Raw genomic sequence first — 54,299 nt, 5'->3', positions numbered from 1 at the left:
AGCTGCTGGCGGCCTTCGCCGATATCCTGCCGGTGACGATGATCGCCCGCATGATCGGCATTCCGGACGAGATGGGGCCACAACTCCTGAAATGGTCGCATGCCTACGTGCGCATGTACATGTTCGGCCGCACGCAGGACGACGAGATCGCGGCCGACAGGGCGGCGAAGGAATTCGCCGACTATGTGCGCGGCGTTATCGCCCAGCGCCGGGCGGAACCGCGCGACGACCTGCTCTCGCACATGGTGCACACGGAGCATCGCGGCCAGCTGCTTACCGAAGACGAGCTGATTTCGACGACCATCGTGCTGCTCAATGCGGGACACGAGGCGACGGTGCACCAGATCGGCAATGCCGTGCGCAGCATCCTCGAAAACGGCGCCGACCCGTCCGTGATCTTCGCGGACGAGACGGCGACGGAGCGCACCGTTGAGGAATGCCTGCGCATTTCCGCGCCGGTGCATATTTTCGATCGTTTCGCGCTGGAGGATGTCGAGCTCGACGGCATCCAGTTCCGCCGCGGCGACAAGGTGGCGATGATCCTCGCCGCCGCCAATCTCGACCCGAAGAAGTTTTCCGATCCACTCGCCTTCAGGCCGGATCGCAACGAGGGCGCGAATCTCTCCTTCGGCGCCGGCATCCATTTCTGCATCGGCGCGCCGCTGGCGAGGCTGGAGCTTAATATCGCCCTGCCGATCCTGTTCCAGCGCCTGCCGGGGCTGAAGATCGCCCAAAAGCCCGTGGTCAAGGATGTCTACCATTTCCACGGGCTGGAGGCGCTGGACCTGACCTGGTGAGGCTCAGGACCGATCGACATTCAGTTCAGGCCGTGCCGAAAATGGTGAATTTCCGTGATCCGGAGCGCAGCGTACTTTCGGTACGTGAGCACCGGAAGCGCGGAAAATCGCCATTTGCAGGCCGGCATGGGCTGAGTGCCGATCGGTCCTAGGCGGCCGCGTAGCGCGTGGCCGGCTTGTTGTGCGAGATGTTCGGGCCGAGCGCCTGGCGCGTGGCTTCGTGCTTGTCCCAGTCCGCCTTTTCCGGCAGCGAGGGGATGGTGACGAGTTCGCCCTGGTCGAGGCCGGCGAGCGCCGCATCGACGAGATCGGCGACATCCATGACGCGGCTCTGGTCGAGCGTCTCGACGGAGCCGCCGGCCCGGTCGAAGATTTCCGTCCGCGTCAGGCCCGGCAGCACGGCCTGGAGGCGCACGCCGGTGCCGTCCAGCTCGCGGGCGAGCGACTGGGTGAAGGCGAGCACGAAGGACTTGGTGCCGCTATAGGTGCCGTTGAACAGTTCCGGGATGATGGCGACGGCGGAGGCGATGTTGACGATCGTGCCCTTCTTGCGCGCGACGAAGGCCTGTGCTGCGGCCACGGCCAGGCGGTTGGCGGCGGTCACGTTCAGCGCGATCATCGTGTCGAGATAGTCGATATCGTCGGCGAGAAGCGCGCCCTTCGGGCCGATGCCGGCATTGTTGACGAGGAGCGTGATCGCCGCGTCGTCGCGGATGCGGCGTTCGACGGTGCGGACATCCGCAGAGGCCGAAAGATCGGCGCGCAGCACGTCGACGGCAACGCCATGGTCCGCCTTCAGCTTTTCGGCGAGCGCCGCAAGCCGCGCTTCATCACGGGCGACGAGCACGAGGTCGTAGCCGCGGCGGGCGAGACGGTCGGCATAGGTGGCGCCGATACCGGCCGATGCGCCGGTCACGAGGGCGGTTCCAAGGTTCGTTGTGCGGGTCATGTCAGGTCTCCGGTTTGAATTTAGTGGTATATGCCACTATATTGGGAGCACTATCCGGGCTTGCAATAGGCCCGCGCGATTTTTATCGAGAGAGTAGCGAGGTGAGAGATGAGCGAAACCGACGGCGTCTGGCAGCACTGCACGAACAGCGCGATCCGCCGTGCCGCGCGGCAGCTCGGCCAGCTCTATGACGACCTGATCGAACCGAGCGGGCTGAAGGGCACGCAGTTTTCGCTGATGTCGCAGATCGCGCTAGCCGGCAAGGACGGCACGCCCCTGAAACCGCTTGCGGAGGGGCTGGTGATGGACCTTTCGGCCCTCGGCCACACGCTGAAGCCGCTGACGCGCGACGGGCTGGTCGAACTCATCCCCGACGAGCGCGACGGGCGCGTGAAGCGCGCGCGGCTGACGCCGCTGGGTGCGCAAAAGCAGGAAGAGGCGTTGGCGCTCTGGCATAACGCGCAGGGGCGCTTCGACGCCGTGTTCGGCGCCGAGCGTTCGGCCGAGATGCGCAGCCTGCTCGGGCTTATCTCGACGCCCGACTTTGCAAAGGCCTTCCGGGCGGCCAAGCAGAAATCCGACGATTAGAGTCGGATGACGTAGTCCTTGCGAGTCGTTTCAACGACTTCCCAGCTTCCCTTGAAGCCGGGCCTGAGGATCAGCCGGTCGCCGGCCTTGAGGTGAAAGGTCTCGCCGTCGTCGGAGGTGACGATCGAACGGCCTTCGAGGATGTGGAAATATTCCCACTCGTCATATTGGATGCGCCATTTTCCCGGCGTCGATTGCCAGATGCCGGAATAGATGCCGCCCTCGGCCTCCTCGATGTTCCAGCTCGTGAAGACCGGATCGCCGGAAATCAGCCGGTCCGCGGCCGGCCGGCCCTCTTCCGGCACGATGCCGGAAATGTCGAAGGGTTGCGCTTTGCTCATGCTTGCTCCTTGGGAAGGATGCGGGCGGCCTGAAAGACCGCCCGGAAGGTATCAGGCCTTGGCCAGCGCCTGTTCGATATCCGCGATGATGTCGGCGACGTCCTCGATGCCGATCGACAGGCGAACGACATCCGGCCCGGCGCCGGCCGCGACCTGCTGCTCTTCCGAGAGCTGGCGGTGCGTCGTGGAGGACGGGTGGATGACAAGCGAACGCGTGTCGCCGATATTGGCGAGGTGCGAAAGCATTTCGAGGCCCTCGACGAAGCGCTTTCCGGACTCGTAGCCGCCCTTCAGGCCGAAGGTGAAGACGGCGCCCGCGCCCTTCGGCGAATAGCGCTGCTGCACGCCGTGGTTCGGGTCGTCGTCCAGACCGGCATAGGTGACCCAGGAGATTTTGTCGTGACCCTTCAGCCATTTGGCGACGGCGAGCGCATTGTCGCAATGGCGCTGCATGCGCAGCGGCAGGGTCTCGATGCCGGTCAGGATCTGGAAGGCATTGAACGGCGAGATGGCGGGGCCGAAGTCACGCAGGCCCAGCACGCGGCAGGCGATAGCGAAGGCGAAATTGCCGAAGGTCGCGTGCAGCACCATGCCGGCATATTCCGGGCGCGGCTCAGAAAGGGCCGGATATTTGCCCGAGGCCGTCCAGTCGAAGGTGCCGCCATCGACGATGACGCCGCCCATGGAATTGCCGTGGCCGCCCATGAACTTGGTCAGCGAATGCACGACGATATCGGCGCCGTGTTCCAGCGGGCGCACGAGATAGGGCGTCGCCATGGTGTTGTCGACGATGAGCGGCAGGCCGTGGCGGTGTGCCACTTCGGCGATGCCGGCGATGTCGACGAAGGTGCCGCCCGGGTTCGCCAGGCTCTCGATGAAGATCGCCTTGGTCTTGTCGTCGATCTGGCTTTCGAAGGAGGAAAGATCGCTCGTATCGGCCCAGCGCACATGCCAGTCAAAGCTCTTGAAGGCATTGCCGAACTGGTTGACCGAGCCGCCATAGAGCTGGCGGGCCGAGATGAAATTGTCGCCTGGACGCATGATCGTGTGGAAGACGAGGAGCTGTGCCGCGTGGCCCGAGGCGACAGCGAGCGCCGCCGTGCCGCCTTCGAGCGCTGCCACGCGCTCTTCGAGCACGGCCTGCGTCGGGTTCATGATGCGGGTGTAGATATTGCCGAAAGCCTGCAGGCCGAAGAGCGAGGCGGCGTGGTCCGTATCGTTGAAGACGAAGCTGGTGGTCTGGTAGATCGGCGTCGCGCGGGCACCCGTCGTCGGGTCCGGCTGGGCGCCGGCATGGATGGCGAGCGTGGAAAATCCGGGCTTGTTCTTCGTCATGAAATGGCCTCCCTGGCTGAAGTCGGGCGCACTATTTCAGAGGGATAGGGGCCGGTCAAAGGAAGTTTTCTGGCGCGACAATACGCGTCGCGCGCGCAAAATTCAGGCGACTAGGCGCGGATATTCGATCGCCGGGCAGCGATCCATCACCACCTTGATGCCCGAAGCTTCCGCCGTTGCGGCCGCCTCGTCGTGCCGCACGGAAAGCTGACCCCAGATGACCTTCGGCAGAGGAGAGAGCGCCAGCGCTTCCTCGACGACCGACGGCAGCGCATCGGCCGCGCGAAAAACGTCGATCATGTCGATCGGCTCGACGATGTCGGCAAGGCGGGCGACGACGGGCTGGCCGAGGATTTCCTTGCCGGCCTGGCCGGGATTGACCGGGATGACGCGATAGCCCTTGCGCAGCAGGAAAGCCATCACCCGATGGCTCGGCCGCTCCGGGTTCGGCGAGGCGCCGACGAGCGCGATCAGCTTTGTCGAGCGCAGGATGTCGGCGATGTAATAGTCCGGATAGGAATCATGGTTCATAGCGTTATCCCGTCTTCTCCGGGGAGAATTGGGGTAACGCTGCGTGAAGTCAATATTATTGACAACCGTCAGGATGCCTTGAGCATCAGCACCGGATATTCCGTTACCGGGCAGCGATCCATGACGACCTGGATGCCGGCGGCTTCGGCACGCGCCGCCGCCGCATCGTCGCGCACGGTGAACTGGCCCCAGATGACCGCGGGCAGCGGGCTGAGCGCCAGCACCTCGTCGACCACCGCCCCGAACTGGCTGGCCGCGCGAAAAACATCGACCATGTCGATCGGCTCGGGGATATCGGCGAGATGGGCGTAGACGGTCTGGCCGAGGATGGTTTTGCCGGCATGGCCGGGGTTCACCGGAAAGACGCGATAGCCCTTGCCGAGCAGGAAACCCATCACCCCATGGCTCGGCCGCCCGTCGTTCGGCGAGGCGCCCAGCACGGCGATGGTGTGCACGGATTTGAGGATATGGCGGATATAGCTGTCGGCATAGTGATCGTGGTTCATCGCTGCCTCCTCCGGCGTTGGCGACCGTCTCTCACACGTCTTCCAATTACAGATATTAGCGCAGAACCTTAAAGAAGACGACCGGCCGGGTGCCCGCAAAAGCCTTCGAATTGTGCCAATCCGGATCACATTTCGGGGTTTCACCGTTCCCACTGGTCGAAATCGCTGAAAATGCCGATTGCAAATCGCCGGCTTTGCGCAGATGAAGGGGCCAACTCCCCATCTGCCTGCCCGCCCCCCGAGGTTCCAGATTGCCGCTAGACGTCCTTTTTCTCGTGCTGTTCGGCGCGGCTCTGCATGCGGTCTGGAATGCGCTGGTCAAATCCGGCACGGACAAGTCGCTCGATGCCGCCATGGTCTCGCTCGGCGGCGGCATGGTCGGGCTTGCCTGCCTGTGGCTGGTGCCGCTTCCCCATCCCGAGGCCTGGCCGTTCATTTTGACCTCGGCCGTCCTGCAATTCGCCTATTTCCAGCTCGTCGCGGCGGCCTACCGGGCGGGCGACATCGGCCTCGTCTATCCGCTGATGCGCGGCGCCGCCCCCCTTCTCGTCGCCACCACCAGCGGCCTCGTGCTCGGCGAGCACCTGACGCCCACGGCCATGGCCGGCGTGCTGGTCATCTCCGCCGGCGTGCTGACGCTCGCCTTCGAATCGCGCCACGGCAGCCGGCGCGCCATCGTCTTCGCGCTGGCAAACGCCGTCGTCATCGCGAGCTACACCTTCGTGGATGCCGCCGGTGCACGCGCCTCGGGCAATGCCATCTCCTATACGCTCTGGATGTCGCTGCTGCCGCCGGTCCTGCTGTTCGGCTGGGCCGTCTCGCAGCGCGGCGCCACCCCCGTCTGGAACCACGTGCGCCGCAACTGGATCCGCGGCCTCCTCGGCGGCGGCGGCTCCATCGCCTCCTACGGCCTCGCCCTCTGGGCCATGACAAAAGCCCCCGTCGCGACCGTCGCAGCCCTACGCGAAACCGCCATCCTCTTCGCCCTCCTCATCTCCGTCTTCATCCTCAAGGAGAAAGCCAGCATCTGGCGCTACATCGCCGGCGCGGTGATTGCCGGTGGGGTGCTGGTGCTGAAGCTGGCTTGAGCGTCACGCCGCCGTCTGCGCCGGCAGGACCTCTCGCAGGATCTTTTCGCCACCCGTACGCTGTGCGACCGCAAGATCGTAAGCGGCCTGCAAGCCGAGCCAGAACTGTGGATCGTTTCCGAAATAACGCCCCAGGCGCAGTGCTGTATCGGCGGAAACGCCTCGTTTTCCGTTCAGTATCTCCGACACCCGCCCGGAATTGATCCGCAGCGCAAGCGCAAGCGCATTGCCGCTCATTTGGCGCGCTTCCAGTTCCTCCTTCAGGATCGAACCGGGATGGACCTCGAACATTGGCTTTCTCCAATCAATGATAGTCAACGATCTCGACATCGTAGGCGTCTCCGTTCTCGAAGCGGAAACAGAGGCGCCACGGTCCGTTGATCGTCATGGCCCATTGGCCCTTGCGGTCACCGCTCAGCTTGTGAAGCCCGATCGATTTCAGTGGTGAAATGTCATCGAGACTTCGCGCCGTGTTCAGAACGTTCAGGCGTGCCATCGCCCTTGCGGCGTCGAGCCCGGAAAATCGGGACTTTCGAGCCTCGATGAACTGCCTTGTCGCCGTGTCCGCAATGGACTTGATCATCCGGTCAGCATACTACGCTTTCCGATGCACATCCAGCGGAAAGCCTCAGCGCTTTCCCCACTCCGGCATGCGTTTGTCGAGAAAGGCGCCGATTCCCTCTTTCGCGTCGTCCGCGAACATGTTGTCGACCATCGTCGCCACGGCCACGTAATAGGCATCCGACAGCGGCAGGCCGGCCTGGGCGCGCATGGCGGCTTTGCCGATGCGGAGCGCCTGGGGCGACTTGGAGGCGATGACGGCGGCGTATTTGTCGACGACCTGGCGGAGGTATTGCTGGGGCACGATGCGGTTGACGAGGCCGAAATCCTTGGCGGTCGAGGCGTCGATCGTTTCGCCGGTCAGCAGCATTTCCATCGCTTGCTTGGGATGCGCGGCGCGGGTGACGGCGACCATGGGCGTCGAGCAGAACAGGCCGATATTGACGCCGGGCGTGCAGAAGGTGGAGGTGTCGGTGCAGATGGCGAGGTCGCAGCTTGCGACGAGCTGGCAGCCGGCGGCCGTCGCGAGGCCGTCGATCTCGGCCACCACGGGCTGCGGCAGCGCGGCGATCTTCAGCATGAGATCGGCGGCCATGCGCATGGTCTTTTCGAAGAAGGCGCGGCCGCCGTCCGGATCGCTGCGGCGCGCCGTCATTTCCTTGAGATCGTGGCCGGCCGAAAAGACTTTTCCGGTCGAGGCGAGAATGACGATGCGGATCGCCTCGTCGGCGGCAGCGGCATCGAGCGCCGCACTGAGCGCTTCCATGACGGTAATGGAGAGCGCGTTGGCCGGCGGATTGTTCAGCGTGATCCGGAGGATGGGCTCGAAGCGCTCGACCTTTACCGGATTGGCCGGCTCCTCTTTCCTGAACGACACCACATCCGCCATGACCGGCCTCCTTCGCTGTTCGATTTTGCGGTCCTACGCCTCGCGGCAGACAGTTTCAAGCGTTGCGCCATAGACTTTGAGGGGGCTTGCCGCGGCCGGCAAATCGGTCTGTAAACGCAGGCGACAGGAGACGTGCCGATGAAACTGACGCCGATCATGGACCCGGAAGCGCTGAACCGCTTCCTCGAAGCCGATTTTCCGCAGCTTCATACGGACGGCAAGGTTTTCGAGGTGATGGAGGTGCATCCCGGCGGAATCGTCATGCGCCTCATGCCCAATGAACGACACCTGCGCCCCGGCGGCACGATCTCCGGCCCCACGCTCTTTGCGCTTGCCGATGTTGGCGCCTGGTGCGCGGTGCTGGCGCATATCGGGCCGGTGGCGCTCGCCGTCACCACCAATCTCAACATCAATTTCCTGCGCAAGCCGGCGCCCGGCCCCCTCTCCTGCACTTGCCGGATCCTGAAGCTCGGCAAGCGGCTCGCGATCGTCGAAGCGTCGATTTTCGACGAGGATGCCGAGGATCTGGTGGCGCATGCCACCGCGACCTACTCGATTCCGCCACGATAATTTGTGGTATCAAAATACCGTATAAGCAAGCCATTGTTTTTGCTATACTATCTTTGACGCCGCTCGGATCGCGTCTCTTGACGCCCAAGCAGCACTCGCTTATAAGCCGCCCAGATCGCGGTCCTTTGGGGCCGCTTTCGATTTTTGGCGTCCGCAAGGGGCCAAACCAAGCAACAAAAAGCGCCCAAAGCCGCAAGGTTTCGGGACCCCTAAAGAAAGAGCTACTCCCATGGGAACCTTCGTACAGAAGCCCGCCGAGGTAGAGAAGAAGTGGATCCTCATCGACGCCGAAGGCCTCGTTGTCGGTCGCCTCGCTACCCTGATTGCAAACCGCCTGCGCGGCAAGCATAAGGCAACCTTCACCCCCCACGTCGACGACGGTGACAACATCATCGTTATCAACGCCGAGAAGGTCGTCTTCACCGGCAAGAAGTATTCCGACAAGACGTATTACTGGCACACCGGTTATCCGGGTGGCATCAAGGAGCGTACGGCTCGCCAGATCATCGAAGGCCGCTTCCCGGAGCGCGTTCTCGAGAAGGCTGTCGAACGCATGGTTCCGCGCGGTCCGCTCGGCCGTCGCCAGATGAAGAACCTGCGCGTCTATGCCGGCTCCAACCATCCGCATGAAGCCCAGCAGCCCGTCACCCTCGACGTCGCCAAGCTGAACAGCAAGAACACAAGGAGCGCCTGATCATGGCCGACCTCTCCTCGCTCAAGGACCTCGGCGTCGCTGCCGCAGCTCCCGCTGCCTCCGCCCCGGTTCACGTCAAGAAGGTTGACGCCCAGGGCCGCTCCTACGCCACCGGCAAGCGCAAGAACGCTGTCGCCCGCGTATGGGTCAAGCCGGGCTCCGGCAAGATCACCGTCAACGGCAAGTCTTTCGAGACCTACTTCGCCCGTCCGGTTCTGCAGATGATCCTGCAGCAGCCGATCATCGCGGCTGCCCGTGACGGCCAGTTCGACATCGTTGCCACCGTCGCTGGCGGCGGTCTGTCCGGCCAGGCCGGTGCCGTTCGTCACGGCGTCTCCAAGGCACTGACCTACTTCGAACCGGGCCTGCGCGCGGTTCTGAAGAAGGGCGGCTTCCTGACCCGCGATTCGCGCGTCGTCGAACGCAAGAAGTACGGCAAGGCCAAGGCCCGCCGTTCGTTCCAGTTCTCCAAGCGTTAATCGCTCGGACGATTTTGGGTTCAGGAAAGGCCGGGGTTCGCCCCGGCCTTTTTCGTTTTCGGCGCGTAGAATCCCTCTTGCCTTAAAGCCCGCGATTGGCGAACGTCCGGCCAGATTTCGGAGGGAATTTCATGGCCAACAAGACGATCGACCACGCCATCACGGCAAAATCGCTGAAGAGCGCTGCCTCGGACCCGACCCATGCCGGCATCCTCTCCTTCATGCGCCGGCGCTATTCGAAGGTGCTGAAGGATGTCGACGCGGTCGTCTGGGGCATTCCCTTCGATGCCGCGACCTCCAACCGCCCCGGCACGCGCTTCGGGCCGCAGGCGATCCGCCGCGCTTCGGCGATCATGGACAACGATCCGCAATATCCCTTCGAGCGCGACCTCTTCGAGGACATGGCCGTCATCGACTATGGTGATTGCCTGCTCGACTACGGCAACCACCAGAAGACGCCGGGGACGATCGAGCGCGAGGCGAAGAAGATCCTAAAATCCGGCGCCTATATGCTGACGCTCGGCGGCGATCATTTCATCACGCTGCCGATCCTGCGCGCGCATGCCGAAAAATATGGCCCGCTGTCGCTCGTCCAGTTCGATGCGCACCAGGATACCTGGGCGGACGAAAAGGGCCGCATCGACCATGGCTCCTTCGTCGGCACCGCCGTGCGCGAAGGGCTGATCGATGCGGAGACGTCGATCCAGATCGGCATCCGCACCCATGCGCCCGAGGATTGCGGCATCCGCATCCTTTACGGCTACGAAGTGGAGGAGATGACGGCCGGCGAACTCGCCGATACGATCGTCCACCACGTCGCCGACCGCGCGACCTACCTTACCTTCGACATCGACTGCCTCGACCCGGCCTATGCGCCCGGCACCGGCACGCCGGTCTCCGGCGGCCCGTCGAGCGCGAAAATCCTGTCGGTGCTGCGCAAGCTCGGCGCGCTGAATGTCGTCGGCTCGGATGTCGTCGAGGTTTCGCCGGCCTATGACCATGCCGACATTACCGCCATCGCGGGCTCGACCATCGCCATGTACATGCTGGGGCTGCATGCCGCGCAGCTGGCGGAACGACGCTGAACCGTCGGCATTGAATGCGACAAAACAAGCCGCTATATCGGGCCGACCCTCGCGGGCGGTCCGCGGCGCATGCATTGACAGGATGGGATTCCAGATGAAACCGAAGATCTTCATCGATGGCGAACACGGCACGACGGGCCTGCAGATCCGCACGCGCATGGCCGGCCGCAGCGATGTCGAGCTTCTGTCGATTCCGGAAGCCGAGCGGCGCAATGCGAAGCTGCGCGAAGACATGCTGAACGATGCCGACGTCGCCATCCTCTGCCTGCCGGACGATGCGGCGAAAGAAGCCGTGGCCATGGTCGCCGGCAACAATTCCGTGCGCATCATCGACACTTCGACCGCGCACCGCGTGCACCCCGACTGGGCCTACGGCTTCGCCGAGATGGACCGTGCGCAGCCGAAGAAGATCGCAGACGCCCGCTACGTCGCCAATCCCGGCTGCTACCCGACGGGCGCCATCGGCCTTATCCGCCCGCTGCGCCTCGCCGGCATCCTACCCGAGGACTATCCGGTTACCGTCAATGCGGTTTCCGGCTATACCGGCGGCGGCAAGCAGATGATCGCGCAGATGGAAGATGCCGCACATCCCGAGCACATCTCGTCGCCCCACTTCCTCTATGGCCTGCCGCTGAAGCACAAGCATGTGCCGGAGATGCAGGTGCACGGCATGCTGTCGCGCGCACCCCTCTTCTCGCCGTCGGTCGGAAAATTCGCGCAGGGCATGATCGTCCAGGTGCCGCTCTATCTCGCGGACCTCAACGATCACGCCTCGCTCGGCTCCATCCATGAGGCCCTCGCCGCCCACTATACCGGCCAGGACATCGTCGAGGTTGTCGACCTCAAGGAAAGCGCCGCGCTCCCCCGCGTCAACGCCGTGGAACTCGCCGATACCGACCGCATGAAGCTCTACGTCTTCGGCACCGCCGGCGCCCCCCACGTCAACCTCGTCGCCCTGCTCGACAATCTCGGCAAGGGCGCCTCGGGGGCTGCGGTGCAGAACATGGATCTGATGCTGCGGGGCTGATCACCCCTTATCCGCCTGCCGGCACCTTCTCCCCGCAAGCGGGGCGAAGGGATGCGCGGCGATGTTTTCCTGAATCTTTAACGTGCGATTTTGCAGGAAGGCCGAGCGGCATGCCCCTTCTCCCCGCTTGCGGGGAGAAGGTCGCGGCAGCGGGATGAGGGGCTGGCCTTTCCTACCGCTCATACTCCCCGACAAACCCGCGCCAGTGCGCGACCGCGAACCCCAGCACGATCAGCGCGCCGCCCTGATGCGCCAGCGCCCAGCCGAGCGGCACCTGCCAGACCAGCGTCAGGATGCCGATCGTTGCCTGGAGACAGATGAGGGCGAAGAGGACGAGGGCGCGGCGGGCGTGGGTGGTTTGGGGGGAGGCGCGGAGCGACGAGAGCATGTGGATGAAGACGAGCGCGAAGAGCACGTAGGCGCCGATGCGGTGGACGAACTGCACGGTCTTCGGATTTTCGAAGAGGTTGATCCACCAGGGCTGCTGGAGGAAGAGGCCGCCGGGCACGACGGCGCCGTCCATCAGCGGCCAGGTGTTGTAGGAAAGGCCGGCGTCGAGGCCGGCGACGAGCGCGCCGAGATAGATCTGGAAGATCGCCATGCAGGCGATGATGCCGGCCATGCGCTGCGAGGTCGCTGTCGGGGCCGGATCGTCGCTGTGCGGCGAGAGCGCGCGCATCAGCCATGTGGTCCAGGCGAAGATCAGACAGGCGATGGTGAGGTGGGTGGCGAGCCGGTACTGGCTGACGGAGACGCGGTCGGCGAGGCCTGAGGAGACCATCCACCAGCCGATGAAGCCCTGGAAACCGCCGAGCGCCAGAAGGCCGACGAGCGGCCAGCGCAGTTTCTTCTCGATGCGGCCGGTCAGCCAGAAGAAGGCGAGCGGCACGGCGAAGACGAAGCCGATGGAGCGCGCGATCAGCCGATGCGCCCATTCCCACCAGAAGATCGTCTTGAACTCGTCGACGGTCATGCCCTTGTTGATCTGCTCATATTGCGGAATGCGCTTGTAGAGGTCGAATTCCTCCTGCCATTCGGCTGCGGTGATCGGCGGGATGACGCCGTGGATCGGCTTCCATTCGGTGATGGAAAGCCCGGATTCGGTGAGCCGCGTCGCGCCGCCGACGAGCACCAGCACGAACAGCGTGAACAGCACGAAGCCCAGCCACCGGCGCACCTGGCGGCGGTTGCGATCGGTCCTGTCCATGTCGTAGTCACTGCGGTATGCGGTCGCGGTGGTGGCGGTCATCATAACTGCTCCTTGTCTTGGCGTTGATTTGCCCGACCGGGCCGTGCAAAACAAGGCCCGAACCTTTGCGGCATGCCGTCGCGCCCTTGCCGCTTATGAATTGAAAGACCGCCAATGCCCCCTCGCCTGCGCAAACTGATCGGCACCGTGCTGATCATCATCCTCGTTCTCGTCTATGCGCTGATCGCGACCACCGTCGCCGTCGCGACACTGGGGGAATCGCCGTGGTGGACCCACCTCATCTATTTCACGGTGACCGGCCTGCTCTGGATCCTGCCGGCCATGCTGATCATCAAATGGATGGAAAAGCCCGGCAAGCCGCGCGACGAATAAGCTTCTATCGCGCCCTGATATGGGCGGCGAGGCCGGTCGGGTAGAGCTCCCAGCCGTTCGGCAAGGCATCCGGTATGAACCATCGCGCCGTCCAGACCGAGCGGTCGTGCTCGACCAGCGTGATTTCCGGGCGGCGGTAGAGGCTTTCGTCGAGCAGGCGGATGGGCGCGGCGAAGATGAACTCGTGGCCGCGCGCACCCTCGTGCCAGAAGAGATTCTCGAAAACGGCCCAGGGGCCGTTGATGGCGATGCCGCAGTTGAGCTCCTCGCGGAATTCGCGCGCCAGCGCCTCCTCCCGCGTCTCGCCGAATTCGACGGTGCCGCCGGGCGGGCGAACGCCCTTCACGCTGCCGTCGTCCCGCGTCACTTCCGCGGCGAGCAGCCGGCTGCCCTGCCAGGCGAGGCCCAGCACCTTCACATGGATTTTCTGCGGCGGGCGCCATGTCGGCATGTCTTCCTCCTGCCCTTTGCTTTTGCCGGATTTCGTTATGAACTTGCTAACCGCGCTTGCCAATTTCCCCGGGTAAGCGAGGCGATGCCACTGGATTTAAACCATTTCCGCAAGTCTGGTGCCTATGGTGTTTGTGCGGCGATCCGGCCGCATCGGGTGCATAAGGGCGACGCCATGGGAGCGATGCAACTCAATTTCCAGATCATGCCGTCCGAGCGCGAGCTCGCGAGCCGCTATTTGGGCCTTGTCGCCGGCGGCGAGCGCACGCCCTCGACGGTGCCGCTGTCGATCCGCCTGCACGACCGCATGGAATCGCTGGAAACCCGCTGGCGGGCGCTCGAAGCGGAAAACAAGCTTTCGCTCCACCAGAGCTATGACTGGTGCCGCGCCTGGGCGGAGACCCATGCCTGCAAGCTCCTGATCGTCGAAGGTTTTTCCGGCGGACGCACCCACCTCATCCTGCCGCTCGAAATCGTGCGCCACGGGCCGGTGCGCACTGCCCGCTTTCTCGCGACCTCCTTCAGCAACATCAATACCGGGCTCTATACGGAAGAATTCCACTTCCTCGCCGCACCGCCGCGCCTGCGCCAGGCGTTCGAGCAGGCGCGCAGCCAGTTCGCCCGCTATTTCGACCTTTTCATGCTGGAAAAAGTGCCGCTCAACTGGCGCGGGGAAACGAATTCCTTTGCCGACCTGCCCTCGGTTCTGAACCAGAACGCCGCCTTCCAGCTCGAGCTTTTCGACGATTTCGACCGCACGCTGGCGCAGGTCAACGCAAAACGCCGCCGCAAGAAATTCCGCCTCTCCGAGCGCCGGCTGGCGACACTCGGCGGCTATGAACATGTGGTTGCCTCCACGAATGAGGAAAGCCGCCACCTGCTCGAAACCTTCTTCCGCCAGAAGGCCGCGCGTTTCGACACGATGGGCCTGCCGGACGTCTTTCGCGACGAGGAAACGCGCAATTTCTTCCGCCGCGCGATCGCGGTGCCGGCGAAGGACGGCAACTATCCGCTCCAAATCCATGCCGTGCGCCTGAAGGGCGAAAACGACGGGCGCATCGTCGCCATTGCCGGGCTCTCGCGCAAGGGCGACCATGTGATCTGCCAGTTCGGCTCGATCGACGACACGATCGCGGCCGATGCCAGCCCCGGCGAATTCCTGTTCTACCTGGCGATCCGCAAACTGTGCGGCGAAGGCGTGCGCCTCTTCGATTTCGGCATCGGCGACCAGCCCTACAAGCGCTCCTGGTGCACGATCGAAACGCCGCAGCATGACCTGCTGTGGCCGACGACGGTGGCCGGCAGCATGGTCGCGGCCGTGCACCGGGCGAAGGCCGGCGCCAAGCGGCTCATCAAGCAGAACCCGCAGGTCTATTCCTTCCTGCAGCGCATGCGCTCGGGCAAGACGGAGTTCGTCCGCGCCGGCGACGACGCGGAATAGAGCTTTTTAGGCCGCGCGGCGCCCCGGATAATGCGGCGGCTCCGCGCCCTCGCCCGTCATCAGCACGATCTCGCTGTAGCCGGCTTCGCCGAAGGCGCCGATCAGTTCGACGATCTCGTCCTCCTCGGCACCCGGAATGGAGAGGATGATATCCGTCTCCTGCCCGCGCGTGAGACGACGCACACCCTCCACTTCGGCCGGGCCGCATTCCACGATCACCGTGTCATAGGCGTCGGCGAGCGAATCGATCACCATCGCCAGTCGGTCGATGCCCCGCATGGCCCGCTTGATGTTGGCGTTGCCGCGCGGAATGATATGCGCGCTGGACAGCCGGTCGCCATGGATGATGTCGCCGAAGGCCGCGTCGCCGACGAGAAGGTCGGTGATGCCGGGCACATGGGTCGACTGCGCCATCAGGCGCGTCGGGCAGGCCGAGCCGGTCAGGTCGATCAGCAGCGTCTTGCGGTGCTCTTCCGCGATGCGGCGGGCGAGCATGACGGTGGCGGTCGAGCCACGATCGCCGGAGGGCGAGACGGAAATCGCGACGGAAACGTTGTTCTCGATCATGTGCCAGGCGACGGAGGCAACGGAGAAGTCGCCGTCATCGGCAAGGCCGGGCGTATCGAGCAGCGAGGCCTGAACAACCTCCGGCTCGACCTCGTCCTCGTCGGGCGCAATGCTCGACAGCAAAGACTTTGCCGGCGCGCGCACGTCCTTGATGGGGCCGTAGTCCGGCCGGGCCACCGGCTCGGCGTGAACCACCTGCTCTTTGCGCACCACCGGCTCGGCATGCGCCACCGGTTCCGGCTTGACGACCGGCTCTTCCACCACGATTTCGGGCTCGATCTCGTCGATCTCCTCCTCGCGGCGATAGGCGACGACGCCGACCGGCTTCAGGGCGCGGCCGCTGAACAGTTCGGCAAGCAGGATGACGATGGCGCTCAGCGCAAAGCCCGCGGCAGCGCCGACGATGGTGATCGGCAGGACTTTCGGGAAGGAGACTTCGGTCGGCTCGACGGCCGCCGAGATGATGCGAGCGTCGGCCGGCGTCGAGCCGCTGCCGGTGCGCGACGTCGCCTCGCGGTAGCGGGCGAGATAGGTTTCGAGCAGCTGGCGCTGCGCCGTCGCCTCGCGCTCCAGCGCCTTGAGGCCGACTTCGTCCTCGCCGGCGCGCGCCGTGTCCGCCTTCACCGTGTTGAGCTGCTGCACGAGCTGCGTTTCGCGCAGCCGCGCGGTCTTTGCCTCGTTTTCGAGGCTCGACAGGATTTTCTGCGTCTCCGCCTTGATCTGCCCGCGGATGCCGACGAGCTGCGAGCGCAGGCCCTTCAGCCGCGGATGGCCTTCCAGCAGCGAGGTGGAGAGATCGGAGATCTGCCCCTGGATCTGCGCCTCGCTTTCCTTCAGCCGCTGGATCATCTGCGAGCCGACGACGTCGGTCAGGGTATCGGGCGCTCCGCCGGCCGTCAGCACGTTGCGCACGCTTTCGGCGCGCGCTTCCGCATTGGCGCGTTCGCCGCGCACGCGGGCAAGTTCCGTCGAGATGTCGTTTAACTGGCGCACGGCGAAGGTGGAGTTTTCGCCCGTCGGCAGGAGGTCGGAGTTCGAGCGGTATTCGGCGACCTTCTGCTCGGCCTCGCGTACCTTTTCGCGCAGGTTGGCGATTTCCGGCTCCAGCCAGCGCGTCGCCTCGGAATTGGTGTCGAGCTTGGCGCCGCTTTGCAGCGAGAGATAGACCTTGGCCATCTCGTTGGGGATCCGCGCGGCAAGGCCCGGGTCCTTCGAGCTGAACTCGATGGCGATGACGCGCGACTTCTCGACCTGGTAAACGACGAGCTTTTCGGCAAACTCCTTCAGCACGCGGTCTTCGGGAGCAAGATCGAGGGGATTTTTCTTGAGCCCGAAAAGAACCAGCAGGTCGGAAATGGCGGAGGGCTGCGCCGTCGGATCGAATTCCTCCAGTTCCTGCAGCTTCATGTTGCGCGTGACCTGCTTGATGAGGTCGGCGGATTTCAGGAGCTGCACCTGGCTGGCGATGCCGAGCTCGTCGAAGGCCGGCTGTTCGCGGCCCTGCGAACGGTCCGTGCCCGTCGTGAAGGCCGGCTCGCGCGTTTCGATGAGGAGGCGTGCCTCGCTCTTGTATTTGGGCGTGATGAGGTTTGCGCCGGCAAAGGCGATGCCTGCGCAGGCGACGGTTGCCAGAAGCACCCGCATGCGGTTGCGCCAGATCGCGCCGAAAAGACCGCCAAGGTCGATATCGACATCCTGCTGGCTTCCGTGAACGCCCGACATATCCCTACTCCACCACACGACGATGACACGACGATTTCCGGGCACGGTAAACAAACATGGTAACGCAAGGGTTAATTACCGGCGGTTGTCCCCTCACCGTCGCGCGCTTCTTTCACGAAAAAATCGGACCCGGCCGGCCGGCGCCTTTACCAGCCATTAACCCTAACGGATCGATAACGGGGATCAGATTTCTGATTTGCGGGATTGGGTTCAAGCGAATGACATTCGCCACCATCAACAAGGGCATGCTGCTCGCGCTGGCACTCATCGTGCCGGCCGTCGCGGGCTGCAGCAGTTACCGCCCCGCCCCCAAGGCGTTCCACGAGGCGACCATCCAGCCCTACCGGCTCGACAGCGGCGACCGCCTGCGCGTCACCGTCTTCGAGCAGACCGGCCTTACCAACACCTATTCGATCGACCAGGCGGGCTACGTTGCCTTCCCGCTCATTGGTGCGGTGCCCGCGCGCGGCAAGACGATCCAGGAACTCGAAGGCGCCATCGCGGCAAAACTCCGCCAGGGCTATCTGCGCGATCCCGACGTCTCCATCGAGGTCGACCGCTACCGCTCGATCTACATCATGGGCGAAGTGGGCCAGGCCGGGCAGTACAGCTATGTCGCCGGCATGACGATCCAGAACGCCATCGCGGTCGCCGGCGGCTTCTCGCCGCGCGCCAACCAGGGCAATGTCGACGTCACACGCAAGATCAACGGCAAGATTCTCACGGGCCGCGTCTCCATCTCCGATCCGGTCCTGGCCGGTGATACGATCTATGTCCGTGAACGGCTGTTCTGATCGTCATGGCGGACGATGGGCCCCTGCGAATCATACATTGTTTCCGCTCTCCCATCGGCGGCATCTTCCGGCATGTGCGCGATCTCGCGGAATTCCACACGAAAGCAGGCCATGAAGTCGGGATCGTCTGCGACAGCCTTACGGGAAGCACCTTCGAGGACGGGCTTTTCGACGAGATCCGGCCTTACTTGGCACTCGGCCTCGTTCGCCTGCCGATCAGCCGGTCGGTCAGCCCGGGCGACATCCGCGCGTTCTGGAACAGCTATCATGAAATAAAAAGTTTGCAGCCGGATGTCCTGCACGGGCACGGCGCCAAGGGTGGCGCCATTGCCCGTCTCATCGGCTCAGCCCTGCGGGTCAACAGGTATCGCGTAGCCCGCCTCTACTCGCCGCATGGCGGCAGCCTGCACTACGACCGCCGCACCGCGACAGGCTTCGCGGTGCTGGCGGCCGAGCGGCTGCTCGAACCGCTCGGCGACGCGCTCGTCTTCGTCTGTGATTACGAGCGGGACGCCTATGCCGCGCGCGTTGGAAAACCACGCGTGCGCACGGAGCGCATCTACAACGGCATTCACGATCGCGACTTCGAGCCCGTCTATTCGCGCGAGGACGCCGTCGACTTCCTCTATATCGGCATGCTGCGCGACCTGAAGGGGCCGGACCTCTTCGTCGACGCCTTCGCCCGCACCGAACGCCGCGTCGGCCGGCCGCTGTCAGCGCTGATGATCGGCGACGGGCCGGACAAGGCGAAATACGAGGACATGATGCTGCGCGCGGGCCTCGGCCGGCGCATCGGCATGCTGCCCGCCATGAAGGCGCACGACGCCTTCGCGCTTACCCGCAACGTCGTCGTGCCGTCGCGCGCCGAGGCCATGCCCTATATCGTGCTGGAGGCGCTTGCCGCGCGCAAACCTGTCATCGCCAGCCGCGTCGGCGGCATTCCGGAAGTGCTCGGCCCCGACAGCATCGCGCTTGTCGAGCCCGGCAATCCCGATGCGCTGGCGGCCGTGATGGCCGAAGCGGTGGGCGATCCGGACTGGCGGCGCAAGGTGATGCCGGAGCCAAAGGCTTTCAAGGAAACCTTTTCCGCCTCTGTCATGTCCTCTTCGCTGCTCAGCCTCTACCGCGAGATCCTGGCCCGGCAGAATGGCGGAAATCGGCACGCTTCCTGAGGCCGCCGCCTCACGCCACGTAAACGTTTCTTAGGGGCTTCGTGCTATTTCCGGTACAAAGCCTCCACAGGTGCGTGCCATGAACCATGTCGACAAGCCCGTTTCCTTCGATGCGGAAGCCCTGAGGCGGAAAGCCTCCGAGATCAGGACCATCACGCCGGGAACGCCGGCGGAAGAGTATGACGGCGGCAAGACCGTCGAGCTCAATCCGCTCGCCCAGAAGATCGCGCTCCAGTTCCGCGCCGACACCTATTCGCCCAGCATGATCATCGGCCTGCTGCGCCTCGTCGAATTCCTGGCGCTGCTGACGCTCGGCTACGGCATCCATGTTCTCTATGTCAGCATGGGCATGACGGTGTTCTACCTGTCGGTGCTTGTCGGCGGCGCAGCGATCGGCGTGCTGCTGCTCCAGCTCGCGGATGCCTACCAGGTGCCGGCGCTGCGCTCGCCCTGGCGCATGACGCCGCGCATCCTCGCCGCCTGGGCCATCGCCTTCGCCACGATGGCGCTCATCGTCTTCTTCTTCAAATCCGGCGATCACTATTCCCGCGTCTGGTTCGCCTCGTGGTTTGCCGCCGGCGGCGTCTACCTCGTGCTTGAGCGGCAGATCATCGCCTATTCGATCCGCCGCTGGGCTCGCAACGGCACCATGGAGCGCCGCGCCGTCATCGTCGGCGGCGGGGAACCGGCCAAAGAGCTTATCCGCACGCTGGAACACCAGCCGGAAAACGACATCCGCATCTGCGGCATCTTCGACGACCGCGACGAGCGCCGCTCGCCCTCGATCATCGCCGGCTACCCGAAACTCGGCAATGTCGCGGAACTGGTGGAATTCGCGCGGCTGGCACGCATCGACATGCTCATCATCTCGCTGCCGCTGTCGGCCGAGGCGCGCATCCTGGCGCTGCTCAAGAAGCTCTGGGTGCTTCCCGTCGATATCCGCCTTGCGGCGCATTCCAAGGGCCTGCGCTTCCGTCCGCGCAGCTATTCACAGGTCGGCAGCCTGCCGATGCTCGACATTTTCGACAAGCCGATCGCCGACTGGGACAATGTCGCCAAGCGCATCTTCGACATCTTCTTCAGCCTGCTCGCGCTTGCCCTCCTCTGGCCGGTGATGCTCGGCGCGGCCATCGCCGTGAAACTCACCTCGAAAGGCCCGATCATCTTCAAGCAGAAGCGCCACGGCTTCAACAACGAGATCATCGAGGTCTACAAGTTCCGCTCGATGTACACGCACCTTGCCGACCCCTCGGCCAAGGCCGCCGTGACGAAGGGCGATCCGCGCGTCACCCCCGTCGGCCGGTTCCTGCGCAAGTCCTCGATCGACGAATTGCCGCAGTTCTTCAATGCCCTGAGGGGCGATCTCTCGCTCGTCGGACCCCGCCCGCACGCGATCCAGGCCCAGTCGCACGACCGCAAATATGTCGATGTCGTCGAGGGCTACTTTGCCCGCCACCGGGTGAAGCCCGGCGTCACCGGCTGGGCGCAGATCAACGGCTGGCGCGGCGAGATCGACCATGACGACAAGATCCGCTTCCGCACCGAGTTCGACCTCTATTACATCGAGAACTGGTCGCTCTGGCTCGACCTCAAGATCCTGTTCCTGACGCCCTTCCGCCTGCTCAATACGGAAAACGCGTATTGAGCGACGCGGCCTTACCCTACGCCCAGCCCTTCCGGCCGCATCTCGCGGCCGTTGGCATCATCGGCTCCATGCTGGTGACGGTCGGCGTGTTCCTGTCGGGTTTCGTCATCAGCGAGCCGGCGCCCTACGAGGTCTTCATGGCCGGCCTCATCGGCCTGTGGGCGATCGTCGGCCTGCGCATCTCGCGCAACATCGCGCCACTGTTGATCCTCCTCGTGCTCTTCAATGTCGGCGGCATGCTGTCGCTGACCGTGATGGACGACCTTGCCGGCGGGCCGATGTATATCGCCGTCTCGCTGTTCCTGGCGCTTTCCAGCGTCTTCTTCGCCGCCATCATCGAGGCGGGGCCCGCGCGGCTCGACCTCATCTTTCGTGCCTGGGTGGCCGGCGCCCTCATCACGTCTCTCCTCGGCATCCTCGGCTATTTCCATGCCTTTCCTGGCTCCGAGGCCTTCACGCTCTACGACCGCGCCAAGGGCGCCTTCCAGGACCCGAACGTCTTCGGCCCCTTCCTCGTCGCGCCCTCGCTCTACCTGATGCACGGGCTGCTCACCGGCCGCATCCTCGCCGCCCCCCTGAAGGTCGCCGGCGTGCTGATCCTCGCACTCGGCCTGTTCCTGTCCTTCTCGCGTGCGGCATGGGCGCTCTATCTCTTCTCTGTCGTGGCGCTCGTCTTCGTCATGCTTTTGAAGGAGCGCACCGGCGCCTTCCGGCTGAAGATCCTCATCCTCAGCATCTCCGCCGCCGGCCTGATGATCCTCGCGCTGGTCGTCGCCCTGCAGTTTGACAAGGTCGCCGACCTCTTCTCCAGCCGCACCCAGCTCGTGCAGGAATATGACGGCGGCCATCTCGGCCGTTTCGACCGCCATCGCATCGGCTTCCTGATGGCAATGGAAAAGCCGCTCGGCATCGGCCCCATGGTGTTCAGCACGATGTTTCCGGAAGACGAGCACAATATCTGGCTGAAATCGCTCACCACCTATGGCTGGCTCGGCTTCGTCTGCTACCTCGCCCTGATCGTCTGGACGCTATGGGCCGGCTTCAAGGCGCTGCTGCGCAACCGACCATGGCAGCCCTACCTGATGATCGCCTACATCACCATCGGCGGCCATACCGCGATCGGCTTCGTCATCGACACGGACCACTGGCGCCATTTCTACCTGCTGCTGGGCATCGTATGGGGCTGCCTCGCGCTTGAAGCACGCCACACAAGCAAGATCGCATCGGACCGGCCATGAGCACCAAACAGGACAGGAACCCGCGGCAGATGCGCCTGCTCCAGGTGCTGGAGCCGAGCGGCGGCGGCTCCGGCCGGCATTTCATCGATCTCTGCCGGGGCATGCAGGCGCGCGGCCATATCGTGCACGCGATCTATTCGCCGCTGAGAGCCGAAGAGCGCTTCGTCGAGGAATTGCAGTCGCTTGCCCTTGCCGGCACGCATATCGTCGCGATGACCCGCTCGCCCGGCCCCTCGGACCTCAATGCCTGGCGGGCGATCCGCGCCGTCATGCGCCGCGCCGGCCCGTTCGATATCGTGCACGGCCACAGTTCCAAGGCCGGCGCGCTCTCGCGCCTGCGCCTGCCCGGCCGCCACGTCCCGCGGGTCTACACGCCGCATGCCTTCCGCACCATGGATCCCGGCCTCGGCAATCTTGGCCGCAAGGTCTACGGCTCGATCGAAAAGCTGCTCGCGCGCGGCTTTACCGACAAGCTGATCTGCGTTTCGGCCGATGAATATGCCCATGCTCGCGCGCTCGGCATGCCGCGGGAGAAACTGTCGATCGTCGTCAACGGCGTGGAGACCCCGCCCGACCACGCCCGCGGCTCGGTGCGCCAGGCGCTCGGCATCCCCGATGACGCCCTGCTCTTCGGCTTCGTCGGCCGGCTCTGTCGCCAGAAGGCGCCGGAGCGCCTGGTCGCCGCCTTCCAACTTCTCGCCGGCCGCGTGCCGAATGCCCATCTGGTGATGATCGGTTCCGGCGAAGCGGAGCGCGCGGTCGCAAAGCAGGTCAAGGCCTCCGACCATGCCCCGCGCATCCGCCTCACCACCGGCTTTACAGGGCCGCAAGCGATGGCGGCCATCGACGTGCTCGTCATGCCGAGCCGCTACGAGGCGATGTCCTATGTCATGCTGGAGGCCGCCGCTGCCGGCAAGCCGCTGATCCTCACCGATGTCGGCGGCGCTTCCATGGTGCTGAAAGACGGCGAGAACGGCGTGCTGGTCGAAAACGACGACGATCCCAAACGGCTCGCCGGCGCCATGCTGCGCCTCAGCGATCCCGACCGCCTCGCCCGCCACAGCGCCGCCGCCCGCGCCCGCAGCGGCGACTACAGCCTGGCCCGCATGATCAGCGAGACGGAAGCCGTCTACCGCGGCCTCATCGCCTGAAACGAAAAGGCCGCCTCTCCTCGCGGAGAGACGGCCCTTTAAAAACCTTGCCGCTACCCTACCGCCGGATCGCCCTTGCGATCGCGATGAGGACGCAGGCGCCGATGAAGCCGGCGATCAGATAACCGATCCAGCCGCCGAGCGAGACGCCGATCAGCCCGAGCAGCAGATTGGCCACAGCCGCGCCGACGATGCCGAGCACGATGTTCATCAGCACGCCCATGTTGCTCTTCATGAACATTTCCGCGAGCCAGCCCGCGATGCCGCCGATGATGATGGCCGCGATCCAGCCGATACCTGCATCTTCCATTCCCGTCTCCTCAAGCTCCGGATAGCACCGGCGAAGGAGCCGGCGGCGGAGGAACGCGGACGGGGGCGCAAAGTTCCGCGCGCGGAACCTGCAAACTCAGGAAATCAGGGAGAAGAAAATGGTCGGAATGGCGGGATTCGAACCCACGACCCCTTGACCCCCAGTCAAGTGCGCTACCGGGCTGCGCTACATTCCGGACCGCCGAAACCCCTATAGTCTCGGGCATTTGGATGCAAGCCCAAAAATAAATCGTCAGAACAAAAGTGGAGAATTGCCGCCCGGTGGGAGTTTTGCGTGCAGAAATTCACATGGAAACGCCACGGCTTTTCCTTCGTGTCTCCGGCGCTATCCTGGCATTCCAGAGGTGACGGCTATGTCGGCGCCCTTGCAACCGGGAAACGGTCCCTGGCTTTCATAGTTATCGGCGGTTTTGCAGCAGCGTCGGTTGGGGTCGAAAAAGTGCAATTTTTTTCACAACCGTACCGAATCGGCTGAATCAGGCCTTTCCCGGAATTAGACCAAAGTCGTAGAGTGTCATCGCTCGCTTGTCATTTGCGAGCACTCCCCCGCGTCACAGAAAGCCAAGCGTGACGCTTGTTTTGCCCCGCCATCGTGCGGGGCTTTTTCTCCCCGCCGAATCCTGTCTGCGCGCTTGACTCAAAAGCGAATGAGAACATAATGGGAACAAAGGTGAGAAACCTTTCCCCAATCGTCAAACCAGCCTGCTTGCTGTGCCATCACAGGAGAATACCGACGTGCGACCGCTTCCCGAGTACGAAGCAAAGACGAACGATGGCAAGGACGATGCCGTAAGCGCCGCCCTTGCCTGGCATGATGGAGATGCAAAGGCGACGATCGCGACGCTGCTTGCCGATTGCGCCCATCTGCGACACCAGCTTGAAATGAGCCGTTCAGCGATGAGCCGGGGCTTCGTGCGCGGATGGGACCCGACGCAGCAGCGCGACTGAGGGAGGGCAGCGCGCGGCGACATGCGATGCTTGCACCCTCTCCCGCCCGCAGACGCTAAAACGTCCCGCCGCCTGCTATGGGGCTAACGAGCGGCAGCGGCGGATCGTTCGGGTTCTTCTGGTCGCCGGGCTTGATGATCGGCGGGACAACGCCGTCTTCCTGCTTGCGATCGGGAATTCCGCCGGTGCCCTGCGGGCCGCGTGGCGTTTCGATTTCGTTGTCCGTGGGTGTGGTCTTTTCGATGGACATATTGGTCTCCTTTCGTCGAAGGGAGAACCAGTCCACAGCAGCAATGTTCCAATCGCTGCCGCTCGGCTACTCCGTCAAGATGCAGCCCGAGTACCCTTCTGGCGCGCTCAGCGGACCTGGTCGAGCAGGCGCTTGCATTCCAGCAGGTCGTAGAGCGCTTCCTGCAGGAGCGCGCGGTCTTCCTTGCCGACGCTGGTCTTGCCCAGCGAGATTTCCGGCGGGTCGTCGGTGCCGCCGACGAAGGAGAAGAAGCGGCGGCTGGCGGGGGCCTTGGCGCGGCCGACGATCTGGTCCTCGTCGCTGGCGGCCTTCGGCGGCGGCGGTTCTTCGTGGCTGGCGGCGGCGAGCGCCTCGACGGTCGCAAGGTCCCCGCTGGCGATGGCCGCGACGAAGCGGTTGCCGTTGACCTTGAGCAGCTTCTGCACGCCCTTGATCGTGTAGCCGTGGTCGTAGAGGAGATGGCGGATGCCCTTCAGCAGGTCCACGTCTTCCGGGCGGTAATAGCGTCGCCCGCCGCCGCGCTTCATCGGCTTGATCTGTGTGAACCGCGTCTCCCAGAAGCGCAGAACGTGCTGCGGCAGATCGAGATCGTCGGCCACTTCGCTGATGGTGCGGAACGCGTCCGGACTCTTGTCCATTCTACCCTCGATGAAAGCTTACGGCGCCGCCAATCCTGGACGCTGCCGAATCGTATTCATTTCAGCGGGTTGCCAGGCGATATTCAAGTTTCAAATTGCCGAACGGCCGGCAATCGGCAGAAAAATCGCCTGAAGCGCGTCGCGATCTTCCAGATCGCGCCTTACAAGGCCGGCTTCAGGAGGCTGGCGACGCCGGTTTCTGCTTGGCCTTGCGCGAAAGATGCGACTTCAGCACCCGCTGCTTGAGCACGTTGGACGCCTTGAAGGTCATCACCCGGCGCGGAGAAATCGGAACTTCCTCGCCGGTCTTCGGGTTGCGGCCGATGCGCTCGTTCTTGTCACGCACCTGGAAGGTCGCGAAGGAGGAGAGTTTCACGCTCTCGCCCCGCACGATGGCGTTGCAGATCTCGTCGATCACGGTTTCGACAAGCTCTGCGGATTCGGTCCTTGAAAGGCCGACCTTCCGGAAAACCGATTCGGCCAAATCTGCACGTGTCACCGTCTTGCCGCTCATCGTTCCTCACCGATTTCCTATTGAAAGCGTATGGTTAAGTGGCGGAAGAGTATTGTCCTTGCCCCCTCGGGTCAAGCGGTCCGGAGGGCCGGCGTTCAGCTACCAGCGTAGCAGCACCGCGCCCCAGGTGAAGCCGCCACCCATCGCCTCCAGAAGCACAAGGTCGCCCTCCTTGATTCGCCCGTCGCTCGCAGCAGCCGCCAGCGCCAGCGGGATCGAGGCGGCGGACGTGTTGCCGTGCAGGTCGACGGTGACGACGACCTTTTCCAGCGGAATGCCGAGCTTCTTCGCCGAGCCGTCGATGATGCGCTTATTGGCCTGGTGCGGCACCAGCCAGTCGATATCGTCGGCCGAAAAGCCGGTCGCATCGAAGGACGAGACGACCACGTCGGTGATCATGCCGACCGCATGCTTGAAGACCTCGCGGCCCTCCATGCGCAGATGGCCGACCGTGCCTGTCGTGGACGGGCCGCCATCGACATAGAGCTTTTCGCGATGCGCACCGTCGGAGCGAAGCTGCGTCGTCAACACGCCGCGGTCCTGGTTGGTGCCCGCCCCCTCCTGCGCTTCCAGCACGATGGCGCCGGCGCCGTCGCCGAAGAGCACGCAGGTCGTGCGGTCGGTCCAGTCGAGGATGCGCGAGAAGGTTTCCGCGCCGATGACGAGTACGCGTTTGGCCAGACCGCCGCGGATATAGGCGTCGGCGGTCGTCACCGCATAGACGAAACCGGAACAGACGGCCTGCACGTCGAAGGCGAAGCCGTGATGCATGCCGAGGCGGTTCTGGATGTTGACGGCGGTCGCCGGGAAGGTGTTGTCCGGCGTCGAGGTCGCGACGATGATGACGTCGATGTCGGCGGCCGTCAGGCCCGCCTTGTCGAGGGCCGCGCGCGCGGCGCCTTCGCCAAGCGAGGCGGTCGTCTCGCCCTCGCCCGCGATGTAGCGCTGGCGAATGCCGGTGCGCTGCACGATCCAGTCATCGGACGTGTCGACCATGCTTTCAAGTTCGGCATTGGTGAGTACCCGCTTCGGAAGCGCTGTTCCGAAGCCGCGGACCACTGAACGGATCATTCTATACCTCGTCGATCATGCCCTGGGCGGCGCCTTCAACGGGGCGGCCCGCATGATACTTCTGCAAATCTTTTTCGATCTTGTCCTTGAGGCCGTTGCGGGCCATGTCGTAGCCGACATCGACCGCGGCCGCGAACCCTTCGGCATCCGTGCCGCCATGGCTCTTGATGACGATGCCGTTCAGGCCCAGGAACACGCCGCCATTGACCTTGCGCGGGTCCATCTTCTCGCGCACCCGGTCGAAGGCGCTCTTGGCGAGAATATAGCCGAGCTTGGCAAGCCAGGTGCGCGACATGGCCGCGCGCAGGTACTCGGCCATCTGCCGCGCCGTGCCTTCCGCCGCCTTCAGCGCAATGTTGCCCGCAAAGCCTTCCGTCACCACCACATCCACCGTGCCGCGACCGATATCGTCGCCTTCCACGAATCCGTAATAGTCGATCGTGTCGAAATTGGCCTCGCGGATCAGCTGGCCGGCGGCTTTCACCTCTTCCTGGCCCTTGATCTCCTCGACGCCGACATTGAGCAGGCCGAGCGTCGGCCGGTCGATCTCGAAAAGCGCGCGCGCCATGGCGCCGCCCATCAGCGCGAAATCGAAGAGCTGGCCCGCATCCGCGCCGATCGTCGCGCCGATATCGAGCACGATGCTCTCGCCCTTCAGCGTCGGCCAGATGCCGGCGATCGCCGGGCGCTCGATATTGGCCATCATGCGCAGGCAGAATTTCGACATGGCCATGAGCGCGCCGGTATTCCCGGCGGAGACGGCGACGTCGGCCTCGTTCTTGGCGACCGCATCGATCGCCCGCCACATGGAGGACTTGCCGCGGCCGCGGCGCAGCGCCTGGCTCGGCTTCTCGTCCATGGCGACGGCGACGTCGCAATGATGGAAGACGCTTGCGGCCTTCAGCTTCGGATATTGCGCCAGGATCGGCTCGCATTCGGCAGAAATGCCGAAAAGCACGAAGCGGATGTCGGGATGGCGCTCGAGAGCCTTGGCTGCGCCTGGGATAGCGACCTTGGGGCCGAAATCGCCACCCATGACGTCGACGGAAATTCTGACCACGCGTGTCTTGCCTTAGTTCTTGTTTTCCAGGGGCAGAGGCCTGCCGCGGCGGAATTCGGTCAAAATACCGCTTTTCGCCGGGGGCACAACTGAATTATCGGGCGCTTATGGAGCCGTTCAGTCTTTTTTCCAGTCCTTGAGAACGGCGAAGGGCGAAGGCTTCCGATCGTCCTTGTCGGTGCTTTCGATATGGCCGGAAAAGGCGACGTCGGCCCGGCGCGGATAGGGATCGATCGCCAGGGCGACATGTTCGGCGGCGGTCACGCCGGCGTCGATCGTGTCGCCGGAGAAGATTTCCGGCGCGTCCGGGCCATCGGGATCGAGCAGCATCTCGCCGCTCTCCGTCGCCAGCGGAAGCCGCGCGAGCTTGGAGCCCTCCGGCACGAAGATGACATCGACCGACTCGTCGATATGCGCCTCGACCGGATCGAGCGTCACGACGCAGGCCTGCACGATATCCGCCTCGACGCGCCCCTTGAGGCGCACGCCGTCGCGCTTCCAGCGCTGCACCTGGAGGGTGGCGGAGAGCGCCTTCACCTCCAGCACGGACCAGAGCCTTGCCAGCCCCGCGCGCTCCTCGGCGTCGGCCTCGATCGTCACCGAGACCGGGTTGGCGGAAATGTGTCCCACCTTGACCGGGTAGGAAAACGGCGTGTCGTCTGTGTTCATTCTCTCGTCCTTGCGCCTCCTTCAGGCGGTCTGTCCTTGTTCGCCGGGTTCCGCCACGCCGAGCGCACCGATCTCGATCTCGTCCTCGCCGACGGCCGTCATCGTCTTTTCGGCCGAAAAGAGATAGTCGGCAAGCCCCGCCATCGACGGCGCGCCCTCGCCCGCCTGCGGATGGATGTTGCGGCGGAGTGCTGCCGCAAGCGCCTCGCGGTCGCCGGAATCGAGCGCCGCGGCATAGGATTCCAGCCGGCCGTAGAACATGCCGGCGAACTTCTTCATGCGCTTCGGCACGCCGACATCGCCGACGCCGAGCTCGCGAATCGAGTGATCGACGTCCTCGAAGAAGGCGTCGACGATCTCCTGGGCGATCTCCTGGCCCGACGTGGCGCTTTTGCGCGTGCGCCGGAAGTAGAGGATCAGCATGGCCGACAGCATCTCGAAACGGCCCATCACCGTGTCCGGAACATCAAGCACTTCATAGAGATAGGGGTGACGCGCCGCCTTTGTCAGCGTCGCGTACTGTTTTTCGACGATGCGCCGGTTGCCGTTTTTTTTGCCGAACAGGCCGAAAATCATCATAAAGCCTAGTTTTGCCCGATTCAAACAATGGAGCCGTCGCAAGTCATGTTGCATGACGGTCGAAGCTGGTTTACCGAAGCAGGCATGAATTGCAATGGCTGCGCGGCCATCACAGTCCCGGGGATGTTGTTGAAGAGAGATGCTCTGAACATGAAGCTGTTGCGTAACGCCGCCATTGCCGTCACCCTCTCCGCATCCGTTCTTGCAGGCTGCCAGGGTCCGGGCGAAGTGCTGCATCAAGGGTATGTCGTCGACCAGGAAACCCTGGCGCTGGCACCGGTCGGCTCGTCGCGCGAACAGGTCCTGCTCTCGCTCGGCTCGCCATCGGCGACCGCGACCTTCGACAACGAAGTCTTCTACTACATTTCCCAGAAGCGCACGCGCCCCGTCGCCTTCATGAAGCCGAAGGTCGTCGAGCAGAGCATTCTCGCCGTCTATTTCGACAAGGAAGGCGTCGTCGACCGCCTCGCCCATTACACGCTGAAGGACGGCCGTGTCTTCGACATGATCTCCCGCGTCACGCCGACCGGCGGCGTCGAGCTCACCTTCCTCGGCCAGCTGCTGCGTGGTGGCGGCGGCAATGCGCCGGGTGCGGCGATCCAGAATTTCTTCAACACCGGCGGCCCGAAGTAAGCGCTGCCAGTATCGCAGAATCAAAAAACCCCGGGGATCTCTCCCCGGGGTTTTCTTTTGTGCGTCTTGCCGATCAGGCCAGGACGGCGAGCAGCAGGAGCGCCACGATGTTGGTGATCTTGATCGCCGGGTTGACGGCCGGGCCTGCGGTATCCTTGTAGGGATCGCCGACGGTGTCGCCAGTGACGGAAGCCTTGTGAGCCTCCGAACCCTTCATGTGGCGCTGGCCGTCCTTGTCGACGAAGCCGTCTTCGAAGCTCTTCTTGGCATTGTCCCATGCGCCGCCACCGGAGGTCATGGAGATGGCCACGAAGAGGCCGTTGACGATGACGCCGAGCAACGACGCGCCAAGTGCCGCGAAGGCCGAGGCCTTGGAGCCGGAGATCAGCAGCACGCCGAAATAGACGACGAGCGGCGCCAGCACCGGCAGCAGCGAGGGCACGATCATCTCGCGGATCGCAGCCTTGGTGAGAAGATCCACCGCGCGGCCATAGTCCGGCCGTTCGGTGCCGGCCATGATGCCGGGCTTCTCGCGGAACTGCCTGCGCACTTCCTCGACGATGGCGCCAGCCGCACGGCCGACGGCGGTCATCGCGATGCCGCCGAAGAGGTACGGGATGAGGCCGCCGAAGATCAGGCCGGCAACGACATAGGGGTTGGAGAGGTCGAAGGAGACCGGCCCCATATCCGCGAAATACGGATACTTGTCGCCGTTTGCCGCGAAATAGGCGAGGTCGTTCGAATAGGCGGCGAAGAGCACGAGCGCGCCGAGGCCCGCCGAACCGATCGCATAGCCCTTGGTGACGGCCTTCGTCGTGTTGCCGACGGCGTCGAGCGCGTCGGTCGACTTGCGCACTTCCGGCGGCAGGTGGGACATTTCGGCGATGCCGCCGGCATTGTCGGTGACCGGGCCGAAGGCGTCGAGCGCCACGATCATGCCGGCAATGCCGAGCATGCCGGTGACGGCGATGCCGGTGCCGAACAGGCCGGCGAGCTGGTAGGTGGAAATGATGCCACCGACGATGACGATGGCCGGCAGTGCCGTCGATTCCAGCGAGACCGCAAGGCCCTGGATGACGTTCGTGCCGTGGCCGGTGACCGATGCCTGGGCGATCGAATTCACCGGGCGCTTGTTGGTGCCGGTGTAATATTCGGTGATCACCACGATGAGCGCCGTCACCACGAGGCCGAGCAGGCCGCAGATGAAGAGGTTCGTGCCGGTGATCTCCTTGCCGGCGACGGTGCCGACCACACCCCAGCCGACGGTGACCGACGTCGCGGCCGCAAGGCCGAGGATCGACAGCGCGCCCGTGACGATGAGGCCCCGGTAGAGGGCGCCCATGATCGAGCCGTTCGAGCCGAGCTTGACGAAGAAGGTGCCGATGATCGACGTTATGATGCAGGCGCCGCAGATGGCCAGCGGGTAGATCATGGCGGTGGCGAGAACCGGGGCGCCGGCGAAGAAGATCGCCGCGAGAACCATGGTGGCGACGACGGTCACCGCATAGGTCTCGAACAGGTCGGCAGCCATGCCGGCGCAGTCGCCGACATTGTCGCCCACATTGTCGGCGATGGTCGCCGGGTTGCGCGGGTCGTCTTCCGGAATGCCGGCTTCCACCTTGCCGACGAGGTCGCCGCCGACGTCCGCGCCCTTGGTGAAGATGCCGCCGCCGAGACGGGCGAAGATAGAGATCAGCGAGGCGCCGAAGCCAAGCGCCACCAGCGCATCGATGACCTCACGCGAGGCCGGGTCCTGGCCGAGGATGGCGGTGAGATAGCCGTAGTAGATCGAGACGCCGAGAAGGGCGAGGCCCGCCACCAGCATGCCGGTGATCGCGCCCGACTTGAAGGCAATATCGAGGCCGGAGGACAGGCTGACGGACGCGGCCTGAGCCGTGCGCACATTGGCCCGCACGGAAACGTGCATGCCGATGAACCCGGCGACACCCGACAGCACGGCGCCGATCAGGAAACCGATCGCAGCCGTTGCGGAAAGCAGTAGCCAGGTGCCGACGAAAACGACGACCCCGACGATGGCAATGGTCTTGTATTGCCGGGTGAGGTAGGCCTGCGCCCCTTCCCGGATATAACCTGCAATTTCCTGCATGCGGGCATTCCCCTGATCGGCGGCAAGCACCGACCGCGTCGCCCAGATGGCATAAACCACCGAAAGCAACCCGCATGCGATCACGCCCAACAATATGGTCATTTTCGCTCTGTCCTCCTTGGAGACCGCCGGGTCCTCTCCCTGCGGCCGGTTCGCGCCCGTCCCCGTTTTGCCTCCTCACAAGGCGGGGGCCGACGCGCGGCCAGAGTGCGTTTGCGAATCGGCTGCGTCAAGCCGCCGCACTGCGGCAAGCCGTGCTGTGCGCTGGATTTTTCGGCGCCGATCGGATGCGAAACGATTAGACGGCGGCGCGGCGGGTGCGCAGCAGCAGGAGAAGCACGAGGACCAGGCTGACGCCGGTGATCGGCCAGAACATCAGGTTGATCGTCTGCCAGCCATAGGCGTTGAAGACCTTCCCGGAGGAGAAGGAGGCGAGCGCCACCGTGCCGAACAGGATGATATCGTGAAAACCCTGCACCTTGTCGGCCTCGTGCGGCTGGTAGCTGGAGGCGACGATGGCGGTGGCGCCGATGAAGCCGAAATTCCATCCGATGCCGAGCAGGATCAGCGCGCCCCAGAAATTCCACAGCTCGATGCCCGCATGCGCCACCAGCGCGCAGGCCATGAGGATGATCAGGCCGGCCGCCACGACCTTCTCCGTGCCGAAACGCTGGATCAGCATGCCGGTGAAGAAGCTCGGCGCGAACATGGCGAGCACATGCCACTGGATGCCGAGCGTCGCAAGCTCCGGCGAGAAGCCGCAGCCGATGACCATGGCGAGCGGCGCGCCGGTCATCATGAAGGTCATCAGCGCATAGGAGGAGATGCCGCAGATCATGCCGGTCATGAAGCGCTGGGTCAGCACGATTTCGCGGAGCGGCCGGACGGGCAAGCCGCTCGCAACGGCCTGCGCCTTGTGATCCGGCAGGCGCAGGAACAGGAAGAGCACGATGGCGGCAAGGCAGAGCGGCGCCAGCGCCACGAAGGCGCCGGCAAACAGCACCGGCTCGAACATGTCCTTGGTGAGAATGACAACCTGGGGGCCGAGCACGGCGGAGATGACGCCGCCTGCGAGAATCCAGGAAATGGCACGCGGCTTGTAGAAGGACGGCGAGGCATCGGCGGCCGCGAAGCGGATTTTCTGCGCAAAACCGCCGGAAATGCCGATGAAGACGAAGCCGAAGGCAAAGAGCCAGAAATCGCCGCGGAAGAGCGCGATGGCCGCGATCAGGCCGCCGGCTGCGCCGAGCAGAGCACCGACGATGAAACCGTAGGTGCGGCCGAGCAGACGCGCGGCGATGGCGACGAGCACCGCACCGAGCGCCACGCCGACATTGAAGGCGGTGAGCGGGGCGGTCGCGAGCGACTTGTCGGCGCCGAGCAGGTTGTAGCCGGCGAGCCCGCCGATGGAAAAGGCTATCGGCCCGGCAGACGCCAGCAGCGCCTGTGCGAACATCAGGAGGAAGACATTGCGGCGCGCGGCCGAAAGTTCCCGTTCAAGACCTTCGACCGTACCCGTGCTCATGCCACTCTACCAACCTATTTGCGCGTATCCGGACGCAGCTGCTTGGCGATCCGGTCGAGCACCGCATTCACCAGCTTCGGCTCCTCGTCGTCGAAGAAGGCCTTGGCGATCTCGACATATTCCGTAACGATCACGGCGATCGGAACGTCTTTGCGTTCCTTCAGCTCGAAGGTGCCGGCGCGCAGGATGGCGCGCACGGTGGAATCGAGCCGCGAGAGTGCCCAGTCGTCCTGCAGCGCGGCACCGATCATCGGGTCGAGCAGGCGCTGGTCGCGCACGACGCCCGCGACGATCGACCGGAACCAGGAGGCGTCCGCCTTCAGATAGGTGTCGCCGTCGATTTCCTGGCCGAGGCGATGGGTTTCGTATTCGGCGACGATCTCGAGCACGCCGCTGCCGCCGATATCCATCTGGTAGAGCGCCTGCACGGCGGCAAGCCGCGCAGCACCACGCTGGTTGGCCGGCTTTACCGGCTGCTGGTCCTTGTCCGTCGTCACTGTTCGCCGCCCAGTTTCTTCTTCAATTCGATCATCGTGAGTGCCGCACGCGCCGCAAAGCCGCCCTTGTCGCCTTCCGACCGGCGCGCCCGCGCCCACCCCTGCTCGTCGTTCTCGACGGTCAGGATGCCGTTGCCGATCGGCAGGCTTTCGCTGACGGCGAGGTCCATCAGGGCACGGCTGGATTCGTTGGCGACGATGTCGAAATGGTAGGTCTCGCCACGGATGACCATGCCGAGTGCCACAAAACCATCATACCACGTGCCGCCGTTTTCCATGCCGTCAAGCGCCATGGCGATCGCGGCCGGGATTTCGAGCGCGCCCATGACGGTCACGACATCGTAGCTGGCGCCGGCGGTGGTCAAGGCGTTCTTGGCGCCGTCGAGCATCGCATCGGCCATGTCATCGTAGAAGCGGGCTTCGACGATGAGGAGATGGGGATTATCGCTGTTGGCCATGGATCACCTGAAAATTGGAGGCAGGCCGCGCAAATGCGGGCAGAGGCGGCGGTCAAACCACGACGGGCGATGCTTGGCAAGAGTTTTCCGCCCCGCCCAGCGATTTCGGCTCCCGGCATGGGCCTTGTCGCTTGGAACGGGGTTGACAGACATGAACAAAAAGTGAACGATATGTCAAGGCCGGCAGAGGAGAAAACAATGGATGACCGCAAACCGCCGATCGTCAACCTTGCAAAGCTGGAACTGGAGCACTGGACGCAGGGCTCGCTCTACGAGTCCCGCGATGCATCCTTCGGCGCGGTTCTCGGCCTGAAAGACCTCGGTATCGGCTATGGCGAGGTGCCACCCGGCAAGTCCGGCTGTCCCTTTCACAGCCACCATGTCGAGGACGAGCTTTTCGTCATCCTCGAAGGCCACGGCACCTATCGTTACGGCGACGAGCGGCATCTCGTCGGCCCTGGCGACGTGCTCGGCGCACCGGCCGGCGGGGCGGAAACGGCGCACCAGATCATCAATACCGGCACGGTGCCGCTGAAATACCTGTCGATCTCGTCCATGGCGGCGACCGAGATCTGCGAATATCCGGATTCCGGGAAATTCCTGGCCAAGACGCGTCTTGCCACCGGCGGCAGGACGGAGTTCCGCACCATGGCGCGCGCGGGCGAAACCATCGATTACTGGGAGGGCGAGCCCGGCGCGTAAGGCGGTTCAGGCGGCGAGCGAGACGCGGTTGCGGCCGTTGCGCTTCGACATGTAGAGCGCCTTGTCGGCATTGCTGAGCAAGGAATCGAAGCTGACGCCCTCCTCGCTGCCGAAGGCGATGCCCGCGCTGACGGTGCAGGTGATGGAGCGCCCGCCGATGGGGATGAGTTTTGAGGCGAAATCCTCGCGAATGCGCTCTGCGATGCGTTGCGCCCGGTCCGGCAGGGTGCGGTTGAGCACGACGATGAATTCTTCGCCGCCGAGGCGGGCGATGCAGGCTGAGGCGCCGCAGGCGTCGCGCAGGATATCGGCGAAAGCGGTCAGCACGGCATCGCCGGCCGCATGGCCATGGCGGTCGTTGACCGACTTGAAATTGTCGAGGTCGAAAGCGATCGCGGCGCCGTTTTCCCGCACCGGCATGTCGCCGTAGCGGTCGAAGAGGGCGCGGCGGTTGAGCAGACCGGTCAGCGGGTCGGTCATGGCGGCGCGCTGGTGGCTGCCGGCGACGCGCCACTGGTTGAGCGCCAGCGACATGGCGCCGATGCCGGTGATGCCCATGATCGCGGCGATGAGGTTGAGGTTTTCCGCCCAGTTTTCCGGCGCATGGCCCATTACCCATTTGCCGTCGTGGATGAGCACGCCGGCGCAAAGCAGGAAGGAGAGTGCCGTCAGCAGGTAGAGGATGACGATGCCGGTGAGCGGCAGCGGCGCTTCCTGCCGCGCGCGCCAATATTCCCACGCCGTCGCGGTAAGGCATCCGACCAGCAACAGGTTGAGCGCGATGAAGCCGAGACCGTCATAACCGGCGATCAGCAGCGGCAGGGCTATCGCCGAGCAGGTGAGGAACAAGGCCACGATGCGCCGGCGCGCCCTGTTGCCGGAGCGGAACCGGTAGGCGGCGCCATAGATGAAGGAGAAGCCCAGGAACTGCAGCAGGAAGGCGAGGCATCCGACGGCGACGTTCACGCCGTCGATATAGACGCTGTAAACCCCCACGGCCGGCACGATGCAGCCGATGCCGATCGCCCAGGACAGGAGGAACCGCTCGACACGCGCCGACATCCACGAGGCAAACAGCGTCGCCGACAGGCAGAAGCCCGCAAGCCCGATCGCCAGCAGGAGGGTGTGGTAGTCAGGCGCCATGCGGCAACGGTCTCCAAAAGTCCGATGCCCGCACACTAGGGAGCGAGAGGTATCGATATCGTTACCTCGGACGGCAGATTTTTAACTCCTGCTGTCCCGATGCGTAACGGCATCGAAAATGTCACGCCACCGTCACGCCTTCGGGGCGGGAAACTCCGCAAGTCGCGCCGCGTACCGCGCCATGGTATCGACTTCGAAATTGACGAAATCGCCGGCCTTGCGCTCGCCCCAGGTGGTGACTTCCAGCGTGTGGCGGATGAGGAGCACGTCGAAGACGGCGCCATCAACGGCGTTCACGGTGAGCGAGGTGCCGTCGAGCGCGACGGAGCCCTTGGGGGCGACGAAGCGTTCCAGGCCTTCCGGCGCGCGGATGCGGAAGCGCGTGGCGTCGCCCTCGGCCTCGACCGACAGGATTTCCGCCTTGCCATCGACATGGCCGGAGACGATGTGGCCGCCGAGCTCGTCGCCGATCTTGAGGGAGCGTTCGAGATTGATCTTCGTCCCAGCCTTCCAGCCGGCGATGGTCGTCAGCCGCAGCGCCTCTTCCCAGGCCTCGACCTCGAACCAACGGGCATTGGAGCCCTCCTCCGGCAGCGCCGTGACGGTGAGGCAGGTGCCGGAATGGGCAATCGAGGCACCCATGGGGATGGTGGCGGGGTCGTAGGCGGTGCGCACGCGCAGGCGAACGCCCTCGTTCATGGGCTCGACCGTCTCGACCGTTCCGATATCCGTGACAATGCCGGTAAACATCAATCGTCTCTTTCGTATTCTTGCAAACTATCCGCGCCGTAATGCGCCGTGCGGCGGAGCGAAAACCCGTCCGGCATCCGCCCGGAGACAAATGGGGATGCGACCCCGTCTTTGCCAATGGTGCCCGTGCCGTTGAACAGCAAGATGCGGTCGACGAGGCCTGCATCGAGGAACGACCGCGCCGCCCGCGCGCCGCCTTCGACCAACAGCGAGGAAATGCCGCGCGTGGCAAGCGCCGCCAGCAATGCGTCGAGCCGGCGTGGATCGCAGGTCAGCACCTCGACGCCCTCGGCTTCCAGCGTCTCGTGCCGGGCGGCAAGGGCGGGATCATGCGCGCTTTCCTTCGTCGTGACCGCGATGACCGGAACCTCGCGCGCCGTGCGCGCAAGCTTCGAGGCCACCGGCAGTTCCAGCCGCGGGTCGAGCACGATGCGCACCGGCGAGCGGGCTTCGAGCCCCGGCAGGCGGCAGGTCAGTTCCGGGTCGTCGGCGAGCGCCGTGCCGATGCCGACGAGGATCGCGTCCGTTTCGGCGCGCAGAACATGCACCTGCCCGCGCGACACCGGCCCGGTGATGGCCACCTGCCCTGTGCCGAGCCGGCCAAGCATGCCATCGGCGGAAACGGCAAGTTTCAGAGTCACATAAGGCCGCTTCTTCGTCTGCCGCTTCAGATAGGCGGCGAGCGCTTCCCGGCCTTCCGCCTCCAGAACGCCCGTCTCGACCGCAATGCCGGCATCGCGCAGCATCGAAAGCCCCCTGCCCGCCACCCGCTCGTCCGGGTCGGTCACCGAGACGACGACGCGGGCGACGCCGGCGGCGATCAGCGCATCGGCGCAGGGCGGCGTCTTGCCATGGTGCGAACAGGGTTCGAGCGTGACATAGGCGGTCGCGCCGCGTGCCGCCTCGCCGGCCTCGGCGAGCGCCTGCGTTTCGGCATGCGGCCGGCCGCCCGGTGCTGTAACGGCGGAACCGAGGATGACACCGTCCTTGACGATGAGGCAGGCGACGGAGGGATTGGTAGCGGTCAGGCCGAGATTGCGGCGGCAGAGGCGGAGCGCCGCTGCCATGAACCGCTTATCGTCGGCAACGCCGGACATCTAACCGTCGACGCCCGGGTCGCGGGCGATCTTGGCGGAGACCTCGGCGAGGATCTTCTCGAAATCGTCGACATGGGAGAAGTCGCGATAGACCGAGGCGTAGCGCACGAAGGCCACGTCATCGAGCGCCTTCAGCGCTTCAAGCACCTGAAGGCCGATCTCTTCGGACGAAATTTCCGTCTCGCCCGAGCTTTCGAGCCGGCGGACGATGCCCGAGACCGCGCGTTCGATGCGATCTCGGTCGACGGGCCGCTTGCGAAGCGCGATCTCGAAGGATCGAAGCAGCTTGTCGCGGTCGAAGGGGGCCTTGCGGCCCGTCTTCTTGGCGACCATGAGCTCGCGCAACTGCACCCTCTCGAAGGTCGTGAACCGACCGCCGCAATCCGGGCAGATGCGCCGACGGCGAATGGCGGCCCCGTCCTCTGCCGGACGGGAATCCTTCACCTGCGTATCTTCCGAACCGCAATAGGGGCAGCGCATGAAGTCTCCTTGTTTTGCGCAGTTCCGGACGGAAAACCGCGCGACACTTTTCCTGGAACTGCTGCCTTACATATAGGTGTACATCGGGAAGCGGTCCGTCAGCTTGACCACCTTTTCCCGAACGGCCGCTTCGACTGCCGCATTGCCCTCGTCAGAATTGGCAACCTTCAGGCCGTCGAGAACCTCGACGATCAGGTTGCCGATTTCCTGGAACTCGGCTTCCTTGAAGCCGCGGGTCGTACCCGCCGGGGTGCCGAGACGCACGCCCGAGGTGACGAAGGGCTTCTCCGGATCGAAGGGGATACCGTTCTTGTTGCAGGTGACGTAGGCGCGGCCGAGAGCGGCTTCCGCGCGCTTGCCGGTCGCGTTCTTCTTGCGCAGATCGACCAGCATCAGGTGGTTGTCGGTGCCGCCGGACACGATGTCGAGGCCGCCAGCCTTCAGCGTCTCGGCAAGCGCCTTGGCGTTCTTGACGACCTGGGCCGCGTAGTCCTGGAACTCCGGCTGCAGTGCCTCGCCGAAGGCAACGGCCTTGGCGGCGATGATGTGCATCAGCGGGCCACCCTGGAGGCCCGGGAAGACGGCCGAGTTGATCTTCTTGGCGATTTCCGCGTCGTTCGTCAGAACGATGCCGCCGCGCGGGCCGCGCAGCGACTTGTGCGTGGTGGTCGTGGCAACGTGGCAATGCGGGAACGGCGACGGATGCTGGCCACCGGCGACGAGGCCGGCAATGTGCGCCATGTCGACCATCAGATAGGCGCCAACTTCATCGGCGATCTCGCGGAAGCGCTTCCAGTCCCAGATGCGAGAATAGGCGGTGCCGCCGGCGATGATGAGCTTCGGCTTGTTCTTGCGCGCCTTCTCGGCGACGTCGTCCATATCGAGCAGGTGGTCTTCTTCGCGCACGCCGTAGGACACGACGTTGAACCACTTGCCGGACATGTTGACCGGCGAACCATGCGTCAGGTGGCCGCCCGAATTGAGGTCGAGGCCCATGAAGGTGTCGCCCGGCTGGAGCAACGCGAGGAAAACGGCCTGGTTCATCTGCGAACCGGAATTCGGCTGGACGTTGGCGAAGTCGACGCCGAACAGCTTCTTGGCACGCTCGATGGCGAGTTCCTCGGCGATGTCGACGAACTGGCAGCCGCCGTAATAGCGCTTGCCCGGATAGCCCTCAGCATACTTGTTCGTCATGATCGAGCCCTGGGCTTCGAGCACGGCGCGCGAAACAATGTTTTCCGAGGCGATCAGTTCGATCTCGTGGCGCTGACGACCGAGTTCCTTCTGAATGGAGCCGAAAATTTCCGGATCGGTATCGGCAAGGGAACGCGTGAAGAAAACGTCGGTAGCGGAAGAATTGCTCATCCTCGAGGCTCCTTAAGGGTGGGTGGCACGGTGTTTATCGTCCTCGCATGGCAAGGGCAATATCCGCTCCACGGTTTGCGCCATTTCCGCGCGCGTTATGAGACAAAAACGACAAGCCGCCAAATGCCTGAAAACAGCAAGGCCCCGCATTCCTTTCGGAAGCGGGGCCTTTGGAAAAGTACGACGAATGGCCTTATTGCGGCAACAGGTCGCTGTCGACGGCCTGGCCGCCTTCCTGGTTGTAGTTGGTCTGGAGGGCGAGCTCGGTGGCACCGTCCTTCTGGTAGATATCGTCGCGGAACTGCACGACGCGGTCCTTGGCCGACCAGGCGGTGATGTAGGTGAAGAACACCGGCACTTCCTCCGCCAGCTTGATCGGCGTGTTGACGCCGCTCTTGATGGTCGATTCCATCTGCGAGCGCGACCAGCCGGGCGTGTCCTTGAGCAGCCAGACGGAAAGGTCGCGCACGTTCTGCACGCGCACGCAGCCCGACGATTCGAAGCGCATCAGCTTGTTGAACAGGCCCTGCTGGGGCGTGTCGTGCATGTAGACCTGGTGTTCGTTGTGGAAGTTGATCTTCGTCGACGACATGGCGTTGATCTTGCCCGGGTCCTGGCGGAACATCAGGTTCGGCGCCTTTTCGGCGTTCCAGTCGACCGTCTCCGGCGAAACTTCGCCGCCATTGCCGTCGAACAGGCGGATCGAGTTGCGCGACAGGTAGGTCGGATCCTTGCGCATCAGCGGCATGATGTCCTTCTGGATGATCGAGCGCGGCGCAGTCCAGTAGGGGTTGAGGATCACTTCATAAATCTTGGAGTTCAGCACCGGCGACTGGCGGTCGATCTTGCCGACGATCGCGGTGTGGCGCGAGGCGACGCGGCCGCTCTCGACGGCCTCGATATAGGCGGCCGGGATGTTGACCATGACGTAACGGCGGCCGAGATCGCCGGACATCGCCTGGAGTCGAACGAGGTTCGTCTGGAGCTGGCCGAGGCGGGTATCGGCCGGAACGTTGAGCGCCTTCAGCGTATATTCGCCGACGGCACCGTCGGACGGCAGGCCGTGACGGGCCTGGAAGCGCTTGACGGCGCCGTCCACGTAGGAATCGAAGGCGCCGTTCGTGCCGGCGGAGCGCGGCAGGTCGCCGGAGATGATCAGGCGCTGGCGCAGCTGCGCCACGGCCGGGTCGGCGACGCCCATTTCAAGCTTCTGCTGCGTGTTGATGGTCGGCCAGCCGCCGCTCGACACGATGTTCTGGTAATCCATGATCGCCTGCTGCAGGTAGCCGGAGCTGCCGGAGCCGAAGATCGGGTTGTTGGAGACGACGGCGGTGGCGGTGCGCGATGCCTCGGCGTCGAACTGGTCGTCCCAGTTGCCGCGGCGCGGAGCATTGAGGATGTCGTCGAGCGCCGTCTGGGCGAGCGCCTGGCCGGCCACTGCGGCGGCGCCGAAGGTTGCGGCAGAGCGCAGGAATGCGCGGCGCGAGAACACATCAAATCCGGTTTTGCGAGACATTTATCCTACCATCTCCTGAGCGCCGCGAAAGGCGGCGAGGTGCACGTGGCACGGCGACCCAAAAGGTCCATACCCGATGCAGCTATCACGAACAGGGTTAACAAACGCAAACCGGCCCTGCCGCCCGCGCATACCTCAAACCCCACTGTCCGGGTGTCACAGCAATATGGCCAATTCGTGTCTGGGAGGGCGCGGCGGCCCGCAAGTGCCAGCCGCAAAACGCGAAAAGCCGGACGCGCAGGGAACGCGGCCGGCTTTTGAGGAGGAGGTCGAAACTGTCGCGCGACGATTACAGTCGGTAGAGGATCGAGTCGTTCCAGAAGCGATCCAGGCGCTGGAGCAGCTTGTTCATCTGGTTGAATTCGCCTTCGCCGATGCCGCCGACCTTCTGGATCGAGCCGATATGGCGCTCATAGAGCTTGGCGACGGTTTCGGCGATTTCCTGGCCGCTTTCCGTCAGGCTGATGCGGACCGAGCGACGGTCGATGCGCGAGCGCTGGTGGTTGATGAAGCCGAGGTCGACCAGCTTCTTGACATTATAGGAGACGTTCGAGCCGAGGTAGTAGCCGCGGGAGCGTAGCTCGCCTGCCGTCAATTCCGAATTGCCGATGTTGAAGAGGAGCAGCGCCTGGACGGCGTTGACGTCGGAGCGACCGCCACGGTCGAACTCGTCCTTGATCACATCGAGCAGGCGACGGTGCAGACGCTCGACGAGGTGGAGGGATTCCAGATAGAGGTTGCGGATCGCGTCTTCCTGCGGGTCGACGACGGGGGCCTGCTGCGGCTTCATCTTGGTGTTCATGGTTACTGCCTCACTGTTTTGTTTGGCGGTGTGGTTTGTTTTCCCGCCTTGAGTGAGAACCTAACGAATGCATCTAAAATTCTACTTAAACCGCAGGCTTAACAGCGCCTTACCGGAAGGCGACCCTGTCTCAGGGTGAATCAGTTCTTACCGTGCGAGCCTGGCGGCGGCGCTGGATGAAGAGCGCGAGGCGGAAAAGCACGAAGACGATGGCGATTGCGGCATGCATGAAAACCAGCAGCCGGTCGATGCCGAAAATGGACGGATAGGCCTCGTGCATGGCGATTTCGGTGGCCGCCGCAATGAGCCAGATCACCGGCCCCCAGGACACCAGAAGCCAAAGCCCGACGGCCGCGACCGGAAACAGAACGGCAAGCGCCGTATAGGCCGCCTTCCACGCCGGCGGCAGGAGATCGAAGCGCCCCTGCCCGTTGAAGGAGACGCCGGTCAGCATCGCCCAATATTGCAACGCGAACCACAGCGAGCCGAGCGCCACGAGCCGCAGGAACAGCACGAACAGCGTTTCGGTCAGGCTAGATCTCGGGCCCTTGGCAGAATCAGCAACCATGGCGCGGACAGTAAGGGCAAGGTAGGCTGGTATAAAGCCCGCAAAATCCGTCATGCACGGCCATATGCCGCAGGCCCCCTCGCCGCTCGCGATTTGATGGATGGTTTTTGCGTGATAAGGAGGCGGCAAAGGACCCATGCAAGGGAAGAAACATCATGACCGGCAGCAGGAACATCGTCGACGAGATCACCGGCCACCGCCGCATGCGGCGCAACCGGAAGGCCGACTGGACGCGCCGCCTCGTGCAGGAAAACCGCCTGACGGTCGATGACCTCATCTGGCCGGTCTTCGTGGTGCCGGGCACGAACGTCGTCGATCCGGTCGCCGCCATGCCGGGCGTCAACCGCATGAGCGTCGACAGGCTCGTGGAAGCCGCCAAGGAAGCCGCCGACCTCGGCATTCCGGCGCTCGCCACCTTCCCGAACATCGAGATGAGCCTGCGCGACGAGACGGGTTCCCACTGTCTCGCCGCCGACAACCTGATCAACGAGGCGACCCGCGCCATCAAGAAGGCGGTGCCGAACATCGGCGTCATCACCGATGTCGCGCTCGATCCCTTCACCAGCCACGGCCATGACGGTGTGCTGCGCGGCGATGTCATCGTCAACGACGAGACGGTCGAGCTGGTGGCGAAGGCCGCCGTGCTCCAGGCCGATGCCGGCTCCGACATCATCGCGCCGTCCGAGATGATGGACGGCCGGGTCGGTGCGATCCGCCAGGCGCTCGATGCCGCGGGCCACCAGAATGTCGGCATCATGGCCTATGCGACGAAGTTCGCCTCCGCCTTCTACGGCCCCTATCGCGACGCGATCGGCACCGGCGGGCTGTTGAAGGGGGACAAGAAGACCTATTACATCGACCCCGCCAACGGCACCGAAGCGATGCGCGACGCGGCGCTGGACGTCGAGGAAGGCGCGGACATGCTGATGGTCAAGCCCGGCCTGCCCTATCTCGACATCTGTTGGCGCATGAAGGAGGCCTTCAGCCTCCCGGTCTTCGCCTATCAGGTCTCCGGCGAGTACAGCCAGATCAAGGCCGCCGCGATGAACGGCTGGATCGACGGCGAACGCGTCATGCTGGAAACCCTGCTCGCCTTCAAGCGCGCCGGCTGCGACGGCATCCTGACCTATTTCGCAATGGACGTGGCTCGGCATTTGGCAAAGCGAGGGTAGCGAGCGGCCCCCGCGCCAACCGTTGTTTTCCCCAAAAAGCCTCCCCATATAACAGGCATGTTCCATTCGGGAGACAATGAGATGAGCGCCGACTTTAATGAAACGCGGGTTCCGACGACGGATTGGCAGGCCTATCGCGGCGTGCTGTCGCGCCGGATCTTTGCGTTTCTGATCGACTATGCGATCGTCGCGCTGCTGTGGGTTCCGGCCGCCGTCATCGTGTTCTTCCTCGGCATCCTGACGCTCGGCCTCGGCTTCTTCCTCTATCCGGCGCTCTTTGCCATCGTCGCCATGCTCTATTTCGGCCTGACGATGGGCGGCCCGAGCCAGGCGAGTGCCGGCATGAACGTCACGGGCCTCGCACTTGCCCGCACCGACGGCCGGCCGGTCGATTTCCTGACGGCCATCGTGCATCTCGTGCTGTTCTGGATCGGCAATGCGGTGCTGACGCCGTTCATCGTGCTCGTCGGCCTCTTCACCGATCGCGGGCGCCTGCTGCACGACCTGCTGCTCGGCACCGTAGTGGTCCGTCGCGACCGCTATTGAGGGAACGGACTGGCCAGGACCCTCCGTTCGGCGCATGATCGCAAACCGATTGCGGTTTGAAGGGTCATGCGCCAGTTGACCTTTTTTCGAACTAGGCCATGGTATTGGCATAGAAGTGTCACACGACGGAGTCGCCTCACGGCCGATGAATACGCAGGCAACATCCTCTCCGCAGTTCTATCTCACCGCGCCGGCGGCTTGCCCCTATCTGCCGCAGGAGATGGAGAGGAAGGTGTTTACCCATCTGGTGGGTGAACGCGCGCCGGAGCTGAACGACCTCCTGACCCAGGGCGGCTTCCGCCGCTCGCAAAACATCGCCTATCGCCCGGCCTGCGAAACCTGCCGCGCCTGCATTTCCGTGCGCATCCTCGTCAACGAATTCGAGCCGCGCCGCTCCATGCGCCGCGTGCAGGCGACGAATGCCGACCTCATCTCGCATGAATATCCGGCCGAGCCCTCCAGCGAGCAATATTCGCTGTTCCGCACCTATCTCGACGCCCGCCACCAGAAGGGCGGCATGTCGGACATGTCGGTGCTCGATTATGCGATGATGGTGGAGGACACCCATGTGCACACCAAGATCATCGAATACCGCCTGCGCGAGGAAGGCTCCGGCCTTCAGGAACGCCCGCAGGGCGAACTGCTCGCCGTGGCACTGACCGACCGCATGGGCGACGGCCTTTCGATGGTCTATTCCTTCTACAATCCGGAACGGGCCGAGCGCTCTCTCGGCACCTTCATGATCCTCGACCATATCCGCCGCGCCCAGGCGCTCGGCCTGCCGCATGTCTATCTCGGCTATTGGGTCAAGGGTTCGCGCAAAATGGACTACAAAACAAAGTTTTTGCCGCAGGAACACCTGATGCCGCGCGGCTGGGAGCGCTATGATGGGGAAAATACCGAACCCCAGCCGTAGAATCGATTGCCGCCTTGTCCCAGAAGAATGACCCGGCCCTCCACCGCAAGGGGCTTCTCATCACCGCCATCGGCGGCCTTGCCCTCTCCTTCGATATCCCGCTGATCCGCTCCGCCGACGGTGACGTCTGGTCGATGGTCGTCCTGCGCAATATCTCGGTCTTCGTGATGGCGCTCGTCCTGTGGGCCGTCCTGAATTTCGTGTTTCGCCGCAAGACGGTGCTCATTCCCGGCCGCATCGGCCTGCTGATCGGCCTGCTCTATGGCGTCAACGGGCTGACCTTCATGCTGGCGGTGTTCAACACGACGACGGCCAATGTCGTCTTCATCCTCGCCTTCACCTCGATGTTCGCGGCCATCCTCTCCTGGATCTTCCTGGGAGAGCGGCCGAGCAACGCGACGCTCCTGACCATGGCCGCCATGGTCGCGGGCGTCCTTCTGATCGTGCATGACGGGCTTTCGAGCGGAAACGTCTTCGGCGACGCGATGGCGGCCTGTTCGGCCTTCCTGCTGGCCATCGCCCTGACGCTCAGCCGCAGAAGCGGCGCCGACATGGGCTTCGTGCCGCTCGTCGCCGCCGTACTCTCGGGCATCGTCGCGCTGTTCTGTCTTCCCTTCGGCGGCCTGACGGTCGCCGAACCGGTCTATATCCTCTTCAACGGCCTCGTGCTTCTGCCCCTCGCCTTCTGGTGCCTCGCCACCGGTCCGCGCTACCTCTCGGCACCGGAAGTCGGCATGTTCTACCTGGTCGAGACCGTGCTCGCCCCCATCTGGGTCTGGATCGTCTTCGCCGAAACTCCCACCACCCAAACCCTGATCGGCGGCTCCATCCTCATCCTCGCGCTGCTTGCCCATTCCCTCTGGCAGATGCGCTCAAAATCCCGTGCCGCCCGGCAAGGCGACCCGGCGGCGGAGTTTCCGTTTACGGGGTGAGGTGCTACGCTTGTGATCTACGCGTTATGGTAGGCACGGAGGTTCAGGCACCGATGACGCAGAAGGATGAAAAGCGCGATAGCCCACCGCCGCCGCCGGATGACGATATGGCCAGGCAATTGGAAGCCGCCCGCATCGGAATGGAGAAGTACAAGGAGGCGCTTCGCGAACTGGCGAAGTGACGACGCGCTTCCTACGCGACGTCAGCGTGCCCTATTCCGGCTGATCAGCCGCTGAACTTGCCGCTTCTTGGGAAACCCTTCGGCACGGTGCGGCCGGCGGTGGCGCGGTCGGCGATCCATTCGGCGAGTTCGTCCTTGCTGCGCACGAAGTTGCGGCCGGCGCTGTCGTCCCAGGTGAGGCCGTCGGCGATGGCGAAGCAGCGCAGGTCGGAGACGCCGCCGTCCTTGTAGCGTTGCAGGCGCACACCCTTGCCGCGCGTCATTTCCGGCAGCTGCGAAAGTGGGAAGACCAGCAGCTTGCGGTTTTCGCCGACGACGGCGACGTGGTCGCCGCGCACCGGCACTACGAGCTTCGCCTCGTCCGGCATGCCGACATTCATCACCTGCTTGCCCTTGCGGGTGTTGGCGACCATCTCGGTTTCCGAAACGATAAAGCCGTTGCCGGCCTGCGAGGCGACGATGAGCTTGCGCGAGGAATCGTGCACGAAGGCCGTCAGCACGTCCTGGTCGTTTTCCATATCGACCATGATGCGCAGCGGTTCGCCATGGCCGCGGCCGCCCGGCAGCTTGTCGGCGCCGAGCGTGTAGACCTTGCCGCCCGTCGTCACGATCAGAACCTTGTCGGTGGTCTGCGCCGGGAAGGCCACCTTCAGCGCGTCGCCCTCCTTGAACTGGAGGCCGGACGTATCGGACATGTGGCCCTTCAGCGCGCGGATCCAGCCCTTTTCCGAGATGACGACCGTGACCGGTTCCTTCTCGATCATCGCCTGCTGGATGGCCTCGACATCGGCATCCGGGGCGCTGGCGAACTGGGTACGGCGGCGGCCGAGCTCGGTGGCTTTCGCGAATTTCTTGCGGACCTCGCCGATTTCCCAGGCGACGGTCTGCCACTGCTTCTCGTCGGAGGCGAGCAGCGCCTCGATCTCCGCCTTCTCCTTCGACAGCGTGTCGAATTCGGTGCGGATCTCGAATTCTTCCAGCTTGCGCAAGGAGCGCAGGCGCATGTTCAGGATCGCTTCGGCCTGCACGTCCGTGAGCGAGAAGGTCTCCATCAACGAGACCTTCGGCTCGTCCTCCTCGCGGATGATGCGAATCACCTCGTCGAGATTGAGATAGGCGACGAGGTAGCCGCCGAGGATTTCCAGCCGGCGGTCGATCGCGGCGAGCCGGTGGCGCGAGCGGCGCTGGAGCACTTCGCGCCGATGGGCGAGCCACTCGACGAGGACTTCCTTCAGGCCCATGACGCGCGGCACGCGCCCCATCGACAGCACGTTCATGTTGAGCGGAATGCGGCTTTCGAGCTCGGAGAGCTTGAACATCGATTCCATCAGAATCGTCGGATCGACCGTGCGGCTCTTCGGCACCAGCACGATGCGCACGTCTTCCGCCGATTCGTCGCGGATATCTTCGAGCAGCGGCAGCTTGCGGGCGATCAGCAGCTCGGCGATCTTCTCGATCAGCCGCGACTTCTGCACCTGGTAGGGGATTTCGGTGATGACGATCTGGTAGCCGCCGCGGCCGAGATCTTCCGTCTGCCACTTCGAGCGCACACGGAAACCGCCGCGGCCCGTGCGGTAGGCTTCGGTGATGCTCTCGCGGCTGTCGATGATGATGCCGCCGGTCGGCAGGTCCGGACCCTGCACGAATTCAACGAGCTTTTCGAGTTCGGCATCAGGATGGCGGATGAGATGCAGCGCTGCGTCGCAGAGCTCATGTACGTTGTGCGAGGGAATGGAGGTCGCCATGCCGACGGCGATGCCGGAGGAACCGTTTGCGAGCAGATTCGGGAAGGCGCCCGGCAGGACGACCGGCTCCTCATCTTCCTCGTTATAGGTCAGGCGGAAATCGACGGCATCCTGGTCGATACCGTCGAGCAGCAGCGTCGCGACATCCGTCATGCGCGCTTCGGTGTATCGGTAGGCGGCGGCGTTATCGCCGTCGATATTGCCGAAATTGCCCTGCCCGTCGACGATCGGGTAGCGCTGGGAAAAATCCTGCGCGAGGCGCACCAGCGCGTCATAGACCGACTGGTCGCCATGCGGGTGGAACTTACCGATGACGTCGCCGACGATACGGGCGCATTTCTTGAACGAGGAGTTGGCGCGGATGCCCATCTCGCTCATCGCATGGATGATGCGGCGATGGACCGGCTTCAGGCCATCGCGCACATCCGGCAGCGCGCGTTGCGTGATGGTCGACAGCGCATAGGCAAGGTAGCGCTCTTCCAGCGCCGCCTTGAGGTCGACCGGCAGAATGTTGTCGTCTCCGCCATCCGGCGGCAAGGTGTTTTGTCCCATGGGACTTGACTAGCCCGCGGACCGATTCGCGGCAAGGAATCCGGGTAATCCGGCTGTGGATAGTGCTTTGTAAAGCCTGTCGGAGAAAACCGGCGGGCGGGCGAGAAAGCCATGGAAAGTTGCGCCGGCCCGAATATAGTCACCGCGCCGCACGTCTATGAGCGGTAACGGCAAGGCAGCCGTCGAAAAAATCCAGAAAGAGAGCCAAACCTATGATGCGCACCTCCCATTTCCGCACCCTTCTCGCCGGCGCTGCGCTCGCCACCCTGGCAAGCCCCGCATTTGCGCTCGACGGCGCGGATCTGATGGCGAAGCTGAATGCCACCTATGCCACGAGCGGCGTTACCATCGGCTATTCGAATGTCGGCGTCGACGGCTCGACCGTGACGCTGGAAGGCACCGAGCTGAAGGCGACGGGCGCCGAAGCGCCGATCAAGCTCGGCACCATCACCATGGAAGGCGTCGAGGAAGACGGCGAAGGCGGCTACACGATCGAGACCGTCGCATTCCAGGACATCGACGTCACCGAGGCAGAAGCAACGGTTTCGGCCAAGGACCTCGCGCTGAACGGCGTATCGATCCCCGGCACCGTGGTTCCCGGCACGCTCAAATCGCTGCTGATGTACGAATCGGCAACCGCCGGCCCGGTCAGCGTCTCGACCAAGGGCAAGGAAGTCTTCTCCATGTCCGGCATGGAAGCGAACATCACCCGGATGGACGCCGATGCCGGCCTCGAATTCGACGCCACGCTCAACGACCTCAAGGCGGACCTGACGACCGTCGAGGACCCCAAGGCCAAGGACACGCTTGCCAAGCTCGGCATCCAGTCGCTGGAAGGCAAGGTCAACATGTCCGGTAGCTGGGAGCTCGCCAGCGGCAAGCTCGCGGTCGATGAATATGCCTTCGACTTCAAGGATATCGGCCGTCTCAACCTGTCGCTGGAATTCTCCGGCTACACGCTGGACTTCCTGAAGAACCTGCAGGAAGCCATCAAGACCGCCGAAGCCAACCCGAACAAGGAAGAGGCCAACGCCGCCATGGGCATGGCCATGATGGGCCTCGTGCAGCAGCTGACCTTCAACAGCGCGTCGCTGTCCTTCGAGGATGCCTCGATCACCAAGAAGCTGCTCGACTATGCCGGCAGCGAACAGGGTGTCTCGGGCGACCAGATGGCACAGTCGTTGAAGGGCCTGGTTCCGATCATGATCGCCCAGCTCAACATGCCTGACCTGCAGAACCAGATCTCGGCCGCCGTGAACACCTATCTCGACGACCCGAAGAGCCTGAAGATCAGCGCCGAGCCGAAGGAGCCGGTGCCGTTCCCGATGATCATGGGTGCCGCCATGGGCGCACCGCAGACCATCCCGCAGGTCCTCGGCGTGACGGTTACGGCCAACGAGGAAATGTAAGCCTTTCGGCAACCTCAAGATGAAGAAAGCCCGGAGCGTCTGCTCCGGGCTTTTTGTTTTGCGCCTTCAGCGAGCCGGGATCGCCTGTGTCACCGGCGCCGACCATTCGACGCGGCGCGTCGCATACATGGTCGCCGCGATGGTGACGAAGGAGATGAGCGCGCCGGCGAGCAGCGCATATTCGTCTTCGCGCAGCACCAGATACATCACGCCATAGGCCGAGAGCAGCACCGCGCCGAGCGACAGGCCGTTCTTGCGGCTGCCCGTGGCGCTGCCGAGATAGGCGGCGATCAGCAGCGTCGTGGCGAGCGCCGCCACCGCATAGGCGATGGTGAAGCCGGTATGTTCGGCGAGCGCCAGCAGCAGCACGTAGAAAACGATGAGCGCAAGGCCCGTCAGCACATACTGGATCCAGTGCACCATGCGCCCGCCCTTCAGTTCTACGACGAAGACGGCGAGGAAGACGAGCGAGATGAAGCCGATCGAATATTTCAGCGTGCGCGAGATCACCTGGTAGAACTGGACGGGTTCCACGAGGTTGATCGTCATCAGGCTGCCCGACAGCGGCAGCGTCGAGCCGGCCGCGACCCGGTCGATGCCGCGGGCGAGATAGGGGATCGTCCACTTCGCCTCGAAATTCGTCGCGGTGACGGATTTCTGCTCCGGCAGGAAGAGGCCCTCGAAGCCCGGATGCGGCCAGTCGGCCTTGGCAGAGAAACTCGTCGTCTGGCCGGCGGGTGCGACGGCAAAGCTGCGCGAGCCGTTCAGCGACAGCGCGATCTCGAAGGCAAAGCCGTTTTCGACGAGCGGCCGTTCGATCGCCCGGTGCACGCCGACATTGGTCTGCGGCGTCGGATAGCCGTCGGCGGCGGCGATCGCCATGGCGGACACCTGCCGCATGCCGGGATCGAAGGGCAGCACCGCGCCATTGTCGATCTTCACGCCGGCATCGGAGCGGATGCCGGTAATGTCGTTGATGTTGAGCACGAGGAACGCCCGGTCGAGCTGCGGTTCGCCCGGAAACTGCGTCAGGTCCTGCAAGATGCCCTTGCCGAAACGACCCTTCAGGCTCAGCGCGCCGTTGTAGACCGGCAGCGTGTAGATCGAAAGCTTGCGCTCCTCGGTCTTCAGGTCCGCCGTGACGTCGAGCGTCTCCGGCATCACCAGCGCCCATTCGGTCACCTGATCGACGATCGTGCGGCCATCCACGTCTCGACTGCGCTGCACGAAGAAGGGCACGGCGAGATAGGGACCGTTGATCGTCTGGTCGCCGCCCCAGCCATTGGCGATGCGCCGCGAGACATCGGCCGCGCGTTGCGCCCGCTCTTCCGTCAGGCCCCAGACGAGAAGCAGCGGCACGAGCAGCGCCACGGAGATGATGCCGATCATGATGAACTTGACGCCCGGCGAGCGCAGGAAGGTGGCGAGGTTGCCGCGCGGCTCGGGGCTCTGCGCATGCGGGAATGATGCGGGGACGGGATCGTCCGCTTCGGTCGTCGTCATGAAAAGTCCCTCCAGTCGTGAATCGCCTCTGTGGGCGCAACTTCACGCTAGGGGTGCATTTCGACTGATTGCGCGCCGAATTCTGATCGACTGGCGGCGAATTCGCGGCATTGTGGCGTCTTTCGGCAAAAAAAGGGCCGGCGTCTCCGCCGGCCCCTTTTCTGAAGATCCGCCCCACCTCCAGGTCATCCTCGGGCTCGACCCGAGGATCCACATCTACGGCGTGCCGGTGGATGGATGGTCGGGTCAAGCCCGACCATGACGGAGGAGAGGTTTTGCGATTTAGTCCTTCTTCGCCGTCGGAACGACGCGCAGGGCCAGTTCGCGAAGCTGCGTCGGCGTTGCCGGCGATGGTGCGTTCATCAGCAGGTCCTGCGCCTGCTGGTTCATCGGGAAGAGCGAGATCTCGCGCAGGTTCTTCGCACCGACCAGCAGCATGACGACACGGTCGATGCCGAAGGCGCAGCCGCCGTGCGGCGGTGCACCGTACTGGAACGCACGGTAAAGGCCGCCGAAGCGCTCTTCCACGTCCGTCTGGCTGAGGCCGACCTTTTCAAAGGCCTTGACCATCAGGTCCGGCGACTGGTTACGGATCGAGCCCGAGGCGATTTCGAAGCCGTTGCAGACCGCGTCGTACTGGTAGGCCTTGAGGTCCAGCGGATCCTTGCTGTCGAACGCCTCGATGCCGCCCTGCGGCATGGAGAAGGGGTTGTGCGCAAAGTCGATCTTCTTTTCTTCCTCGTTATATTCGTAGAAGGGGAAGTCGACGATCCAGCAGAATTCGAAGCGGTCGCGATCGACGAGGTTCAGTTCCTCGCCGGCGCGGGTGCGGGCTTCGCCGGCAAACTTGTAGAACTTGGCCGGATCGCCGGCGACGAAGAAGCAGGCGTCGCCGTCTTCGAGGCCAAGCTGCTGACGGACCGCTTCGGTGCGCTCCTCGCCGATGTTCTTCGCCAGCGGGCCGGCGCCTTCGAGCTTCTCGCCTTCCTTGCGCCAGAAGATGTAGCCGAGGCCGGGCTGGCCGGTCGACTGCGCCCAGGCGTTCATGCGGTCGCAGAACGCGCGGGAGCCGCCGGTCTTGGCCGGGATCGCCCAGACCTGCACCTTCGGGTTCGACGCGATCATGTTCGCGAAGACCTTGAAGCCGGAGCCGGCGAAATGGTCGGTGACGGCCTGCATCACGATCGGGTTGCGCAGGTCGGGCTTGTCGGAGCCGTACTTGCGGATCGCCTCGTCATAGGGGATGCGCGGCCACTGCTTCGTCACCGGCTTGCCGTCGGCAAACTCCTCGAAGACCGCCGTCATCATCGGCTCCATCGTGTCCCAGACGTCTTCCTGGGTGACGAAGCTCATCTCGACGTCGAGCTGGTAGAATTCGCCCGGCAGGCGGTCGGCGCGCGGGTCTTCGTCGCGGAAGCACGGCGCGATCTGGAAATAGCGGTCGAAGCCGGCAACCATCAGGAGCTGCTTGTACTGCTGCGGCGCCTGAGGCAGGGCGAAGAACTTGCCCTCATGGACGCGCGACGGCACGAGGAAGTCGCGTGCCCCTTCCGGCGAGGAGGCGGTCAGGATCGGCGTTGTGTATTCGGCAAAACCCGCCTCGCCCATGCCCTTGCGCATGGAGGAGATGATCTGCGTGCGCTTGATGATGTTCTTGTGCAGCGTCTCGCGGCGAAGGTCGATGAAGCGGTACTTCAGGCGCACATCTTCCGGATAATCCGGCTCGCCGAAGACCGGCAGCGGCAGTTCCTTGGCGGCCGAGAGAACCTCGATTTCTTGTGCGTAGAGCTCGATCTCGCCGGTCGGCATGGTCTTGTTGATGGTGTCTTCGGTGCGCGCCTTGACGCGACCGTCGATGCGGATCACCCATTCGCCGCGCACGGTTTCGGCCATCTTGAAGGCCGGCGAATCGGGGTCGGCGACGACCTGGGTGATGCCGTAATGGTCACGAAGGTCGATGAAGAGCACGCCGCCATGATCTCGAACGCGGTGGACCCAGCCGGAAAGACGGACGGTGGCGTCGACGTCGGACTTGCGGAGGGCGGCGCAGGTGTGGCTGCGGTAACGGTGCATCGTGCTATCCTGAAATGCTGAAGGGCCGCGCGGGAAGAACCCGGCGCAGCGACCATGAAAATCGCGCGGAAAAGCGCATGACCACGCCCGTTTGTCAAGGCTTTCGGGGGAATGGCAAGGTCGGCGTGTTGGAAGGAAGTGTTGAAAGCGGCGCGGGTGGGCGCCCCCCCTCTGCCCTGCCGGGCATCTCCCCCTCAAGGGGGGAGATCGGCTAGACGGAGACTCACCACTTCAAATATGGCGTCGATTAAAGGCGAGGCATCGACACATCCAATCTCCCCCTCAAGGGGGGGAGTGTTTACACGGAACGCTTTTGAGGTTCTGCTATTCGTGTGATTTGCATGGAGGCAGGTGATGGATTGCCC

Annotated in this window: 58 protein-coding genes and 1 tRNA gene (1 of these 59 running past the window's edge); 24 read left to right on the top strand and 35 right to left on the bottom strand. The window is 64.1% G+C overall.

All coding sequences use genetic code 11. The annotated features are described in order from the left end of the window. Positions 1–797, top strand: the 3' portion of a protein-coding gene (locus AC1RWL_RS18990) for a cytochrome P450 (protein WP_493096345.1). 454 nt of this gene lie to the left of the window's left edge; the window shows 797 of its 1,251 coding nt (coding positions 455–1,251); the start codon falls outside the window, past its left edge; its stop codon occupies positions 795–797. A gap of 148 nt (positions 798–945) precedes the next feature. On the opposite strand, the gene AC1RWL_RS18985 is transcribed toward AC1RWL_RS18990, so the two are convergent. Next, positions 946–1,746, bottom strand: a complete 801-nt coding sequence (locus tag AC1RWL_RS18985) for an SDR family NAD(P)-dependent oxidoreductase (protein WP_493096346.1) — start codon at positions 1,744–1,746, stop codon at positions 946–948. 108 nt (positions 1,747–1,854) lie between these two features. Here AC1RWL_RS18985 and AC1RWL_RS18980 point away from each other — a divergent pair, with 108 nt between their 5' ends. Then, positions 1,855–2,334 carry a MarR family winged helix-turn-helix transcriptional regulator gene (locus tag AC1RWL_RS18980; RefSeq protein WP_493096347.1) on the top strand — a complete coding sequence of 160 codons (480 nt, stop codon included), beginning with the start codon at positions 1,855–1,857 and terminating at the stop codon, positions 2,332–2,334. Here AC1RWL_RS18980 and AC1RWL_RS18975 read toward each other — a convergent pair. From AC1RWL_RS18975 to AC1RWL_RS18960, 4 genes are all read right to left on the bottom strand, one after another. Beyond that, positions 2,331–2,675 carry a cupin domain-containing protein gene (locus AC1RWL_RS18975; RefSeq protein WP_319311714.1) on the bottom strand — a complete coding sequence of 115 codons (345 nt, stop codon included), beginning with the start codon at positions 2,673–2,675 and terminating at the stop codon, positions 2,331–2,333. The two genes, AC1RWL_RS18980 and AC1RWL_RS18975, sit on opposite strands and share 4 nt — an antisense overlap. Before the next feature lie 51 nt (positions 2,676–2,726). After that, a complete protein-coding gene (locus tag AC1RWL_RS18970; protein ID WP_493096348.1) occupies positions 2,727–4,010 on the bottom strand; it encodes an O-acetylhomoserine aminocarboxypropyltransferase in 1,284 nt (427 codons plus the stop codon). Between the two features lie 102 nt (positions 4,011–4,112). Continuing rightward, on the bottom strand, positions 4,113–4,541 hold the full coding sequence (locus AC1RWL_RS18965) for a CoA-binding protein (RefSeq protein WP_256118935.1): 429 nt from the start codon (positions 4,539–4,541) through the stop codon (positions 4,113–4,115). A gap of 68 nt (positions 4,542–4,609) precedes the next feature. Next, entirely contained in the window at positions 4,610–5,047 is a 438-nt protein-coding gene (locus tag AC1RWL_RS18960) for a CoA-binding protein (protein WP_493096349.1), read from the bottom strand. Positions 5,048–5,298: 251 nt separating this feature from the next. On the opposite strand from AC1RWL_RS18960, the gene AC1RWL_RS18955 reads away from it, so the two are divergent. Next, entirely contained in the window at positions 5,299–6,135 is an 837-nt protein-coding gene (locus AC1RWL_RS18955) for an EamA family transporter (protein ID WP_493096350.1), read from the top strand. Between the two features lie 3 nt (positions 6,136–6,138). Here AC1RWL_RS18955 and AC1RWL_RS18950 read toward each other — a convergent pair whose 3' ends face one another. Genes AC1RWL_RS18950 through AC1RWL_RS18940 form a run of 3 tightly spaced genes read right to left on the bottom strand, consistent with a single transcriptional unit; the run spans position 6,139 to position 7,585 of the window. Further along, the gene (locus AC1RWL_RS18950; RefSeq protein WP_493096351.1) at positions 6,139–6,465 is read right to left on the bottom strand and encodes a HigA family addiction module antitoxin; all 327 of its coding nucleotides are present in this window, start codon (positions 6,463–6,465) and stop codon (positions 6,139–6,141) included. Then, the gene (locus AC1RWL_RS18945) at positions 6,440–6,718 is read right to left on the bottom strand and encodes a type II toxin-antitoxin system RelE/ParE family toxin (RefSeq protein ID WP_493096352.1); all 279 of its coding nucleotides are present in this window, start codon (positions 6,716–6,718) and stop codon (positions 6,440–6,442) included. The genes AC1RWL_RS18950 and AC1RWL_RS18945 overlap by 26 nt, the downstream gene beginning before the upstream one ends. Positions 6,719–6,763: 45 nt before the next feature. Beyond that, complete coding sequence (locus AC1RWL_RS18940; protein WP_493096353.1) at positions 6,764–7,585, bottom strand: enoyl-CoA hydratase; 822 nt, start codon at positions 7,583–7,585, stop codon at positions 6,764–6,766. A 138-nt stretch (positions 7,586–7,723) separates the two neighbouring features. Between AC1RWL_RS18940 and AC1RWL_RS18935 the strand changes: the two genes are divergently transcribed. The 5 genes from AC1RWL_RS18935 to argC all read left to right on the top strand — a co-directional run bounded on the left by AC1RWL_RS18935 (position 7,724) and on the right by argC (position 11,440). Next, a complete protein-coding gene (locus tag AC1RWL_RS18935) occupies positions 7,724–8,155 on the top strand; it encodes a PaaI family thioesterase (RefSeq protein ID WP_493096354.1) in 432 nt (143 codons plus the stop codon). 229 nt (positions 8,156–8,384) lie between these two features. Next, on the top strand, positions 8,385–8,849 hold the full coding sequence (gene rplM / locus AC1RWL_RS18930; protein ID WP_256118930.1) for a 50S ribosomal protein L13: 465 nt from the start codon (positions 8,385–8,387) through the stop codon (positions 8,847–8,849). Between the two features lie 2 nt (positions 8,850–8,851). Continuing rightward, on the top strand, positions 8,852–9,328 hold the full coding sequence (rpsI, locus tag AC1RWL_RS18925) for a 30S ribosomal protein S9 (RefSeq protein WP_256118929.1): 477 nt from the start codon (positions 8,852–8,854) through the stop codon (positions 9,326–9,328). Positions 9,329–9,459: 131 nt separating this feature from the next. Then, positions 9,460–10,413: an agmatinase gene (gene speB / locus AC1RWL_RS18920; RefSeq protein ID WP_493158441.1), complete on the top strand. Its 954-nt coding sequence runs from the start codon at positions 9,460–9,462 to the stop codon at positions 10,411–10,413. A gap of 94 nt (positions 10,414–10,507) precedes the next feature. Further along, entirely contained in the window at positions 10,508–11,440 is a 933-nt protein-coding gene (gene argC / locus AC1RWL_RS18915; RefSeq protein ID WP_493096356.1) for an N-acetyl-gamma-glutamyl-phosphate reductase, read from the top strand. A 172-nt stretch (positions 11,441–11,612) separates the two neighbouring features. On the opposite strand, the gene AC1RWL_RS18910 is transcribed toward argC, so the two are convergent. Next, a complete protein-coding gene (locus AC1RWL_RS18910; RefSeq protein WP_493096357.1) occupies positions 11,613–12,692 on the bottom strand; it encodes a COX15/CtaA family protein in 1,080 nt (359 codons plus the stop codon). 111 nt (positions 12,693–12,803) lie between these two features. On the opposite strand from AC1RWL_RS18910, the gene AC1RWL_RS18905 reads away from it, so the two are divergent. Then, a complete protein-coding gene (locus AC1RWL_RS18905; RefSeq protein ID WP_256118925.1) occupies positions 12,804–13,022 on the top strand; it encodes a DUF2842 domain-containing protein in 219 nt (72 codons plus the stop codon). 4 nt (positions 13,023–13,026) lie between these two features. Here the strand turns inward: AC1RWL_RS18905 and AC1RWL_RS18900 are convergent, their stop codons facing one another. Further along, positions 13,027–13,473, bottom strand: a complete 447-nt coding sequence (locus tag AC1RWL_RS18900) for an NUDIX hydrolase (RefSeq protein WP_493096358.1) — start codon at positions 13,471–13,473, stop codon at positions 13,027–13,029. A gap of 174 nt (positions 13,474–13,647) precedes the next feature. Here AC1RWL_RS18900 and AC1RWL_RS18895 point away from each other — a divergent pair, with 174 nt between their 5' ends. After that, on the top strand, positions 13,648–14,913 hold the full coding sequence (locus tag AC1RWL_RS18895) for a GNAT family N-acetyltransferase (protein ID WP_256118923.1): 1,266 nt from the start codon (positions 13,648–13,650) through the stop codon (positions 14,911–14,913). Positions 14,914–14,919: 6 nt separating this feature from the next. Here AC1RWL_RS18895 and AC1RWL_RS18890 read toward each other — a convergent pair whose 3' ends face one another. Beyond that, positions 14,920–17,202: an exopolysaccharide transport family protein gene (locus AC1RWL_RS18890; RefSeq protein ID WP_493096359.1), complete on the bottom strand. Its 2,283-nt coding sequence runs from the start codon at positions 17,200–17,202 to the stop codon at positions 14,920–14,922. Positions 17,203–17,420: 218 nt separating this feature from the next. On the opposite strand from AC1RWL_RS18890, the gene AC1RWL_RS18885 reads away from it, so the two are divergent. From AC1RWL_RS18885 to AC1RWL_RS18865, 5 genes are all read left to right on the top strand, one after another. Then, positions 17,421–17,996, top strand: a complete 576-nt coding sequence (locus tag AC1RWL_RS18885) for a polysaccharide biosynthesis/export family protein (RefSeq protein ID WP_256118921.1) — start codon at positions 17,421–17,423, stop codon at positions 17,994–17,996. Between the two features lie 5 nt (positions 17,997–18,001). After that, positions 18,002–19,168: a glycosyltransferase family 4 protein gene (locus tag AC1RWL_RS18880; protein ID WP_435265253.1), complete on the top strand. Its 1,167-nt coding sequence runs from the start codon at positions 18,002–18,004 to the stop codon at positions 19,166–19,168. A 79-nt stretch (positions 19,169–19,247) separates the two neighbouring features. Further along, positions 19,248–20,813 (top strand): undecaprenyl-phosphate glucose phosphotransferase, encoded by a 1,566-nt coding sequence (locus AC1RWL_RS18875; RefSeq protein ID WP_493096360.1) that lies wholly within the window; start codon positions 19,248–19,250, stop codon positions 20,811–20,813. Then, positions 20,810–22,051: an O-antigen ligase family protein gene (locus AC1RWL_RS18870; RefSeq protein WP_493096361.1), complete on the top strand. Its 1,242-nt coding sequence runs from the start codon at positions 20,810–20,812 to the stop codon at positions 22,049–22,051. The genes AC1RWL_RS18875 and AC1RWL_RS18870 overlap by 4 nt, the downstream gene beginning before the upstream one ends. Continuing rightward, complete coding sequence (locus AC1RWL_RS18865; RefSeq protein WP_493096362.1) at positions 22,048–23,202, top strand: glycosyltransferase; 1,155 nt, start codon at positions 22,048–22,050, stop codon at positions 23,200–23,202. Before AC1RWL_RS18870 ends, AC1RWL_RS18865 begins: the two co-directional genes overlap by 4 nt. Before the next feature lie 58 nt (positions 23,203–23,260). Here the strand turns inward: AC1RWL_RS18865 and AC1RWL_RS18860 are convergent, their stop codons facing one another. Next, positions 23,261–23,512, bottom strand: coding sequence for a GlsB/YeaQ/YmgE family stress response membrane protein (locus AC1RWL_RS18860; protein WP_256118916.1), 252 nt, complete (start codon positions 23,510–23,512; stop codon positions 23,261–23,263). Between the two features lie 119 nt (positions 23,513–23,631). Then, a tRNA-Pro gene (locus AC1RWL_RS18855) sits at positions 23,632–23,708 on the bottom strand. 559 nt (positions 23,709–24,267) lie between these two features. On the opposite strand from AC1RWL_RS18855, the gene AC1RWL_RS18850 reads away from it, so the two are divergent. Further along, positions 24,268–24,480, top strand: a complete 213-nt coding sequence (locus AC1RWL_RS18850; protein ID WP_493096363.1) for a hypothetical protein — start codon at positions 24,268–24,270, stop codon at positions 24,478–24,480. Between the two features lie 55 nt (positions 24,481–24,535). Here the strand turns inward: AC1RWL_RS18850 and AC1RWL_RS18845 are convergent, their stop codons facing one another. The 7 genes from AC1RWL_RS18845 to AC1RWL_RS18815 all read right to left on the bottom strand — a co-directional run bounded on the left by AC1RWL_RS18845 (position 24,536) and on the right by AC1RWL_RS18815 (position 29,258). After that, positions 24,536–24,730 (bottom strand): hypothetical protein, encoded by a 195-nt coding sequence (locus AC1RWL_RS18845; RefSeq protein ID WP_493096364.1) that lies wholly within the window; start codon positions 24,728–24,730, stop codon positions 24,536–24,538. 107 nt (positions 24,731–24,837) lie between these two features. Then, on the bottom strand, positions 24,838–25,368 hold the full coding sequence (locus AC1RWL_RS18840) for a MerR family transcriptional regulator (protein ID WP_256118913.1): 531 nt from the start codon (positions 25,366–25,368) through the stop codon (positions 24,838–24,840). A 175-nt stretch (positions 25,369–25,543) separates the two neighbouring features. Then, the gene (locus AC1RWL_RS18835) at positions 25,544–25,882 is read right to left on the bottom strand and encodes an integration host factor subunit alpha (RefSeq protein ID WP_023513396.1); all 339 of its coding nucleotides are present in this window, start codon (positions 25,880–25,882) and stop codon (positions 25,544–25,546) included. 99 nt (positions 25,883–25,981) lie between these two features. Further along, positions 25,982–26,953 (bottom strand): beta-ketoacyl-ACP synthase III, encoded by a 972-nt coding sequence (locus AC1RWL_RS18830; protein WP_435265247.1) that lies wholly within the window; start codon positions 26,951–26,953, stop codon positions 25,982–25,984. 1 nt (position 26,954) lies between these two features. Further along, positions 26,955–28,013 (bottom strand): phosphate acyltransferase PlsX, encoded by a 1,059-nt coding sequence (gene plsX, locus AC1RWL_RS18825; RefSeq protein ID WP_256118910.1) that lies wholly within the window; start codon positions 28,011–28,013, stop codon positions 26,955–26,957. A 117-nt stretch (positions 28,014–28,130) separates the two neighbouring features. Then, on the bottom strand, positions 28,131–28,682 hold the full coding sequence (locus AC1RWL_RS18820; protein WP_493096365.1) for a YceD family protein: 552 nt from the start codon (positions 28,680–28,682) through the stop codon (positions 28,131–28,133). 21 nt (positions 28,683–28,703) lie between these two features. Next, on the bottom strand, positions 28,704–29,258 hold the full coding sequence (locus AC1RWL_RS18815; protein ID WP_493096389.1) for a ubiquinol-cytochrome C chaperone family protein: 555 nt from the start codon (positions 29,256–29,258) through the stop codon (positions 28,704–28,706). A 153-nt stretch (positions 29,259–29,411) separates the two neighbouring features. Here AC1RWL_RS18815 and AC1RWL_RS18810 point away from each other — a divergent pair, with 153 nt between their 5' ends. Next, a complete protein-coding gene (locus AC1RWL_RS18810) occupies positions 29,412–29,894 on the top strand; it encodes an outer membrane protein assembly factor BamE (RefSeq protein WP_435265245.1) in 483 nt (160 codons plus the stop codon). Positions 29,895–29,967: 73 nt separating this feature from the next. Here the strand turns inward: AC1RWL_RS18810 and AC1RWL_RS18805 are convergent, their stop codons facing one another. The 4 genes from AC1RWL_RS18805 to ribH form a co-directional block, all read right to left on the bottom strand. After that, positions 29,968–32,103, bottom strand: a complete 2,136-nt coding sequence (locus tag AC1RWL_RS18805; RefSeq protein ID WP_493096366.1) for a sodium-translocating pyrophosphatase — start codon at positions 32,101–32,103, stop codon at positions 29,968–29,970. Positions 32,104–32,299: 196 nt separating this feature from the next. Next, complete coding sequence (locus tag AC1RWL_RS18800; protein WP_493096367.1) at positions 32,300–33,526, bottom strand: MFS transporter; 1,227 nt, start codon at positions 33,524–33,526, stop codon at positions 32,300–32,302. A gap of 14 nt (positions 33,527–33,540) precedes the next feature. Further along, positions 33,541–34,023, bottom strand: coding sequence for a transcription antitermination factor NusB (gene nusB / locus AC1RWL_RS18795; RefSeq protein ID WP_256118905.1), 483 nt, complete (start codon positions 34,021–34,023; stop codon positions 33,541–33,543). Continuing rightward, positions 34,020–34,481, bottom strand: coding sequence for a 6,7-dimethyl-8-ribityllumazine synthase (ribH, locus tag AC1RWL_RS18790; protein ID WP_256118904.1), 462 nt, complete (start codon positions 34,479–34,481; stop codon positions 34,020–34,022). The genes nusB and ribH overlap by 4 nt, the downstream gene beginning before the upstream one ends. A gap of 198 nt (positions 34,482–34,679) precedes the next feature. On the opposite strand from ribH, the gene AC1RWL_RS18785 reads away from it, so the two are divergent. Next, complete coding sequence (locus AC1RWL_RS18785; RefSeq protein WP_493096368.1) at positions 34,680–35,183, top strand: cupin domain-containing protein; 504 nt, start codon at positions 34,680–34,682, stop codon at positions 35,181–35,183. Positions 35,184–35,189: 6 nt separating this feature from the next. On the opposite strand, the gene AC1RWL_RS18780 is transcribed toward AC1RWL_RS18785, so the two are convergent. The 8 genes from AC1RWL_RS18780 to AC1RWL_RS18745 all read right to left on the bottom strand — a co-directional run bounded on the left by AC1RWL_RS18780 (position 35,190) and on the right by AC1RWL_RS18745 (position 42,958). Next, positions 35,190–36,326, bottom strand: a complete 1,137-nt coding sequence (locus AC1RWL_RS18780) for a GGDEF domain-containing protein (protein ID WP_493096369.1) — start codon at positions 36,324–36,326, stop codon at positions 35,190–35,192. 132 nt (positions 36,327–36,458) lie between these two features. Further along, positions 36,459–37,076: a riboflavin synthase gene (locus tag AC1RWL_RS18775; protein WP_492648975.1), complete on the bottom strand. Its 618-nt coding sequence runs from the start codon at positions 37,074–37,076 to the stop codon at positions 36,459–36,461. Beyond that, a complete protein-coding gene (gene ribD, locus AC1RWL_RS18770; RefSeq protein WP_493096370.1) occupies positions 37,076–38,173 on the bottom strand; it encodes a bifunctional diaminohydroxyphosphoribosylaminopyrimidine deaminase/5-amino-6-(5-phosphoribosylamino)uracil reductase RibD in 1,098 nt (365 codons plus the stop codon). Before ribD ends, AC1RWL_RS18775 begins: the two co-directional genes overlap by 1 nt. Then, on the bottom strand, positions 38,174–38,653 hold the full coding sequence (gene nrdR / locus AC1RWL_RS18765) for a transcriptional regulator NrdR (RefSeq protein WP_256118899.1): 480 nt from the start codon (positions 38,651–38,653) through the stop codon (positions 38,174–38,176). It lies immediately after the preceding gene. 66 nt (positions 38,654–38,719) lie between these two features. Next, the gene (gene glyA, locus AC1RWL_RS18760) at positions 38,720–40,018 is read right to left on the bottom strand and encodes a serine hydroxymethyltransferase (protein ID WP_256118898.1); all 1,299 of its coding nucleotides are present in this window, start codon (positions 40,016–40,018) and stop codon (positions 38,720–38,722) included. A 193-nt stretch (positions 40,019–40,211) separates the two neighbouring features. Further along, positions 40,212–41,534: a L,D-transpeptidase family protein gene (locus AC1RWL_RS18755; RefSeq protein ID WP_256118897.1), complete on the bottom strand. Its 1,323-nt coding sequence runs from the start codon at positions 41,532–41,534 to the stop codon at positions 40,212–40,214. A 289-nt stretch (positions 41,535–41,823) separates the two neighbouring features. Further along, the gene (gene ldtR, locus AC1RWL_RS18750) at positions 41,824–42,336 is read right to left on the bottom strand and encodes a transcriptional regulator LdtR (RefSeq protein ID WP_256118896.1); all 513 of its coding nucleotides are present in this window, start codon (positions 42,334–42,336) and stop codon (positions 41,824–41,826) included. Between the two features lie 130 nt (positions 42,337–42,466). Then, on the bottom strand, positions 42,467–42,958 hold the full coding sequence (locus AC1RWL_RS18745) for a DUF6163 family protein (protein ID WP_493158438.1): 492 nt from the start codon (positions 42,956–42,958) through the stop codon (positions 42,467–42,469). A 101-nt stretch (positions 42,959–43,059) separates the two neighbouring features. Between AC1RWL_RS18745 and hemB the strand changes: the two genes are divergently transcribed. The 5 genes from hemB (at position 43,060) to AC1RWL_RS18720 (ending at position 46,652) form a co-directional block, all read left to right on the top strand. Further along, positions 43,060–44,076 carry a porphobilinogen synthase gene (gene hemB / locus AC1RWL_RS18740; protein WP_493096372.1) on the top strand — a complete coding sequence of 339 codons (1,017 nt, stop codon included), beginning with the start codon at positions 43,060–43,062 and terminating at the stop codon, positions 44,074–44,076. Positions 44,077–44,157: 81 nt separating this feature from the next. Next, positions 44,158–44,622 (top strand): RDD family protein, encoded by a 465-nt coding sequence (locus AC1RWL_RS18735; RefSeq protein ID WP_493096373.1) that lies wholly within the window; start codon positions 44,158–44,160, stop codon positions 44,620–44,622. Positions 44,623–44,767: 145 nt separating this feature from the next. Further along, positions 44,768–45,538, top strand: a complete 771-nt coding sequence (locus AC1RWL_RS18730; protein WP_493096374.1) for an arginyltransferase — start codon at positions 44,768–44,770, stop codon at positions 45,536–45,538. A gap of 14 nt (positions 45,539–45,552) precedes the next feature. Beyond that, entirely contained in the window at positions 45,553–46,470 is a 918-nt protein-coding gene (locus AC1RWL_RS18725; RefSeq protein WP_493096375.1) for a DMT family transporter, read from the top strand. A 53-nt stretch (positions 46,471–46,523) separates the two neighbouring features. Next, positions 46,524–46,652 (top strand): hypothetical protein, encoded by a 129-nt coding sequence (locus AC1RWL_RS18720; protein ID WP_493096376.1) that lies wholly within the window; start codon positions 46,524–46,526, stop codon positions 46,650–46,652. A gap of 44 nt (positions 46,653–46,696) precedes the next feature. Here AC1RWL_RS18720 and parC read toward each other — a convergent pair whose 3' ends face one another. After that, positions 46,697–48,949: a DNA topoisomerase IV subunit A gene (gene parC, locus AC1RWL_RS18715; RefSeq protein WP_439616996.1), complete on the bottom strand. Its 2,253-nt coding sequence runs from the start codon at positions 48,947–48,949 to the stop codon at positions 46,697–46,699. Positions 48,950–49,161: 212 nt separating this feature from the next. On the opposite strand from parC, the gene AC1RWL_RS18710 reads away from it, so the two are divergent. Then, positions 49,162–50,358 carry an aq_1923 C-terminal domain gene (locus tag AC1RWL_RS18710; protein WP_493096377.1) on the top strand — a complete coding sequence of 399 codons (1,197 nt, stop codon included), beginning with the start codon at positions 49,162–49,164 and terminating at the stop codon, positions 50,356–50,358. A 66-nt stretch (positions 50,359–50,424) separates the two neighbouring features. On the opposite strand, the gene creD is transcribed toward AC1RWL_RS18710, so the two are convergent. Further along, positions 50,425–51,861, bottom strand: a complete 1,437-nt coding sequence (gene creD, locus AC1RWL_RS18705) for a cell envelope integrity protein CreD (RefSeq protein WP_493096378.1) — start codon at positions 51,859–51,861, stop codon at positions 50,425–50,427. A 282-nt stretch (positions 51,862–52,143) separates the two neighbouring features. Then, positions 52,144–53,934, bottom strand: a complete 1,791-nt coding sequence (aspS, locus tag AC1RWL_RS18700) for an aspartate--tRNA ligase (RefSeq protein WP_493096379.1) — start codon at positions 53,932–53,934, stop codon at positions 52,144–52,146. Between the last annotated feature and the right edge of the window lie 365 nt (positions 53,935–54,299).

The sequence above is a fragment of the Shinella sp. GW821-FHT10F02 genome (assembly GCF_058809275.1).
This window is presented reverse-complemented; position numbering and strand designations above follow the sequence as displayed.

What these genes read in the sequence shown, in the direction of transcription:
- AC1RWL_RS18900 (WP_493096358.1), bottom strand. Translation starts at nt 13,473, where the DNA reads ATGCCGACATGGCGCCCGCCGCAGAAAATCCATGTGAAGGTGCTGGGC.
- argC (WP_493096356.1), top strand. Translation starts at nt 10,508, where the DNA reads ATGAAACCGAAGATCTTCATCGATGGCGAACACGGCACGACGGGCCTG.
- AC1RWL_RS18745 (WP_493158438.1), bottom strand. Translation starts at nt 42,958, where the DNA reads ATGACGGATTTTGCGGGCTTTATACCAGCCTACCTTGCCCTTACTGTC.
- AC1RWL_RS18905 (WP_256118925.1), top strand. Translation starts at nt 12,804, where the DNA reads ATGCCCCCTCGCCTGCGCAAACTGATCGGCACCGTGCTGATCATCATC.
- AC1RWL_RS18785 (WP_493096368.1), top strand. Translation starts at nt 34,680, where the DNA reads ATGGATGACCGCAAACCGCCGATCGTCAACCTTGCAAAGCTGGAACTG.
- AC1RWL_RS18895 (WP_256118923.1), top strand. Translation starts at nt 13,648, where the DNA reads ATGGGAGCGATGCAACTCAATTTCCAGATCATGCCGTCCGAGCGCGAG.
- AC1RWL_RS18710 (WP_493096377.1), top strand. Translation starts at nt 49,162, where the DNA reads ATGATGCGCACCTCCCATTTCCGCACCCTTCTCGCCGGCGCTGCGCTC.
- rplM (WP_256118930.1), top strand. Translation starts at nt 8,385, where the DNA reads ATGGGAACCTTCGTACAGAAGCCCGCCGAGGTAGAGAAGAAGTGGATC.
- AC1RWL_RS18950 (WP_493096351.1), bottom strand. Translation starts at nt 6,465, where the DNA reads ATGTCGAGATCGTTGACTATCATTGATTGGAGAAAGCCAATGTTCGAG.
- AC1RWL_RS18755 (WP_256118897.1), bottom strand. Translation starts at nt 41,534, where the DNA reads ATGTCTCGCAAAACCGGATTTGATGTGTTCTCGCGCCGCGCATTCCTG.
- AC1RWL_RS18910 (WP_493096357.1), bottom strand. Translation starts at nt 12,692, where the DNA reads ATGATGACCGCCACCACCGCGACCGCATACCGCAGTGACTACGACATG.
- AC1RWL_RS18800 (WP_493096367.1), bottom strand. Translation starts at nt 33,526, where the DNA reads ATGAGCACGGGTACGGTCGAAGGTCTTGAACGGGAACTTTCGGCCGCG.
- AC1RWL_RS18980 (WP_493096347.1), top strand. Translation starts at nt 1,855, where the DNA reads ATGAGCGAAACCGACGGCGTCTGGCAGCACTGCACGAACAGCGCGATC.
- AC1RWL_RS18985 (WP_493096346.1), bottom strand. Translation starts at nt 1,746, where the DNA reads ATGACCCGCACAACGAACCTTGGAACCGCCCTCGTGACCGGCGCATCG.
- AC1RWL_RS18735 (WP_493096373.1), top strand. Translation starts at nt 44,158, where the DNA reads ATGAGCGCCGACTTTAATGAAACGCGGGTTCCGACGACGGATTGGCAG.
- glyA (WP_256118898.1), bottom strand. Translation starts at nt 40,018, where the DNA reads ATGAGCAATTCTTCCGCTACCGACGTTTTCTTCACGCGTTCCCTTGCC.
- rpsI (WP_256118929.1), top strand. Translation starts at nt 8,852, where the DNA reads ATGGCCGACCTCTCCTCGCTCAAGGACCTCGGCGTCGCTGCCGCAGCT.
- AC1RWL_RS18775 (WP_492648975.1), bottom strand. Translation starts at nt 37,076, where the DNA reads ATGTTTACCGGCATTGTCACGGATATCGGAACGGTCGAGACGGTCGAG.
- AC1RWL_RS18875 (WP_493096360.1), top strand. Translation starts at nt 19,248, where the DNA reads ATGAACCATGTCGACAAGCCCGTTTCCTTCGATGCGGAAGCCCTGAGG.
- nrdR (WP_256118899.1), bottom strand. Translation starts at nt 38,653, where the DNA reads ATGCGCTGCCCCTATTGCGGTTCGGAAGATACGCAGGTGAAGGATTCC.
- hemB (WP_493096372.1), top strand. Translation starts at nt 43,060, where the DNA reads ATGACCGGCAGCAGGAACATCGTCGACGAGATCACCGGCCACCGCCGC.
- aspS (WP_493096379.1), bottom strand. Translation starts at nt 53,934, where the DNA reads ATGCACCGTTACCGCAGCCACACCTGCGCCGCCCTCCGCAAGTCCGAC.
- ldtR (WP_256118896.1), bottom strand. Translation starts at nt 42,336, where the DNA reads ATGAACACCAAGATGAAGCCGCAGCAGGCCCCCGTCGTCGACCCGCAG.
- AC1RWL_RS18860 (WP_256118916.1), bottom strand. Translation starts at nt 23,512, where the DNA reads ATGGAAGATGCAGGTATCGGCTGGATCGCGGCCATCATCATCGGCGGC.
- AC1RWL_RS18780 (WP_493096369.1), bottom strand. Translation starts at nt 36,326, where the DNA reads ATGGCGCCTGACTACCACACCCTCCTGCTGGCGATCGGGCTTGCGGGC.
- ribH (WP_256118904.1), bottom strand. Translation starts at nt 34,481, where the DNA reads ATGGCCAACAGCGATAATCCCCATCTCCTCATCGTCGAAGCCCGCTTC.
- AC1RWL_RS18945 (WP_493096352.1), bottom strand. Translation starts at nt 6,718, where the DNA reads ATGATCAAGTCCATTGCGGACACGGCGACAAGGCAGTTCATCGAGGCT.
- AC1RWL_RS18935 (WP_493096354.1), top strand. Translation starts at nt 7,724, where the DNA reads ATGAAACTGACGCCGATCATGGACCCGGAAGCGCTGAACCGCTTCCTC.
- AC1RWL_RS18885 (WP_256118921.1), top strand. Translation starts at nt 17,421, where the DNA reads ATGACATTCGCCACCATCAACAAGGGCATGCTGCTCGCGCTGGCACTC.
- AC1RWL_RS18805 (WP_493096366.1), bottom strand. Translation starts at nt 32,103, where the DNA reads ATGACCATATTGTTGGGCGTGATCGCATGCGGGTTGCTTTCGGTGGTT.
- ribD (WP_493096370.1), bottom strand. Translation starts at nt 38,173, where the DNA reads ATGTCCGGCGTTGCCGACGATAAGCGGTTCATGGCAGCGGCGCTCCGC.
- AC1RWL_RS18975 (WP_319311714.1), bottom strand. Translation starts at nt 2,675, where the DNA reads ATGAGCAAAGCGCAACCCTTCGACATTTCCGGCATCGTGCCGGAAGAG.
- AC1RWL_RS18960 (WP_493096349.1), bottom strand. Translation starts at nt 5,047, where the DNA reads ATGAACCACGATCACTATGCCGACAGCTATATCCGCCATATCCTCAAA.
- creD (WP_493096378.1), bottom strand. Translation starts at nt 51,861, where the DNA reads ATGACGACGACCGAAGCGGACGATCCCGTCCCCGCATCATTCCCGCAT.
- AC1RWL_RS18835 (WP_023513396.1), bottom strand. Translation starts at nt 25,882, where the DNA reads ATGAGCGGCAAGACGGTGACACGTGCAGATTTGGCCGAATCGGTTTTC.
- AC1RWL_RS18845 (WP_493096364.1), bottom strand. Translation starts at nt 24,730, where the DNA reads ATGTCCATCGAAAAGACCACACCCACGGACAACGAAATCGAAACGCCA.
- AC1RWL_RS18730 (WP_493096374.1), top strand. Translation starts at nt 44,768, where the DNA reads ATGAATACGCAGGCAACATCCTCTCCGCAGTTCTATCTCACCGCGCCG.
- AC1RWL_RS18720 (WP_493096376.1), top strand. Translation starts at nt 46,524, where the DNA reads ATGACGCAGAAGGATGAAAAGCGCGATAGCCCACCGCCGCCGCCGGAT.
- AC1RWL_RS18810 (WP_435265245.1), top strand. Translation starts at nt 29,412, where the DNA reads ATGAAGCTGTTGCGTAACGCCGCCATTGCCGTCACCCTCTCCGCATCC.
- AC1RWL_RS18840 (WP_256118913.1), bottom strand. Translation starts at nt 25,368, where the DNA reads ATGGACAAGAGTCCGGACGCGTTCCGCACCATCAGCGAAGTGGCCGAC.
- AC1RWL_RS18880 (WP_435265253.1), top strand. Translation starts at nt 18,002, where the DNA reads ATGGCGGACGATGGGCCCCTGCGAATCATACATTGTTTCCGCTCTCCC.
- AC1RWL_RS18865 (WP_493096362.1), top strand. Translation starts at nt 22,048, where the DNA reads ATGAGCACCAAACAGGACAGGAACCCGCGGCAGATGCGCCTGCTCCAG.
- AC1RWL_RS18815 (WP_493096389.1), bottom strand. Translation starts at nt 29,258, where the DNA reads ATGATTTTCGGCCTGTTCGGCAAAAAAAACGGCAACCGGCGCATCGTC.
- AC1RWL_RS18890 (WP_493096359.1), bottom strand. Translation starts at nt 17,202, where the DNA reads ATGTCGGGCGTTCACGGAAGCCAGCAGGATGTCGATATCGACCTTGGC.
- AC1RWL_RS18940 (WP_493096353.1), bottom strand. Translation starts at nt 7,585, where the DNA reads ATGGCGGATGTGGTGTCGTTCAGGAAAGAGGAGCCGGCCAATCCGGTA.
- AC1RWL_RS18830 (WP_435265247.1), bottom strand. Translation starts at nt 26,953, where the DNA reads ATGATCCGTTCAGTGGTCCGCGGCTTCGGAACAGCGCTTCCGAAGCGG.
- speB (WP_493158441.1), top strand. Translation starts at nt 9,460, where the DNA reads ATGGCCAACAAGACGATCGACCACGCCATCACGGCAAAATCGCTGAAG.
- AC1RWL_RS18820 (WP_493096365.1), bottom strand. Translation starts at nt 28,682, where the DNA reads ATGAACACAGACGACACGCCGTTTTCCTACCCGGTCAAGGTGGGACAC.
- AC1RWL_RS18965 (WP_256118935.1), bottom strand. Translation starts at nt 4,541, where the DNA reads ATGAACCATGATTCCTATCCGGACTATTACATCGCCGACATCCTGCGC.
- parC (WP_439616996.1), bottom strand. Translation starts at nt 48,949, where the DNA reads ATGGGACAAAACACCTTGCCGCCGGATGGCGGAGACGACAACATTCTG.
- AC1RWL_RS18970 (WP_493096348.1), bottom strand. Translation starts at nt 4,010, where the DNA reads ATGACGAAGAACAAGCCCGGATTTTCCACGCTCGCCATCCATGCCGGC.